This window comes from Streptomyces sp. CB02400, from assembly GCF_001905725.1.
Classification (GTDB): domain Bacteria; phylum Actinomycetota; class Actinomycetes; order Streptomycetales; family Streptomycetaceae; genus Streptomyces; species Streptomyces atrovirens.
On sequence record NZ_LIWB01000021.1, the window covers coordinates 1 to 57,671 of the forward strand.

Genomic DNA, 57,671 nt, shown 5'->3' on the forward strand with positions numbered 1-57,671 from the left:
TTCGCGTTTCCCTTTCCGGCGGCTCCGACTTTATCAGAGATTCTGAGTCGGATTTCCCCTCCCCTGCCGGGCAGCGGTTCCGACGCACGAGGTGGTCGGGTGCCCGATCCGGAGGAGTCGTAAACGTACTGGAGCGGGGCGCCCCGATGCAAATCGAGGCGCCCCGCTCCCGGTTCGCTCGTCCGTGCGGTCCGGCGGACCGTCAGACTTCCACCACCACGGGCAGGATCATCGGCCGGCGCCGGTAGGTGTCGGAGACCCACTTGCCCAGCGTGCGGCGGATGAGCTGCTGCATCTGGTGGGGTTCGACGACGCCGTCCTGGGCCGAGCGCTCCAGGGTCTCCGTGATCTTCGGGATCACCTCGCCGAAGGCGGAGTCCTCGATGCCGGAGCCGCGGGCCTGGACATGGGGACCGCCCGTGATCTTGCCGGTGGACGAGTCCATGACGACGAAGACCGAGATGATGCCCTCGTCACCGAGGATCTTGCGGTCCTTGAGCGCAGGCTCGCCGACGTCACCGACGGAGAGGCCGTCGACGTAGACGTATCCCGCTTGGACCTTGCCGGAGATCTTGGCCTTGCCCTCGACGAGGTCGACGGCGACGCCGTCCTCGGCGATGACGATGCGGTCGTGCGGGACGCCGGTCAGGGCGCCCAGTTCGGCGTTGGCGCGCAGGTGGCGCCATTCGCCGTGGACCGGCATCAGGTTCTTCGGACGGCAGATGTTGTAGAAGTACAGCAGCTCGCCGGCCGAGGCGTGGCCCGAGACGTGGACCTTGGCGTTGCCCTTGTGGACGACGTTGGCGCCCCAGCGGGTCAGGCCGTTGATCACGCGGTAGACCGCGTTCTCGTTGCCGGGGATGAGCGACGACGCCAGGATCACCGTGTCGCCGTCGACGATGCGGATCTGGTGGTCGCGGTTGGCCATGCGGGACAGGGCGGCCATCGGTTCGCCCTGGGAGCCCGTGCAGACCAGGACGACTTCGCTGTCCGGCAGGTCGTCCAGTGTCTTGACGTCCACGACCAGGCCCGGCGGGACCTTGAGGTAGCCGAGGTCGCGGGCGATGCCCATGTTGCGGACCATGGAGCGGCCGACGAAGGCGACCCGGCGGCCGTACTCGTGTGCCGCGTCCAGGATCTGCTGGATGCGGTGGACGTGGCTGGCGAAGCTGGCCACGATGATCCGCTTGCGGGCACCGGCGAAGACCTGGCGCAGGACGTTGGAGATGTCGCGCTCGGGCGGGACGAAGCCCGGGACCTCCGCGTTCGTGGAGTCGGCGAGCAGAAGGTCGATGCCTTCCTCGCTGAGCCTGGCGAACGCGTGTAGATCCGTGAGGCGGTTGTCCAGCGGGAGCTGGTCCATCTTGAAGTCGCCGGTGTGGACCGCCATGCCGGCGGGCGTGCGGATGGCCACGGCGAGCGCGTCGGGGATGGAGTGGTTGACGGCGATGAACTCGCAGTCGAAGGGGCCGATGCGCTCGCGCTGTCCTTCCGCCACCTGGAGGGTGTACGGGCGGATGCGGTGCTCCTGGAGCTTCGCCTCGATGAGGGCGAGGGTGAGCTTGGAGCCGATCAGCGGGATGTCCGGCTTCTCGCGCAGGAGGAAGGGGACGCCGCCGATGTGGTCCTCGTGGCCGTGCGTGAGGACGATGCCCTCGATGTCGTCGAGGCGGTCCCGGATGGACGAGAAGTCCGGCAGGATCAGGTCGATTCCGGGCTGCTCCTCCTCGGGGAAGAGGACTCCGCAGTCGACGATCAGCAGGCGGCCTCCGTACTCGAAGACCGTCATGTTCCGGCCGATCTCGCCGAGACCGCCGAGCGGGGTGACGCGCAGGCCGCCTTCGGGGAGCTGCGGGGGCGGGCCGAGTTCAGGATGCGGATGACTCAAAAGACTCTCCTCAAACACGCGCGCCACGTACCGGTGGGGCACGTGGCGCGCATGACGTTCGTGCAGAAGCAGTTGTCGTGTGGGGCGCGGGCACCGGTGGCCCGCTTATTCAGTTGTGAAGTCCGTCTGCGCGAGCGGTCGCGCGAAGTCTGGTTACTGGAGTTGTACCCCGCCGGCGGCAAGATCGATCTTGAGCTGCTCGATCTCTTCCGGAGTGCACTCGGCCATGGGGGCGCGCAGGGGTCCGGCGGGGAGGCCCTTGAGGGCGAGCGCCGCCTTGGTGGTCATCACGCCCTGGGTGCGGAACATGCCCGTGTAGACGGGGAGCAGCTTCTGGTGGATCTCGGTGGCCTTCTGGACGTCTCCGGAGGTGTACGCCTCGACCAGGGCGCGCAGCTCGGGGGTGACGAGGTGGCCGACGACCGAGACGAAGCCGACCGCTCCGATGGAGAGCAGGGGCAGGTTCAGCATGTCGTCGCCGGAGTACCAGGCGAGGCCGGAGCGGGCGATGGCCCAGCCGGCGCGGCCGAGGTCGCCCTTGGCGTCCTTGTTGGCGACGATGCGCGGGTGCTCGGCGAGGCGGACGATCGTCTCCGTGCCGATCGGGACGCCGCTGCGGCCGGGGATGTCGTAGAGCATGACCGGCAGCCCGGTGGCGTCGGCGACGGCCGTGAAGTGCCGGTAGAGGCCCTCCTGCGGGGGCTTGTTGTAGTACGGGGTGACCACCAGGAGGCCGTGCGCGCCGGCGCGTTCCGCGGCGCGGGCCAGTTCGATGCTGTGGTGGGTGTCGTTGGTGCCGACTCCGGCCACGACCTGGGCGCGGTCGCCGACCGCCGCCACTACGGCCCGTACGAGATCCGATTTCTCCGCGTCGCTGGTGGTGGGGGACTCGCCGGTGGTGCCGTTGATGATCAGGCCGTCGTTGCCTGCGTCCACCAGGTGGGTGGCGAGCCGCTGTGCGCCGTCGAGGTCGAGTGCGCCGTCCGCCGTGAAGGGCGTGACCATGGCGGTGAGGACCCGCCCGAAGGGGGTCTGCGGAGTGGAGGTCGGAGCCATGGGTTACACGCTACTCGTTGCTCAGGTCGGGGTCTTCCCTCGGGGGAGGCGACAGGGTGGGACAAAAGGGGGACCCGGCACTGCCTGCTCGGGGGTTCAGGCAGTACCGGGCCCGTTTGATCAGGCTAGATGAACTTCACGAAATGCCGCAATACGGACACTTCGCGAGGTTGAACCGTACATGTGTGCTCGCGGGCTTGAGCTGCGGTTCTATGGGGCCACGCGCCCGTTGGCGTTGAAGGCGGCGTACGTGAGCGGCATGAGACGGGCCCATTCGGCCTCCATCTTCTCGCCGACCATCTCGATCTCCCGCTGCGGGAAGGACGGGACCTTCGCCAGCTCGTGCTGGGTGCGCAGGCCGAGGAAGTGCATCAGCGAGCGGGCGTTGCAGGTGGCGTACATCGAGGAGTACAGGCCGACGGGGAGCACCGCGCGGGCGACCTCGCGGGCGACGCCGGCGGCGAGCATCTCCTGGTACGCCTCGTACGCCTGCCGGTAGGAGTCCTCCATGGCGCGGCCGACGAGCTCCTGCTGGGCCGGGGTGCCCTCGACGAAGCGGTACTTGCCGGGGCGGCCCTCCTGGATCAGCTTGCGGGACTCGTCCGGGACGTAGAAGACCGGCTGGAGCTCCCGGTAGCGGCCCGATTCCTCGTTGTACGACCAGCCCACGCGGTGCCGCATGAACTCGCGGAAGACGAAGATCGGGGCGCTGATGAAGAAGGTCATCGAGTTGTGCTCGAAGGGGCTGCCGTGCCGGTCCCGCATCAGGTAGTTGATCAGGCCCTTGGAGCGCTCGGGGTCCTTGTCCAGCTCGGCCAGGGACTGCTCGCCGATGGTCGAGACGCGGGCGGCGAACAGCACGTCGGCGTCGGACGCGGTGTGCTTGACCAGCTCGACGGTCACGTCGCTGCGGAAGTCGGGCTTGAGGTCGTCGGCGGGGGTGTCGGTCACGGCGCGGGGGATCCTTCCATCACGTCTCTCGGGCGGCGCCCACTCTACGGCGCGGCACCGACAACGGGGTCTTCGGCGCCGGGAGGCGACATACGGCGGTGAACTTCTGCGAATTCGGTGAAAGTGGGCACCTCTCGGGGCCGTCGTTCGTCTGTGTCGGTGACAGTGATTCGTTCGATCCCGAAGGAGACGTACCCCTGATGTTCGGTCGGCGCGAACCCGTACCGTTCGCCTTTGTCGCCGAGGCCGACAGGTTCCGCAGCAATGTCACCCCACCGCCCCGTGAGCGGGCCTCCGTCGGCCAGCTGGCCGGGCGCTGGCTGCTGGGGCTCACCCTCGTGGCCGGGCTGGTGGGCTCCCTGGTCATCGGGATGCCGGCGATGTCCTCCGATCCCTCGGGGTCGGGGACACAGCAGTCACAGGCGACCGAGGGGCGCTGAGCCGCCCCGGTCGTGGCCACCGGCTCCATCCGGACCCCCGAGGGTGGTGACCGGCGGCACGGATCGATAGCCTCACCGGGCACTGCTGACGCATGGATCGAGTGAGGACCCGTCGTGCCCCTGCCCTTCCTGACGGCCGACCGCGCTTTCGACACGGCGGACGATGTCGCCCTGCCGTACGACGACCGGGACCGCTGGCGGCGCCCGTACCGTCCCGGGCCGTGGCGGGTGGGGGCGGCGGCGCTCCTGCTGCTGCTCGCGTCGTTCGTGCTGTTCGCGGCGGTGATCATCGCGGCGACGGCGACGCCGGCGTCCGCCGGGACGGTCTTCGCCATCGCACTGGTCGGCGTCGCCGGCGCTCTGCGGCTGCTGCGCATGGGCGTGTGGGTGAGTTCCCGGGGGGTGCGCCACGTGGCCTTCGTGAGCACGCGTACGACGTCCTGGGAGCAGGTCGTCTCCGCGCGCACGGTGCAGCAGCCGGTGCGCTGGCTGGGGCTGCCCCGGACGGTGCAGGGGCAGGCGCTGATCCTCGCCCGGCGGGGGCGTTCGGCGGAGTCGACGGCGCCGCTGCTGACCTCGCACAACGCGGACTTCCTCGGGCGGGACCAGTTGGCCTTCGACCGGGCGGCCGACACCGTGGAGGCGTGGGCCGCCGAGTACCGGCGCGACTGAGCGGCCCCGGGTCCGGGGCTCCGGGCTCCGGGCCCGCACGCTCAGTGAGAGGTCTTGTGCAGGGCGATCGCCCGCTGCATCGCCTTGCGGGCGCGGGGGGTGTCCCGGGCGTCGTGGTAGGCGACGGCGAGCCGGAACCAGCTTCGCCAGTCGTCGGGGGCGTCCTCCGTCTCGGCCTTGCGGCGGGCGAAGACCTCGTCGGCCGAGCCGCGGTCGACCCGGCCGCTGGGCAGCCGCTTCAGCTCGTCGACGGGCAGGCCGCCCTCGGCGTCGAGCAGGGCGGCGAGCCGGTTGGCGTCGCGGACGAACTCGGTGTTCTTCCACAGGAACCAGACACCGATGACCGGCAGGATCAGCACCGCCACGCCGAAGGTGACGGTGAGGGGCGTGCCGGCCTTGATGAGCAGCACGCCACGGCTGCCGACCAGGACGAAGTAGACGACCAGGACGGCGGCCGTGATGGCGTAGGAGATCTTCGCGCGCATGGGGTCGGCTCGGGCTCAGTTCAGGTCGAGGAAGTGTTCCAGGCCGAAGGTCAGGCCGGGAGTGGTCACCACGCGGCGGGCGCCGAGCAGGATGCCGGGCATGAAGCTGCTGTGGTGCAGGGAGTCGTGGCGGACGGTGAGGGTCTCGCCCTCGCCGCCGAGCAGGACCTCCTGGTGGGCGAGGAGCCCGCGCAGCCGGATCGCGTGCACCGGGACGCCGTCGACGTCCGCGCCGCGGGCGCCGTCGAGGGCGGTGGTGGTGGCGTCCGGGGCGGGCGCGCTGCCCGCCCGGCGGCGGGCCTCGGCGATGAGCTGGGCGGTGCGCGTGGCGGTGCCGCTGGGGGCGTCCACCTTGTTCGGGTGGTGCAGCTCGACGACCTCGACGGACTCGAAGTAGGGGGCGGCGATCTGCGCGAACTTCATGGTGAGGACGGCGCCGATGGAGAAGTTCGGCGCGATGAGCACGCCCGTCTCCGGGGACTGCTCCAGCCAGCCCCCGAGCTGCGTGAGGCGGTCGTCGGTCCAGCCGGTGGTGCCGACGACGGCGTGGATGCCGTGGCGCACGCAGAAGTCGAGGTTTCCCATGACCGAGGCGGGGGTGGTCAGCTCCACGGCGACCTGGGCGCCGTTCTCGGCGAGGGTCTCCAGCTTGTCGCCCCGGCCGAGGGCGGCCACCAGCTCCATGTCGTCGGCGGCCTCGATGGCCCGTACCGCCTCGGAACCGATCCGGCCCTTGGCACCGAGGACCGCCACGCGCAGCTTGCTCATGTTCCTTGTTTCCTTACCGGGATGGGTCAGGCGACGGCGTCGTGCAGGCGGGACGCCTGCTTGTCCTTGAGCGGGCCGATGACCGACAGGGAGGGCCGCCGTCCCAGGACGTCGCGGGCGACCGAGCGGACGTCGTCCGGGGTCACCGAGGCTATCCGGGCCAGCATGTCGTCGACCGACATCTGCTCGCCCCAGCACAGTTCGCTCTTGCCGATACGGTTCATCAGCGCGCCGGTGTCCTCGAGGCCGAGGACGGTGGAGCCCCGAAGCTGGCCGATGGCACGCTCGATCTCGTCGTCGGGGAGTCCGTGCTCGGCGACGTGGTCGAGTTCGTCGCGGCAGATCTTCAGCACGTCGTGCACCTGGGAGGGCCTGCAGCCCGCGTACACGCCGAACAGGCCGCAGTCGGCGAAGCCGGACGTGTACGAGTACACGCTGTAGGCCAGTCCGCGCTTCTCCCGGACCTCCTGGAAGAGGCGGGACGACATGCCGCCGCCGAGGGCGGTGTTCAGCACGCCCAGGGCCCAGCGCCGCTCGTCGGTGCGGGACAGGCCCGGCATGCCGAGGACGATGTGCGCCTGTTCCGTCTTGCGGCCGATGAGCTCGACCCGGCCGGCGGTGCGCAGCGCGCGCGAGCCGCCGCGCGGGGCGATCGGATCGGCGTCGGCGTTCTTGAGGGCGCCGGCCTTCTCGAAGGCGGCGCGGACCTGGCGTACGACCTTGTTGTGGTCGATGTTGCCGGCGCAGGCGACCACGAGGTGGGTCGGGTCGTAGTGCTTCTTGTAGAAGCGGCGGATGCGGTCGGCGGTGAGGGCGTTGACCGTGTCGACCGTGCCGAGGACGGGGCGGCCGAGGGGGTTGTCGCCGAACATGGTGTGCGCGAACAGGTCGTGCACGCAGTCGCCCGGGTCGTCCTCGGTCATCGCGATCTCTTCGAGGATGGCGCCGCGTTCGACGTCGACGTCCTCCTCCTGGATCAGCGAGCCGGTCAGCATGTCGCACACCACGTCGATGGCGAGCGGCAGGTCGGTGTCGAGCACGCGCGCGTAGTAGCACGTGTACTCCTTGGCCGTGAACGCGTTCATCTCGCCGCCGACGGCGTCGATGGCGGAGGAGATGTCCAGGGCGGACCGGCGGGAGGTGCCCTTGAAGAGCAGGTGCTCCAGGTAGTGGGTGGCGCCGTTCAGGGCCGGGGTCTCGTCGCGGGAGCCGACGTGGGCCCAGATGCCGAAGGTCGCCGAGCGGACCGAGGGCAGCGTCTCGGTGACGATGCGCAGACCGCCGGGGAGGGTGGTCCTGCGGACCGTACCGATGCCGTTCTCGCCCTTGATCAGGGTTTGGGTACGGGCGACGGCCCGCGCCTCCGAGGAGGTGCGGGCCGTCGCCTTGGCGCTACGGGACGTCACTTGTCGGCGTCGTCCTTCTTGTCGTTGTCGGAGGCGCCCTCTTCACCCTCGATCACGGGGATCAGGGAGAGCTTGCCGCGGGAGTCGATCTCGGCGATCTCGACCTGGACCTTCTGGCCCACACCGAGGACGTCCTCGACGTTCTCCACGCGCTTGCCGCCGGCCAGCTTGCGGATCTGCGAGATGTGCAGCAGACCGTCCTTGCCGGGCAGCAGGGAGACGAAGGCGCCGAACGTCGTCGTCTTCACGACCGTACCCAGGTAGCGCTCGCCGACCTCGGGCATCGTCGGGTTGGCGATGCCGTTGATGGTCGTACGGGCGGCCTCGGCGGAGGGGCCGTCGGCGGCGCCGATGTAGATGGTGCCGTCGTCCTCGATGGTGATCTCGGCGCCGGTGTCCTCCTGGATCTGGTTGATCATCTTGCCCTTGGGGCCGATGACCTCGCCGATCTTGTCGACCGGGATCTTCACGGTGATGATCCGCGGCGCGTTCGGGGACATCTCGTCCGGCGTGTCGATCGCTTCCATCATCACGTCGAGGATGTGGAGGCGGGCGTCACGGGCCTGCTTGAGGGCCGCGGCCAGGACGGAGGCCGGGATGCCGTCCAGCTTGGTGTCGAGCTGGAGGGCGGTCACGAACTCCTTGGTGCCGGCGACCTTGAAGTCCATGTCGCCGAAGGCGTCCTCCGCACCGAGGATGTCGGTGAGGGTGACGTAGTGCGTCTCGCCCTCGATCTCCTGGGAGATCAGGCCCATGGCGATACCGGCGACCGGGGCCTTCAGCGGCACACCGGCGTTCAGCAGCGACATGGTGGAGGCGCAGACCGAGCCCATGGACGTCGAGCCGTTGGAGCCGAGGGCCTCGGACACCTGGCGGATCGCGTAGGGGAACTCCTCGCGCGTCGGCAGCACCGGCACGAGCGCGCGCTCGGCGAGGGCGCCGTGGCCGATCTCGCGGCGCTTGGGGGAGCCGACGCGGCCGGTCTCACCGGTGGAGTACGGCGGGAAGTTGTAGTTGTGCATGTAGCGCTTGCGGGTCACCGGGGAGAGGGTGTCCAGCTGCTGCTCCATACGGAGCATGTTGAGGGTGGTGACACCCAGGATCTGGGTCTCGCCACGCTCGAACAGCGCCGAGCCGTGCACGCGCGGGATGGCCTCGACCTCGGCGGCCAGGGTGCGGATGTCGGTGACACCGCGGCCGTCGATGCGCTTCTTCTCCTTGATGACGCGCTCACGGACCAGGGACTTGGTCAGCGAGCGGTACGCGGCGGAGATCTCCTTCTCGCGGCCCTCGAACTCCGGCAGGAGCTTCTCGGCGGCGAGCGCCTTGACGCGGTCCAGCTCGGCCTCGCGCTCCTGCTTGCCGGCGATGGTCAGCGCGGAGGCCAGCTCCGGCTTGACGGCGCCGGTGAGCGCCTCGAGGACGTCGTCCTGGTAGTCCAGGAAGATCGGGAACTCGCCGGTCGGCTTGGCGGCCTTGGCGGCGAGGTCGGCCTGGGCCCGGCAGAGCACCTTGATGAAGGGCTTCGCGGCCTCCAGACCAGCGGCGACGACCTCCTCGGTCGGCGCCTCGGCGCCGCCCTCGACCAGCTTGATGGTCTTCTCGGTGGCCTCGGCCTCGACCATCATGATCGCGACGTCGCCGTCCTCCAGGGTGCGGCCCGCGACGACCATGTCGAAGACGGCGTCCTCGAGCTCGGAGTGCGTCGGGAACGCCACCCACTGGCCGTTGATCAGCGCGACGCGGACGCCGCCGATCGGGCCGGAGAAGGGCAGACCGGCCAGCTGCGTGGACGCGGAGGCGGCGTTGATCGCCACGACGTCGTACAGGTGGTCGGGGTTGAGCGCCATGATCGTGGCGACGACCTGGATCTCGTTGCGCAGGCCCTTCTTGAAGGACGGGCGCAGCGGGCGGTCGATGAGGCGGCAGGTGAGGATGGCGTCCTCGGAGGGCCGGCCCTCGCGGCGGAAGAAGGAACCGGGGATGCGGCCCGCGGCGTACATCCGCTCCTCGACGTCCACCGTGAGGGGGAAGAAGTCGAGCTGGTCCTTGGGGTTCTTGGAGGCGGTGGTGGCCGACAGCACCATGGTGTCGTCGTCCAGGTAGGCCACGGCGGAGCCGGCGGCCTGGCGGGCCAGGCGGCCCGTCTCGAAGCGGATGGTGCGGGTGCCGAAGGAGCCGTTGTCGATGACGGCCTCGGCGTAGTGGGTCTCGTTCTCCACTAGCGTTTTCTCCGTTACTTTGTCGTCTTTACGTCCCGCCTCGCCCGTGTGGCGGAGGGGACGGGGGCGGAGAAGCGCTCCGCTGGTGCGGGCCGGTCTTCGATCGAAGCTCCCGGGGTTCACTCTCCCGGGGGCCACTACCGAGGACCGGCGGCGGCGAGGTGCGCTTCTCCTCGTGCGTCGTTCGTACCTATTGCGTTGTGCTACCACACTACAAAGGTGCGGTGACAGTCCGCACGTACAGCAAAGGGAGCGGTCCCCTTTCCCCGGGAACCGCTCCCTTCACGACGTCTTACTTGGCGCCCGCCGCACCGCGGCGGATGCCCAGGCGGTCGACCAGCGCACGGAAGCGCTGGATGTCCTTCTTGGCGAGGTACTGCAGCAGCCGGCGGCGCTGACCGACCAGGATGAGCAGACCACGGCGGGAGTGGTGGTCGTGCTTGTGGGTCTTGAGGTGCTCCGTCAGGTCGGAGATCCGACGGGAGAGCAGAGCGACCTGGACCTCGGGGGAGCCGGTGTCACCCTCCTTGGTACCGAACTCGGAGATGATCTGCTTCTTCACTGCGGCGTCGAGCGACACGCGTACTCCTCATAGTCTGTGAGTGGCCACCGAGCGCCCCCGGTCTTCGTCTCGGGGGGTCTTCCATGACTCGGAAGGCGGGGATCCGCTGGGCGCGGCCTCCAGGGCGAGCTCGCTCCGGGGGTGCGTACACAAACGGCCGTCACTCAGCGTACCAGGCTGTAGCGGGGGCCTTTCCCCCGGTCCGCCGAACCGGCCGGACGGGACGTCGCAGGCCACTAGGGTGAGCGCTCGGACAGTTCGTACGTCGGGAAGGGGTCGCTGCGGCATGGCGGAGACGGCTGAGGAGATCAAGGCACGCAAGGAGCGGGAGAAGGACGAGCTCTACGCCCTCGACATCTCCGGCGTCGAGTGGCACGGCGCGCCGGGCACCGAGGAGCACGAGGAGCGGGTCGAGATCGCGTATCTGCCCGGCGGTGCCGTGGCCATGCGGTCCTCGCTCGACCCGGACACGGTGCTGCGGTACACGGAGGCGGAGTGGCGGGCCTTCGTGCTGGGGGCGCGGGACGGGGAGTTCGACCTGGAGCCGGCGGGTCCCGAGGCGGAGTGACCGTCGTGCGCGTCCGGGAGGGTACACGAGCGTGTGGTGCCCTCCCGGGCGCCGCGCGTCAACCGGTCATCGACCGCACCGACTCGTACACGTCGAAGACGGCGAGTGCCAGCGGTACCAGCGTCAGCAGGACGAAGCCCTCGGCGATCTCCAGGAAGCGGCCCCAGAAGGGCGTGAGTCCGCTGCGCGAGGCCATCAGCCCGATGGCGGTGATCAGCGCGGCTGCCACCGCGATGGCGGCGACCAGCCAGACCGTGCGGATGTCGAGATCGGTGCGGTCCCCCGCCAGCGCGTCACGGACCAAGGCGTTCGGCGGGTTGAGCGCCAGTCCGAGGCCGAGCGCGACCAAGGATCCGAGACCGGCGACCAGGACGGTGGCGACCTGCGCGGTGTAGCGGAACAGCTGTGCGCGCATCAGCAGGGCGATGCCGGTGGCCAGGGCCAGCAGCTGCGCCCAGAGACCGGCGGAGAAGCCGAGCACCAGGGCCGCGCCGACCGCGACCAGCGAACAACCGCCGACCAGGCCGACGAGGAGTTCGTGGCCGCGCCGGGCCTGGGCCTCGACCCGTCCGGCGTCCACCGGCTCATGCGGTTCGGGGTCGGCGGTGTACACGCTGCGCGGGGCGGTGTCCGGTGCCTCGAAGCCGACGGGCAGACGGGCGAAACGCATGGACATGCCCGGCAGGAAGGCCAGGGCGCCGATGGCGACGGGTGTGCACAGGGCGGCGATCTCGGCCGGGGTCCAGTTCCTCAGGAGCGCCACGAAAGTGATGGTCAGGGCGAGGCCCGAGGCGACCGAGAAGGCGACGAACGGGCCGTCGCCCCGCGGGGAGCACAGGGTGAGGATCACCGAGGCCACCAGCACCGCCGCACAGGCGAGCAGGAACTGGAGTTTCCCGATGCCCTGCCCTTCGGAGAGGGACAACAGGCCGGAGCCCGCCACGCCCACGTTCGGGAGCGCTCCGAGGCCCAGCGCGACGGCCGAGGCCCGGTCGTCGTAGACGCGGGCGCGGACACAGGCGAGAACGACGAGAAGCACTCCGGCGACGCCCGCGAGGATGCCGGGGAGGCTGTGCATGTCGTGCCGCGGGTCGGCGGTCCAGGCGACGAAGGCGAGCAGGGCGGGCAGCAAGCCGCCGCCGACGAGGCCCGCCGCTCGCGTGAGGTCGTCGCGCCACAGGGAGCGGTCCCGGGTCACTGCGGAGGCGACCGCTTCGGAGACGTCGTCGAAGACGGCCGGCGGCAGCGATTCGGAGAAGGGGCGGAGGGCGAGGAGCTCGCCGTCGAGAATGCGCTGCGCCGCGAAGGACCGGGAACTGTCGAGGACGGTGCCGTCGCGGCGGACGAGGTGGTAGCCGACCGGGGCGCCCTCGGCGGCGGTCTGCCGGGAGAGCCGGAGGATCTCGGGGTAGACGTCGGCGACGGGCACGTCGTCCGGGAGCGCCACGTCGATCCGGCTGTCGGGGGCGACGATCGTGACCCGGCAGAAGCCGAGCCCCGCCACCGTCCCGGAAGGAGTCCCCCGGCCCGGTCCGCCCGTGCCGGTGGCCGCCGTGGAGGCCGTCGTGCTCACCTGCTGCTCCCCCTCAATACTGCTTCCGTGTCCGCGATGTGAAGACCCTGCGGCCTCCTCCTCCGAAACGTCCGTCACAGGACCTGCGGCAGGACGGCGGAGCAAGGCCATCCGACCGGGACCGGCGCTCCGCATTGCGCCACATCGCGTGGAATGCCCCGTATCCGGCCGGGTCCGCGTGTGCTCACACGGGCCATCCGGCACCCTACCGTCCGGCGGTACACGGTGCGATCAGTAGGATCACGCGGCGGCCCTCGTCCGCCTGACACGGGGTGGCGGACGGCAAACCCGGCGGGTCGGCAAGGGAATTGGTGAGCAGTGAGCCAGATCGTCGTGAAGCGCCCGCCGCGGGCACTGCCGCCGGGGGTGCCCGGGGGCGAGGTGGTGGTGCAGCCGCCGCCCGAACTGCCGCGGAACCAGCACGAAAGCGTGCTGATGCAGTTGCTGCCCACGCTCGGCATGGGCGGCTCGGTCGTCTTCTTCTTCACCAGCGGGCAGCCGTTCATGCGGATCATGGGCATGGTGATGATCGCGTCGACGATCGCCATGACGATCGCCATGGTGGTCCGCTTCCGCCGCGGTTCCCAGGGCCAGCTCGCCGATCTGCGCCGTGACTACCTGGGTTACCTGTCGCAGACCCGTCGGATCGTCCAGGAGACGGCGAAAACGCAGCGTGACGCCCAGTACTACCTCCACCCCTCTCCCGAGCAGTTGTGGGCGCTGGTCGCCGAGGGCAGCCGGGTGTGGGAACGGAGGCCGGGCGACGAGGACTTCGCCCAGGTGCGCATCGGCCTCGGCCCGCAGCCCCTGGCCACCCCTCTGGTCGCCCCTGAGACGGGCCCGGTCGATCAGCTGGAGCCGCTCACGGCGGGCGCGATGCAGCGGTTCGTCTCGGTCCACAGCACCCTGGACGATCTGCCCATGGCGGTCTCCCTGCGCGCCTTCTACCACGTCACGCTCGGCGGTGAACCGGAGTCCGTACGGTCCTCCGTGCGGGCGCTGACGGGTTCGCTCGCCTCTCTGCACTCCCCCGAGGACCTGATCGTCGCGGTCGTGGCGGGCCGGGAGGAGCTGGCGCACTGGGAGTGGGCCAAGTGGCTGCCGCACGTACAGTTGTCCGGCGTCGCGGACGGTGCCGGCTCCCGCCGGCTGATCGGCGGTGATCCCCGTGAGGTGGAGGACCTACTGGCCCCGCGGCTGACCGGACGTCCCCGCTTCCACCCGAACGCCGCGCCCGAGCCGGACGTCCCGCACCTCGTCGTCGTCCTCGACGGCGTGTCCTTGCCGCCGGACTCCATGCTGGCGAGTCCCGAGGGCCTGCAGGGCGTGACGGTCGTCGAGGTCGTCGAGGGGGAGACGGCCGGTCTCCGCGGCGACCTCGCCGTCGTCGTGGGACCGCGTTCGCTGCGTCTGGAGTCGGCGCACGGCGCCGTCTACGAAGGGACGCCCGACGTCCTGTCGTACGAGTCCGCGGAGGCGCTGGCCCGCCAGCTGGCGCCGCTGCGGATGGCCTCGGGCGGAGACGACGACGAACCGTTGCTGGCGAACCTGGAGTTCACGGATCTGCTGAACCTGGGCGACGCCGCCTCCGTCGACACCCGGCGCACCTGGCGGCCTCGGTCGCAGGCGGAACGGCTGCGGGTGCCGATCGGGGTCGGTGAGGACGGCCGGCCGGTGATGCTCGACATCAAGGAGGCGGCCCAGGAGGGCATGGGCCCGCACGGCCTGTGCGTCGGTGCCACCGGGTCCGGCAAGTCGGAGCTGCTGCGCACCCTGGTGCTGGGCCTCGCGGTCACCCACTCCTCCGAGACCCTGAACTTCGTCCTGGCGGACTTCAAGGGCGGCGCCACCTTCGCGGGTATGGCGCAGATGCCGCACGTTGCGGCGGTCATCACCAACCTGGCGGACGACCTGACTCTCGTCGACCGCATGGGCGACTCCATCCGCGGGGAACTCAACCGCCGTCAGGAGATGCTGCGCGACGCGGGCAACTACGCCAACATCCACGACTACGAGAAGGCACGCGCGGCGGGTGCACCGCTCCAGCCCATCCCCTCCCTGCTGCTGGTCATCGACGAGTTCAGCGAACTGCTGACGGCGAAGCCCGACTTCATCGACATGTTCGTGCAGATCGGCCGGATCGGCCGGTCGCTGGGCGTGCACCTCCTGCTGGCCTCGCAGCGGCTGGAGGAGGGACGGCTGCGCGGCCTGGAGACCTACCTGTCGTACCGCATCGGCCTGCGCACTTTCTCCGCCGCCGAGTCGCGGGCGGCGCTGGGCGTGCCGGACGCGTACGAGCTGCCGAACGTGCCGGGTTCGGGGTTCCTCAAGTTCGGCACGGACGAGATGGTGCGGTTCAAGGCGGCGTACGTGTCGGGCGTCTACCGTTCCGGAGGGCGGCGGGACACGTCCGTGGGCGGCCCGCTGCCGGTGGACCGGCGGCCGGTGCTGTTCACGGCGGCGGAGGTGCCGGTGCGGTACGTGCCGGTGCCCCGCCAGGGCACGAGCCCGGCCGGCGGCCCCGACGAGGTGGACGACGCGCTGGCGGACACCGTGCTCGACGTCGTCGTACGCCGGCTGGAGGCCCAGGGTCCGGCGGCCCACCAGGTGTGGCTGCCCCCGCTGGACAGTCCGCCGTCGCTGGACGGGCTGCTGCCGGGCCTCACCGCCGTCGAGGGCCGGGGCCTCACCCAGCCCGGCTACGAGGGTGCCGGACGGCTGGTGGTTCCGGTCGGCCTCGTCGACAAACCGTACGAGCAGCGTCGTGACCCGCTGTGGGTGGACTTCTCGGGCGCGGCGGGGCACATGCAGATCCTCGGCGGTCCGCAGTCCGGCAAGTCGACGCTGCTGCGTTCGCTGATCTGCTCCTTCGCGCTCACTCACACACCGCACGAAGTGCAGTTCTACGGGCTGGACTTCGGTGGTGGCGGCATGGCGGCGGTGGCCGGGCTGCCGCATGTCGGCGGCATCGCCTCCCGGCTGGATCCGGAGAAGGTGCGGCGCACGGTGGCGGAGGTCTACGGTGTCCTGACCCGCCGCGAGGAGTACTTCCGGGCGTCGGGCATCTCCTCCATCGCCGAGTTCCGGACCCGGCGTGCCCGTGGCGACATCTCGGTCACCGACCAGCCGTGGGGCGACGTCTTCCTGGTCATCGACGGCTGGGCCAACTTCCGTGCCGACTACGAGGCCCTCGACCAGGTGGTCACCGACATCGCCGCCCGCGGCCTCGGCTACGGCATCCACCTGGTCCTCTCGGCCTCCCGTTCGATGGAGGTACGGTCCGCGCTCAAGGACAACCTGCTGAACCGGCTGGAGCTGCGGCTGGGTGACACCATGGACTCCGAGCTGGACCGGAAGGTGGCCGCGAACGTCCCCACCGGTGTGCCCGGCCGCGGTCTGTCGCCGCAGAAGCTGCACTTCATGGCGGCGGTGCCGCGCATCGACGGCCTGACCTCCGACACCGACCTGGCGGACGCCACCTCCGCGCTGGCGGCCGAGGTGTCCCGGCACTGGCAGTCACCGGGTGCCCCCGAGGTACGTCTGCTGCCGCGCGAGTTCCCGGCGGAGCAGCTGCCTGCGGGTGACCGTTTCCCGCGGCGCGGTGTCGCCTTCGCGCTCGACGAGAACAACCTCGAGCCTGTTTTCGTCGACTTCGACCAGGATCCGTTCTTCCTGGTCTTCGGTGAGAGCGAGTCCGGCAAGTCGAACCTGCTGCGTCTGCTGATCAAGCAGCTGACCGCGCGTTACCCGGGCGACGAGTGCAAGCTGTTCGTCGTGGACAACCGGCGCTCCCTGCTGGGTGTCACCCCGGACACCCACCTCGCCGAGTACATCCCGATGTCCAACGACATGGACCACCACATGGCGGCCCTGGCCGACCTGATGAAGCGGCGCACTCCCACCGCCGACGTGACCGCCCAGCAGCTGCGGGACCGGAGCTGGTGGCGGGGCCCGACGGTGTACGTGGTCATCGACGACTACGACCTCGTCGCCACGTCGAGCGGCAACCCGCTGAGCGGCCTGACCGAGTTGCTGCCGTTCGCCCGGGACGTGGGCGTGCGCTTCGTCATCGCGCGCTCCACGGCGGGCGCGAGCCGCGCCTCGTACGAGTCGTTCATGCAGCGCATCAAGGAACTGGGCGCCCAGGGCGTCGTCCTGGCGGGCGACCCGACCGAGGGGGACGTCCTGGGCGGGGTCCGGCCGCGGCCGATGCCTCCGGGGCGGGGCGTGTTCGTCTCCCGGCGACGGGGGCGGCCGTTGGTCCAGACGGGACTCTTGGCGGAGGAGGAACTGTGACGGCCGGGGACGGTACGCGTACGGGGCCGAAGGACGGTACGACGTTCGCCGTCCGGGCCCTCCGTCACGGGAGAGGCCACAGTGACGACCAGGCCCGACGACTCAAGGAAGTGTTTCCGCCGATGAGCGACACCCCTCTGTCACGCACGGACACGGGATCGACGCGCGCCCGTGCAGTGCGGCGTGCGTCTGTCCTCACGGCACTGCTCGCCACGACCGTACTGGCCTGCGGCACTGCTTCCGACAAGGACGAGGACGAGCACAGCACGTCCCCCTCCCCCACGGCGACCAGCGGTGCTGCACTCGGGGGGACTTCCGCCGACGCCCGTATCGAGCAAGTGAACGAGACCATGCGGAAGACACCCTTCAGCGGCATCGGCACGACCACCGCCTTCGACGAAGGGCTGCAGGAGATCCGGTGGAACCCTTCCCAGGGCCTGCACATCAAGCTCGTCGGGATCGGGGGAGATATGTACTGCAAGGACGGCGTCACCTATACGAGTGCGGATCTGCTGGCCAAGAGCCTGGGGTCCAAGGGCGTACAGATCACCGTTCCCGACCGGCTCGACGACACCTATGTGACCACGGAGAGCGGACAGGGGTGCGAAGCCTACTTCGCCGTACCGCCCGGCACATTCGCTCCCGACAAGGACACCGAGATCGAGGGAGTGCCGGCCCGGGCCGTCACCGCGGCATCGGGGTCCACTTCGGACGTCTACTACATCAGCGAAGAGGACCCTGCTCGTCTGCTGAAGACGGAGTCGACGCGCGACGGGCGCGAGAGCCACACGACGTACGCCGACTTCGGCAAGGAGGCCGGCATCGTCCTTCCGAAGGCCGACCAGGTCATGACCATGGAGGAGTTCCGTGAGGAGGTCGACGCGGGCTGATGCCTCCCCTGTGCGGGCCGTCGCTGAGCCGCACGTACGCCGCGACGAGCGGAAGCCGGCAGGCGGCGCCCCGGTGATCCGCTGGAAACGGCCGGGTTGTTAGCCTGGCCGGTGCACGCCAATCGAGTGGACGGGGGCGGAAGACGTGGCGAACGAGCCGCAGGGGAACGGTGGTGAGGTCGGGCAGTCGGTCGGTATGCGGCTGAACCAGTACCCGGCCGATCCGGGGGGTTCGCCGGGGCCCGTGGGCGGCGGCCCGAAGGACCTGGCGTCCAGCCCCGCGCAGAAGAAGGCCGCGGCGCGGGCCATCGAGGAGCACCTCGAGCCCGACACCCGCAAGGCCGGCGACTGGGCCGACGAGGAGACCGGCGCCGCGGTCAAGGCGTTCGCCGCGAAGGACGGCCACGGGTGGGTCACCTCGACGGCGCTGAAGAAGGCGCACAAGACCTGGGGCGAGCAGGTGCAGAACCTGATGAACCGCCTGGGATCCGAGAAGGAAGCCCTGCGCAGCACCAACATCCTGTTCCAGAACACCGACTTCGGCATCGGGCTGGGCATCCGCAAGTCGTCCAGTCTGGACGGTTTCTGATCCGTCCGCTGCCGTCTTCGACCGTTCACGTCAACGCGCATCACGGGGACCCATGCCGACGTACCACGAGATCATGACGACCGACCTGGCCACGCTCACCACGGCAGCCGACGCCTGGGACCACATGGCCAAGGAGTTCGGCAAGCAGGAGAAGGCCTACAAGCGGGACGTGCACGGCATCTCCATGGGCCCCTCCTGGCAGGGACTGAGCGCGGACGCCGCCAACCGCCGCTTCGACACCACCCTCACCGAATACCAGAACGCCCAGACCGAGGCGAAAGCCATCGCCTCCCTCCTGCGCGACGCACACACCCAGTTCACCGACCTGCGGAGCAAACTCAAAACCGCCCGCCAGGAAGCCGTCGACGCCGGCATGAAGGTGTCCGACCAAGGCCGGGTCTCCTACGACACACAACTCCTGGACCAAGGCACCCGCAACGCCTACCACCACGACCCCGACTACCAGGAAAGCGTCCGCAAGAGCGTCCGCTCCTGGCAGGACCGCATCGACCAGCTCGTCAAGGACACCACCGACGCCGACAAGGGCGTCGAGATCGCCTTCAACGCCGTCGTCGTCGACTCGAACCTCCAGGACGGCACGTTCAACGGCTTCAACGGCCAGGCCAAGGGCGACATCGAGAAGTACGAGGCCGAGAACGCCGAGGACATCGCCACCCGGCTCGCGGGAGGCGAGAAGGTCTCCGCGACCGAACTCGCCGAACTCGACCGCGCCTTCCGCGACAACGCCAAGAGTAAAGAGTTCTCTCAAACCCTTCTCAACGGTCTGGGCGCTTCGGGGACCATGGAGCTCACCAACCGACTCAGCACGCTCAGCCACGACGGAAAGAACAAGGGAACATTCGCCGGTCTCCAGGAGGGCTTGGCCAACTCCCTGGCGACGGCAACGAAGAACCCCGACTCCGCTTTCTACAAGAAGTTCCGCACCGACATGCAGCGGGTCGGTGTCCAGGAATTCGATCTCGACGTCGCCTCTCAGAAGATTTCGGTCGGTGTCGGGCACGGCCAACAAGTACGTGGCTACCAGAGCCTGGTCACTCTGATGCAGGAAGGGAACGGATACTCCGGGCAGTTCCTCAAAGACCTGGCCACCGACATCCGAGCTGCCGAAGACAAGAAGCAAGGAGGGAACCCGGACATATGGGATCTCACTGGCCGCTTCAGCGGAAAGGAAGACGGCTGGTTCGCGAACGATCCGCTCGACGGCGTGCTGGGCATCATGGCCAAGGACCCTGAAACGGCCACCAGTTACCTCGATCCCGGCCCCGGCGGAAAGAACGACAATCTCTCCTACCTGCTCACGGAGCGGGACTGGGACCATGTCGACACCACTCGCTGGCAGGGCAAGGTCCAGGTGACGGGTGACGACACTTTCGACCAGGACGTACGAGCAGGACTGGGGCTCGCCCTGGCGGCAGGCGCCACGGGCAACGTGGCGGGTGCCGAAGGAACCGAGTTCGGTCGTCACACGGCCGCGCAGGCCCGTGTCATGCACGAGACGGTCAACCTTCTGGATTACGGACACGTTGACGGCACGTTTGGCGAGGACAAGAAGGAGCCGCGCACCGGGAAGGCCGACGAGTTGCTGGCCGGTGACGAGTACGCCTCCTTGCGCGCCCCCCTCTCCCAGGCACTTGCCGACTACTCACCGGATGTCGTGGAGACCATCAACGGCGACGCCCCGGGCGGTCGCGCCGGCAAGGCGGACGCCTACGAGAATGGCGACGAGTCTCAGATTCAGAACAGCCGCAGCAGCTTGATACGCATGATGCGTGGCGTATCGGAGGCAGACGACATCCAAAACTTCGAGCGCATTTATCATGCACAACAGGGTTACATGTCCGAGCAACTGATGGACAAGGATTTCCCGAACGCCACCGCCGCCTTGAACGAGGCCCGCAAGTACGGCGAAGTCACTGGTGCCCTTAACGCCGTCGGCGGTGACGTAAAGATGGACGTGCACGACGACAAGATTTCCGAGGCAACCGATACACGGTTCTACGGCTACCACATCGGTGGCGGCATGATCACCAACATCCCGATAGTAGGAGACATGTCTCAACGCCTGGTGGACATCTCTCTCAATAACTGGCTGGCGGGAGTACAGGCAGAAGAGGGTTCCTTGGCCAAGGAGGAGCTGAACCGGAGCAACGACGTAGCGCAAGACAACATCGACCGCTACTTCGACAGGTGGAGCGAGGAACGGAACCTGGCCCCAGAGATTGCTGAGGACGCCGCCGGCGAGGCCCAGCAGAGCTATGTTTCCGGACGGCAGACCGCGTACGAAGCTCTGCGATCCCGCTGAGACCAGGCCCGAGACAAGGAACCGATACACACATGTCCCCCAGCCCACGCAGGAAGAAGTCACTGCTCATCACTGCGGGAACGCTACTTTCCGTCACTGCTCTTGTTTCTACGTACATATGGCAGAACACGAATGTGCTGGGGTCGGCATCATTCTGCGACCAGCGGGTGGAATCCAGGGAGGCACAGAGTGCCCTGAATTCCTCGGGCCGGGTCTCGGAAGGGCGCGTACAAAGCGCCCCCGGCGAGCCGGAATTCACGTGCGTAATCGAGCGCACCAGTCGCTTCCTCGGGAACACGGACCAGCAAGTCACCTTGACGACCGCGAACGAGGACGGGACCTTTCCGTACACCACTCATGTGTGGAAGAACCCCGGCGCACGTTCCTACTTCAAGGGCGAAACGACCGGAGCCGTGGCCCCTACCGGAGGGTACGTCGTCCTGCCGAAGTCGTGCTGGGGCAAGGTGGGCAACATCCGGGGAACTCGCGTCATCCCACCCGACGGCAACGGCGTGTCCGCCGTCGAAGCCACCATGACGAAGGGCCAGGCCGAGCCAGAAGGACTGGCACTCCTCCTGGCTCGCGCCGCCCGGAGAGTTGCCGCGGACGCCGGGTGCGCCACCCCGGCTCTGGAAAAGTCACCAGAGCTCGCCGCACCCGACGGTGTGCGTACAACGGATGCCGGAAAGGTGTGCGGACTGCCGGGCTTCTCCTTGCCCGACGACGCCGTGCTCACCGGTGTCGCCGAACCCGATCAGGAGCAGATCAGCAAAGGCGCGAAGGACGTGTGGGCATGTGATCTGACCCTGTCCGGCAGTGCCGGGGCCACCGTCTCCTTCACGGCGACCTCTGACCAGAACATGGTCGACGCAGCCCTTCAGGACACTCACGGTTTCCGCGAGCTGCCGAACGGTCATGGTATCGCCGCCATCGACCAAGCCGTTCTGCACTGCGCTGAGGGTGACGTGTTCCTCGCCGCTCACTGGAACCGGGAGTACGCCAGTGCCCTTTCGGACGAACACGATCGGGTCTCGAAGGTCCGCGGAGAGACGTTCGACAACTTCGTCGCCTCTGCGGCCGGTCTGTATTCTTGCCCTGACGTCACGCTTACGGAACGCTGAGATGACGGACAAGAACAGCCGGGCGACGGAGAGTTCATCATTCCTCCTGGGCCGAGCACCGAGCACCGAGCACCGAGCACATCAGGATCACAGGAAGCCTCGAGCGCGGCGAACTCTCCTCCAGTGAGTACGGCCGTTGGTCCAAGCCCGGCCAGGACGTCGTTCTTCTCCGGTGGTGCCACCGGTGGCGTGGGCCGGATCACGGTTGAATACTGCTGCCGGAGGCCCGCATTTCGATCGACGAGCCCACGATCGTCGAGGGATATGACCCGGAGGGCAGGGACTGCTTCCCTGAACCGGAAACAGATCGACGGCCTCATCAAGGAACTCACGGACCAAGTGCAGTAGGTCAAGGGATCCGCAAGTCGTCCAGTCTGGACGGTTTCTGATCCGTCCGCTGCCGTCTTCGACCGTTCACGTCAACGCGCACCACGGGAACCCATGCCGACGTACCACGAGATCATGACGACCGACCTGGCCACGCTCACCACGGCAGCCGACGCCTGGGACGATATGGCCAAGGAGTTCGGCAAGCAGGAGAAGGCCTACAAGCGGGACGTGCACGGCATCTCCATGGGCCCCTCCTGGCAGGGACTGAGCGCGGACGCCGCCAACCGCCGCTTCGACACCACCCTCACCGAATACCAGAACGCCCAGACCGAGGCGAAAGCCATCGCCTCCCTCCTGCGCGACGCACACACCCAGTTCACCGACCTGCGGAGCAAACTCAAAACCGCCCGCCAGGAAGCCGTCGACGCCGGCATGAAGGTGTCCGACCAAGGCCGGGTCTCCTACGACACACAACTCCTGGACCAAGGCACCCGCAACGCCTACCACCACGACCCCGACTACCAGGAAAGCGTCCGCAAGAGCGTCCGCTCCTGGCAGGACCGCATCGACCAGCTCGTCAAGGACACCACCGACGCCGACAAGGGCGTCGAGATCGCCTTCAACGCCGTCGTCGTCGACTCGAACCTCCAGGACGGCACGTTCAACGGCTTCAACGGCCAGGCCAAGGGCGACATCGAGAAGTACGAGGCCGAGAACGCCGAGGACATCGCCACCCGGCTCGCGGGAGGCGAGAAGGTCTCCGCGACCGAACTCGCCGAACTCGACCGCGCCTTCCGCGACAACGCCGACGACAAGGTCTTCAGCCAGACCCTGCTGAAGGGGCTCGGCCCCGACGGCACCATCAAGCTGACCAACGAGCTGAACCAGCTCGCCTACGACGACGACAAGAAGCACAAAGCCCAGTACATGGAACTGCAGGGCGGTCTGGCCGACACCGTCGCCAAGGCCACCCAGGTACCCGGCTCGGTCGCCGACATGCCCCCGGGTTCGCAGAAGTTCAAGGACTGGCTCGCCAGTGACGACGGCCGCTTCTACCGGCAGTGGACGGAGAGCCTCGACAAGCACGGCACCAAGAACTACGGATCGAACCAACAGCCGCTTTACGGCTACCAGTCCTTCGTCAGTCTGATGCAGCACGGCGACGCCAAGTACGACGACCAGTTCCTCTACGAACTGGGCTCCGACTTGATAGCGGCCGAGAAGAAGGACTCCAGCATCTTCGTTCACTGGGGAGCCGGCCACGACGGCATCCGCGCGGATGCCCTCGACGGACTCCTGGGCGTCATGAGCAAGAACCCCGACGCGGCCACTGCCTTCTTCGATCCCGCAGGCAACGGCACCGGCTCCGATCGGGTGGCCAACGACCACCTGAAGTACCTGCTGAGCGAGCGTGAGTGGCCGCAGCACCACACCGTCACCCCTGTGAAGCTCTTCACGTCAGAAGACCCTTTGAGCCACACAGGGCTCGGCGCGGCACTGCAAGCAGCAACGACGGGCCACCCGCCCCTTCGGAACGGAGAAGACCCGTGGCCCGAGATGAAACACACCGAAGCCCAGACTCGTGTCATGACGTCCACCATCGAAGGGCTCGTACCAGCCGTCGACACGGACGAGGGCATCCACAAGAATCTGCGTCAGCCATTGGCCAACGCGCTGGGTGAGTACGGATCAGACATACACGAGATCCTTGCCGGTGTGGACATCGACTACATTCGCGCGTCCGGCGGCGACGGCTACTTCACCGAGGACGGTTCGACGCACCTGGCCGCCGATGCGAAGAGCCTTGTACAGGTGTTGCGTGGACTCTCTGAAGATCCTGCGGCGTACTCGACCCTGGAGAAGGCCGAGCTCCGCCATGTCAGCGCCGTCATGGGCACGATGCCGGAGGGAGCGGCCCGTGGAGACATCGACGAGAAGCTGGAGAACTTGGGAACCGGCATGGGCACGTACTCGGCCATCAAGGAAGACGTGCTCAATGATGAACGCATGGACAAGTACTCCGAAGCCGATTGGAAGATGAAGGCCGCATACCACATCATCGGCGGAGCGGTCACCCCCTTGTATGTCACAACAGGCCCTGTCTCCATCGCTTACGGTGACGCACTCCAGCGCGGCGTGGACACTCTGACCTGGGATCTCGGCAACTCCATGAAGGCGGAGGCGGACGCTACAGCGAATGCTCAGGTCGCGGACACATACCTCAATGCCAACCAGCAGGCTTCTTACATCGTCGAAGGCTGGGCGCAGGAGCGATCGGACATCGAGGCCAACAGTCCTGAAAGTCAAGCACTCACCACCAATATGCTTCAAGGTCGTGATCGGGGCGCCGAGACTGCCGGGAAGTATCTGACCGACACGACAAACTGACACCAGGCAGTGCGGAAAACACCTACACCGGCATGACCAGCCAATACATGGAAGACATTGTGAAACAGGCAAGGATCTCGGGCGCCAAGGCGACCATCGTCACTCTGTGTATCAGTGGCCTCCTGGCCGGACTGGGTGCGTGGCTGTACATCGATTCCCGCGAGGAACCGGACTTCTGCCGGCAACTGCTGCGGCACGAGCGCGTCTCCACGGCTCTCGGGGCAGAACATGAGTCCGGCTTGAGTTGCGCCGAACTCGGTGTCGCCATCGAGCGTGCGACGACCGGAGCACGGCCTGGACAGCAGTCCCTGGCCCAGGCTCAGGCGATGAAGGACGTGCTGGTGGCCATGGACGACGTCATCGGGGAAGATCCCGCGCCCCTGGACCAGCAGTTGACCGGCCCCGTTTCCGTGGCGTTGACCAGTTACGCCGAGGACATATCCGCCATCCTGGTGCCCGGTGACGTGGAGTACGTCCGCCATGCTCTGCCCTCCTATGAGGCTTGGAAGGACTCCGAGGGCGCGCACATGTCGGTTTCGCGTGATGCACTGGTACGCATCATGACGTCCCTTTCCGTCGATCCTGAGGCTTACGCGAATCTGCGTGATGCGGTGACCCGACAAGTGACTCAGAAATTCGCCACCGCACCCCGTAGCAAGTCCGAGGACGCCTTGTCTCCCTATCCCTCGATCACTGCATGGGCACTCGGCAGCATGGACGCCGTGGCACATGCCGCACGGGAGGAAACAGGCGAGGACAAGCGGGACTCGTGGGAGGAGAAGGTTCTTACCCGTCTGTCGTCGGGGACAACGGCGCCCGTGCCTTCTTTCGAGGACGATCCTGCCGGCCACCTCGTCGCCTCCTGGAAGGGGACCCTCCCCTCGGACTCGCCCGACGATCTCCTCGAAGTCCTCGAAGCGCAGAGCACCGAATTGGTCCGGGTGTGGACCACGGCTCTGGGTACGAGCAGCACGGTTCAGGCCTCTCTCGTCGACGATGCCCGTGACAGGGCCTGGTCCGCACAGCGTTCGACGCTGCGGGACCTGCGCGGCTGACGTCCGGGGGCGAAGACCGGCCCTTCTGTTCCGAGACGTACGACAGGGTGGACACCTCCCGCGCGTGTCCACCCCGTTCGTTCTCCTGGTGCGGGCCTGCTACATGAAGTAGCTGGAGCCCTTCAGGTCGCCGCCGCGGTAGTCACCGCCGGCGGTGCCGACCCGCTTGCCGATGGCGACCAGGGCCTCGTGGATGCCGGTGGCGTGGCGGTCCCACTCCTTGGTCTTCTTCGTGAACTCCTCGTACGCCTCGCCGCCCCAGCCCGCGGCCGCGTCGAGCACGGCCTTCTTGAGGGCCTGGAGGTCCTCCTCGAGCTTCTTGGCCTGGTCGCCGAGTTCGGTGGCGAGGGCGTCCATCGTGCCGTACTTGACGGCGAGTTCGTCGTAGTGGGCTCCGGACATGTTTTCCTCGTTTCGTTGAGAGCCGGAAAGTGGTCGGTGGCTCGCGTCAGTACTTGCTGAGGGCCGAGGTCTTACCGCCGAGGTCGTCCACCGAGATGCTGGCGATGTCGGCCTCGATCTGGCTCTCGAGGTTCTGCTTGTCCTTCTTGTTCAGCTGGATGCCCTCGAGGAAGTCGTCGAGCATCCGGCCGATCGCGGCCATGTGGTTGTTGATGTCCGTCTGCTTCTTGTCGAAGGCGATGGCGCCCTGGCCGGTCCAGTGCTTCTCGATCATGTCGATCGTGCCCTGGAGACGGGCGAGCGACTGCCTGATCGAGTCGTACCGGTCGATGACGTTCGTCTGGAGCTTCTGTACCTGGGCTTCATAGAGCTTGCGGCCGTCAGCCATGTCGGCGGTCCCTTTCGTGAGAGCGGTGGTGTGCTGGTTGGTTCCGGTGTGGTCGGTGGCCCTATGCGCTTCGGCGTGAGCGGTACACCGCGAAGGCCCCGCCGCCGATGACCAGGACGGCTGCCGCGGCTCCGAGGGTCACCCAGAGGGTGGTGTCGTCGGTGGTGTCCGCGTCCGAGGCGGCTGCCGGCGTCTGGCCGTCCGACGTTTCCTTGGAGTTCTTGGAATCCTTCGAGGGATCGCTGGACGGCGCGGTGGAGGAGGCGGCGACCGGGTCGCCCGCTTCGTCCAGGACTCCTGTGGCGTTCTCCTTCGCCAGGGGGTCGGTGGCGGCCGGGCCCGGGTCGTAGTCCTTGTTCTCCAGCACCTTGCGGGGGCGGATCAGGCCGTAGCCGAGGTACGTGCTCGGGTCGTCCCTGGCCCAGTCGCGGCCGGCCGTGTCGATGAGACTGTTCAGGACCTGGTTGGCGGTCCAGTCGGGGTGGGCGGACCAGATGAGGGCGGCGGAGGCGGAGGCGATCGCGGTGGCCACACTCGTTCCCTCGCTGGTGCAGTACGCGCGGAGCGTCTTGTCACACCAGGTAGGGACATCGAGTCCCGGAGCTGCCAAGTCGACGTAGTTACCATGCTCCGAGAACTTTCCGACGGTTCCGGACTCGTCCGAAGCGGCAACTCCGATCACATAGGGGTAGGCAGCCGGAAAGGCGATCGTCTCACCCTCCTCGGCATCATTGCCCGTACCGGCGAACATCAGCTTCCCTTTTTGGTGAGCATATTTGATCGCCTCACGAATATCCGGCCGAGTGATTCTTCCACCGAAGGACATGTTAATAATCTTGACGTCACTATCGGCAATTGCCCTGATCACGTCTGCCAAGGCGGGGGCTTTCTCCAACTCCGTTTTGTTGTCGAGGCCCGTAAGAGCAACTCGGTAGGGAACGATCTTGGCGTCGGGTGCAAGACCCTTGAGCGTGCCACCGGCACCGGTGCCTGCGATCAACTCCGCCATGCTGGTGCCGTGGCCGACGTAGTCGTCGGTCGCCTTGTAATCGAGACCGTTCGGGACGTTATCAGTGAGTATCTGCCCCCTCAACGAACGGGTGTCCGGATTCACCCCCGTATCGACAACGGCAACCTTGACCCCCTTGCCCGTGCTCACCCTCCACATTTCATCGGTTTTCATCGCCGACAGGTACCACTGCTGTGACTGGGTATCTGCGGCTGTTGCACCTGGCACCAGCCCCGTCGACAGGATGGTCACGGCGCCAAGCACTGAGCAGACGCCGGCACCCCATCTCCCGTACCGCCCCCGAGAAGACGCACTCCGCCTAACACGTCGGCTGAACCTTGACACCATCTTCTGTCTGTCCTTTTCAGTCCGGTCAGTCGGTCGCAGACGTGCCATCACGTCGCTCGCCGCGGCGCGAACGACCGGCGCCAGTGCTGCGGTTACTGAGAGGGCCACGTCGCACCTCGGAGCCTTCTGCGGAACGTCCGCCGCTCGTGGTGCCGGGAACCCTTCCATTGGACATGCCGACGACACCACCAGGGCTCCCGCCCGAGCGGCGGGGGGTCTGCCCTGTGTTCGGCGTCGCAGGAGGCGCTCCGATCACCCCGTGCTGACCGGGCCTCTGCCCGGTTGTACGTGGTCCAGGCGTGCTCTCGCCACCGATGACCGTGCCGCGCGGCGACTTGGAACTGTTGCCGACAGGCGCAACGCCAGTAACGGGTCGCCCGCCCACAACACCGTCGCCAGTACGCCCAGAGCCGACGCGGCCGGACGGTGCGGCACCCACGGCACCCACGGGGCCACGGGGTACACCTCCTACGGGCCCGGGCACCACTCCTGGCTTCGGCACTCCACCGACGATGCCACGCCCCACGGGCCCGGACCCCTGCCCCCCTACCTGACCGGGCAGGGCAGTACGTCCCATTGGGCCCAGAGGACCTGTTCCGCGGCTTCCCATCGGTCCCGGCGTCACCGCGTGCCGACTCTGGCCCACGGGGCCGGGCCCCATACGAGCTGCCGACCCATTGCCTGGCGTGCCCCCGACTCGTCCCTGGGCCGACGGAGGGATCTTGGCCGTGGGGACGCCGCCCTGTCCAGTAGCGCGCCCAACGGTCCCACGCACGGCCGGAGAGATCGCATTGGGGGCGATGGGAGGAACCGCCCCTTGCTGGCCGCCAGAGCTGGCCGTTACTGGTGGCGTGCCCGCGCTCGGTCTCACGGCCTCCTGGGGCGGCAAGGTACCGACATTATTGATCTCCGTACCAACTGACTGCGGAGCAAGAACGTCAGCACGTTGATGTGCTGGCAATTGCTCCTCCGGGCCCAGGTCCTTCGCACCTGTCACCGCTGAGGTGCGGGCAGAGGTCATTGGCTCATCCATCGGCGCCAGGGAGTCATGAGGAGTGGCCCCCTTGATCGGGTCGCCGCCATAAGGCAGCGGCTCCGGCACCCCCACATCCGGCATCTTCGGGAACACTGGCTCCTCGGCGCTGGCCATCGTGCCCGCCGACACCGTGTAGAACGATGCCAGCCGGTACATCTGGTTGATGGCCTCCTGACGGTGGCCCTCCGCCTTGACGGCGGCCGTGTACTCGTCGTTGCTGTCGACCCGCTCGGCCTCGGGGATGTCTTCCACGGCCTTGGGATCCGTGCGGCTGTCGCGCGGGGGCATGGACTTGCGGACGGAGGCGAGGCCGGAGCCGGCGGCCAGGACCTGGGTGCCGATGACGTCGGCGTAGTCGGCGATGCCCTCGGCCGTCTTGACGAGGCTGCCGGCCCAGTCGGAGAAGGCGGTGTGGGCCTCACCCTGCCAGTCGATCTTCCCGAGGTTGCGACTGAGTTCCCCGGCGGCGTCCTTGATGGCGTCGCGCGCGGCGACCAGGGCCTCGCCCGCGGAATCCACCAGCGCGGGATCGGCGGACTCGACGATGTCGATCATGTCGTTGAGGTCGTAGCCCTCGAAGCTCGTGGAGCCGAAGTGGAAGCCTCTGACCGAGGGGCCGCCGAAGGGGTTGACGATCCTCGTCATGTTCGTGAACGCGTCGAGTGCGCCGTTCTGTGCCAGGGCCTCCTGGCGCTCCTCCTGGTGAAGGTCCGGATTCTTCTTGTCGCCGCTCATCAGTACCCCGCGTCGGTGCTATCGGCCTTGTTGTCCCGCTCGAGGTGCTCGTTCAGCATCTCCTCGCGGGTCTGGTTGACCTCGGCCCGGATCTCGTGGAACCGGTAACGCTGCTCTTCCTCGACGTTGTCGAAGGTGACGTCGACACCGTGTACGGCGATCCGCATGGCCTCCAGTTGGAGCCCCAGCGACTTGGAGAGCGCGGTGATCCTCTCGTGGACCCGCTCGTACTCCAGGTGAAGCCGTTTGCCCTCCGGGAAGGCGCCGCTGCCGAAGGCGCTCTCCGGCAGGCTGTGGGCACTGACCTTGGGCACGCCGCCCGCCGACCCCTCGAAGGTGGCGAGCAGTTCGTCCACGCGCTTCTTGAACGTCGACAGCGCCATCACGCCGCGGCGCACATCCGCGCCGCCTCCGCCCATGTCTGCAGGAAGCACTACGCTTTCCCTCCCCGTTTTCCCCGTGTCGCGACCGGTCCCGCGCAAGTCGCCAGGCGCATCACACCGTTGAAGTGGTCATGGCCGTCATGACACCACTCTAGTTACTGACTCCGACAGTCCCAACTGCCATACGCGGCAACAGCGCCGTCCACTGGCATGTCTCCCCTCTTCCTCGCCCGGCGGACACGCTTGTCACAAGAGTCCCGGGCTTCCCGACATCGATCGAGCGATGTCCGTCACGTTGCACCATGGCCATCGCGAACTTCCGTACCACGGGCCCGCCTTCGCGCGTCCCGGATCGCCACCGCCGCTCCGCCGAGTCCCACCACCACGATCGCCGCTCCGACGGCCACGTAGGTCGCGAGGCGGGCGTTCCGTTCGTCGGCGGTTTCACCGAGCGGGAACTCGGCCGCCACGGGGGCCTCGGCCCTGGCCAGGCCCTCCTGCGGACGGGGGGTCTCGATCGGCCGGTCGTCCTCCGTCAGGGCGCGGACCGGGTCCACCACACCCCAGCCGACCAGGCGGTCGTGCCCCGCGATCGTACGTTCCGCGGTCTGCTCGATCTGGGCGACGATCTGGCGTCCGGTCCAGGTGGGGTGCTTGGCCTTGATCAGCGCCGCGACGCCGGCGACGTACGGCGCGGAGAAGCTCGTACCGTTGTCGGAGCAATGGCCTCCCCGGGGAACGGTGGAGATCATGTCGACGCCCGGGGCCGCCACGTCGACGAAGTCGCCGGACTGGGAGAAGGACGCGCGTTCGTTGTTGCGGTCGGAGGCGGCGACGGCGAGGACGCCTTCGTAGGAGGCGGGGTAGGTCTTCTTGACGTTGCCGCCGAGTCCGTCGTTGCCCGCCGACGCGACGACGACGACCTTCTGGGCGAGCGCCTCGTCGACGGCCGCTTTCAGGTCCGGGTCCGGTTCGACGGCGTTCGAGGTGTCCTGGGAGATGTTGATGACGTCCGCCTTCGCCTGGACGGCGTAACGGATCGACTCGGCGAGGGATTCGGTGTCACCATGGCCCTCCGCGTCGTTCTGCTGGATCGGGATGATGGTCGCCTCGGGGGCCAGGCCCACGAAACCGGTCTCGTCGGTGGGCCGGGCGGCGATGATGCCGGCGACCTTGGTGCCGTGGCCGACGGTGTCGGTGGTGCCGTTCTCGTCGCCCCGCTCGATGGGGTCGCCGTCCTCGTCCTTGAGGCCCTTGGGCAGGAAGTTGCGGCCGCTCTTCACGTCCACCGCGTCCTTCAGCTGCGGGTTCCTCACATCGACGCCGGTGTCGATGACGGCGACCCGGACACCCTTGCCCTTGGACTGGCTCCACAGCTCGTCGAGCTGGACGCGCTGGAGGGACCAAGGGCGCCCCGGGTAGGAGTCGTTGGGGTATTCGCACTGGTCGGAGAAGGAGTCCGCCGCGGCGGACGGCGGTGCGAGGGCCACGGGGGCCGTCAGCAGGACCGTGGCGACCGCAGTCCGGAGGAGGGGGAGGTGTGTGTGGCGCATGGCGGCGTCCCCTGTCACGAACCCTGCGGCTGACGTGCCGCCGCCGTGGACAAGCGGGGGCCTGTCGGAAGGAACGCGGACCAGGCGGCGGGGATCGGTGCGGGGTCCACGTCGGCGTAGCCGAGGCGCGTCTGGGCCTGCTGGGCCTCCTGCTCCAACCGCTTCCTCTCCTCGGCCGACATGCCGATGCCGGCATCGTCGGTCGCGCTGTCCGCGTTGGACTGCAGCACGTAACGCAGGCCGGTGTCGGTGACCAGGAAGACGGGGCCCGCCTTCGTCTCCGTGCCCTGGAACTGGCGGTAGAGCTGGCCGGACCCGGGGGTGACGTAGGCGCTGGAGGAAGCGGCGGGGAGGTCGGCGGGGAAGTCGGTGCCCGCCCAGGTGCTGAGAGTGGTGGCGCCGTTGCCGTCGACGTCGCGCAGGACGTTGCAGACCGTGTTGCGGCCGCCCTTGGTGTCCGGCGCCTCGTTGACCGCACGGGGGGCTCCGTCGGGCCAGTCGTGCTCCTTGCCGAAGGGCTCGCCCGGGACGATCGCCCCGGGGCTCGTCTCCAGTGCCTGCCCGGCCTGCCCGACCTGCGCCAGGTCCTTGCTGAACAGCAGGAGTTGGGCGACGAATGCGGAGACCGGCGCGACCCGTCCGGGCAGCACGACGTAGTACTGCTCCTTGTTGTTGTCGAACGCCTTGAGCACGGTGCCGACCCTGTCGGCCGACTCGGCGAGCTGGCCGGGGGCGTTCGCGGGGGCGCCGGGAGTGCCCTCGATCTCCGGGAAGGTGACCGGGTCACCCTCGTGCAGGGTCGCCAGCCACTCCCGGGACACCCTTTGGGGCTCGCGGCCGGAGCCGACGACCGTACGGAGCAGCAGTTCCAGTTCGTCGCCGGTGTCCACCTTGTCGACCTGGTAGGCCGTGCCGCCCGGATCCACGACGAAGCGTTTGCCGTCGGGGCCCACCACGTAGAGCAGTTCGCCGCCGGCCAGCTTCTCCTTGCCTTCGGTCAGCTTCCTCTCCCGGTCGGCGAGGACCAGCGCGGCCTTCTGGATGGACCGGCCGCCCGCGCTCGGGCGCTCGCAGACGACCCACCGCTTGGCGGCACCCGCCTCCTTCCCGGAGGGCAGGCGGTCGGGGGCGTACGGGATGCCGATGGTGACGCCGTGCGGGATCTTGCCGCTGTCCAGGAGCGACTCGCCGACGGTGACGACGTCGCCCTTGCCGGGGGCCAGGAGGAGCTTGGCGGACGCCATGTTGAGCACGGGATGCAGTTGGACCTCGCCCCCGGTCCTCAGCACGACGTACCGGGTGGTCGACTCGCTGGCGATGATCACCTTTTCGTTCGGGGTGTCCCAGCCTTTGGGCGCCGTCGGCTTGAGCATGCCCCAGGCGCCGAAGACGGCCATGACGATCACGCCGATGACGATCCCGGGCACGACACCGCGCAGAGGGCGCGGCGCGCCTTCCTCCGATCCTTGCGGGTACGACTGGACGAAGGCCGCGAGCAAGCGGCGCTTCGCGAAGGTGTAGGCGTTGAGCTGGTCCCGCCGAGATGCCATGGATGCGTGTCTCTCCCCGTGTTCCACCCGCTGTTCCGCACGCGTTCCGCCCGGGCGGCACCGAGGAGCGCCGTCCCCCGCCCGCCGCTGTCGGACCGGCCCCCTACTATGCCTGGTGCAGAAAGCTGTTCGGAGAGCGGGTAGGGTGCCCGGGCCCTCAAGGGCCTGGTGCGATGCTGGAATTCCAGCGAGTTGTCAGCAAATCGGGGGGACAAAGTGATGGCTTCCGGAACACGGGTGCCGGGCCGTGGCCGGACACGGGTGGCGCGCGGTTCCGCCGGATCCGGGGCGCCTGCCGCACGGCAGGTGTCCGCGCGAGGCGGTCTCCACCTCAAGGTGCGTACGGGTGGAACGGGTTCGTTCCGGCTGCAACGGCTCGTCCTGCTGGAGCTCGGGGCTGCCGTCCTTCTCGTCGGATGGGCGATCGGTCCCCTGGCCCTGGCGCCCGCGGCCGCCGTCGCCGTCGTCCTGGTCCTGCTGGCCTTCGTGCGCCGTCGAGGACGTTCCCTGCCCGATTGGATCGCCACGGCGAGGGCCCTGCGCGCCCGGCAGAAGAGCGCCGCGACGCTGGTGATACCACCTGGCATCGAGCCGGGGCTCACCCCGGCCGTGGAGTGCGATCCCAGTCTGCGCACCGATACCTACGTCGGTCCGGAACGACGGCCTGTCGGCATCGTCGGGGACGGGACCTTCGTCACCGCCGTGATCCAGGTGGAGGCCGACGCCACCGCCCTGCGGGCCGAGCGGAGCCGGCGGCCCCTGCCGCTGGCCCTGGTGCGGGACGCACTCGAGGTGGACGACATCCGCCTGGAGTCGGCACAGATAGTGCTGCACACGCAACCCGCGCCCGCGCTGCATCTGCCGCGTCAGTCCGTGGCCGTCAGCAACTACGCGCCGCTGCAGGAGCAGACGGGCGCTCCCGCGGTGCGTATCACCTGGATCGCGCTGAAGGTCGATCCGGAGCTGTGTCCGGAGGCGGTGGCGGCCCGGGGCGGTGGTCCGGTCGGCGCGCAGAAGTGCGTCGTGCGCGCCGCCGACCACCTGGCCAGCCGGCTGACCGGTGCCGGTTTCCGTGCCACGGTGCTCGACGAGGAGGAGCTGACCTCGGCGATCGCCACGTCGGCCTGCGCCAACCCGCTGGTGACGGCCGAAGCCGGACGGGCGGACCGGCAGGAGCGGCGCACCGAGGAGTCCAGCCGCAACTGGCGCTGCGACAACCGCAGGCACACCACGTACTGGATCCGCAGATGGCCCCCACTGGGCGGGGAGCGGGGGCCTTCCCTGCCCCAGTTCGTGGCGCGGGTCACGGCGGTGCCCGCGCTCGCCACCACCATCAGCCTCACCCTCACGCCCGCGGACCGGCAAGAGATGTCGCTGAGCGGCCACCTGCGGGTCACCGGGCGCAGTGCCGATGAACTGACGGCGGCGCGGCACGCGTTGGAGGACGCCGCCCGAGAGGCGGGCGCGGCGCTGGCGCGGCTCGACCGGGAGCAACTTCCGGGCGTGCTCGCCACTCTGCCCCTCGGAGGTGTTCGGTGACAGCCATGACGACACGGACCGCTGACGGATCCGGTGCGCCGGGAACGACGGGAGGCGCGCAGCCCTCGGCCGGAACACCGCGGTCGTCCGTCCGGCGGGCGCACGGCCTGCTGCGCACCGGCTTCGGCCTGCTCGGTCCGCGCCACGGACGGCACACCCTGTCCGTGGACGACCTCGACACCCTGACCCTTCCCATCGGGGACGACGGGGTCGTCATCGGCGTGGACGCCGAGGGGCAGCCCGCCGTACTGGGACTGAACCGGCCCACGCCCTACGATGTCGTGCTCATCGGCGGCCTGTGGACGGCCCAGGTTTTCGCACTGCGTGCCGCGGCGACCGGCGCGCGGGTCGCCGTGGAAACGGGGCGGGCACAGGCCTGGACCCAGTTGGTGCACGCGATGGGCGGCGGACAGAACGGGCTCACGGTGTACGACGTGGGGCGGGTGCCGCCGCAGGGCGCTTCAGCCGGTACTCCGGTGCTGGTGGTGCGGGATTGCGGGATGCGGCCGCCGCGGGGACGCGTGGTGTCCGGGCCCTGGCAGTCGGTACTGACACTGCTGCCTTACCTCAGCCCCGTTGCGCCCCGATTGCTGCGGCAGGCCCGGCTCGTGGGAGTGCAGCGGATATCGCCGGGCGAGGCCGAGGAGTTGAGCCGCGCGATCGCGCTGCCCCGGAGTGACGTCGAGGCCCTGCCGACCCTCGCCGACGGCATCACACTCTGGTGCGCCGACCGCGACCGGCAGTACGTGATGACGCAGCCGACCGATGCGGAGGTCGGGCTGCTGGGCACACCCCGACGGATGGACTGAAACCGTGGCCGATCGGCACATGGGCAAGGTGGGCCGTCGAGTTTCCTTTATGTCGACGGATTGACGCGGTATGCCGTTTCACCCGCGGTGTCGAGGTATTGAGAGCGGCGCCGTTGGACAGATTGTGACAGGGCGGGCGTGCATCGAACGGTGGACGGGCCTGCCGGGGTGCCGGTGGTGGTGATTAGGCTGGGATCGGGCGCGGTGCCTGACCCACGAGCCAGGTACCGGCACCCGAGGGGTAGCCGGTGGGTCGGCCGGCCGTGGACCGGACGGCCTCGCAGCAACCTCGAACGACTTCGGATGACGAGACACGGTCGCCCCGACGCGGCATGAGGGTGCGCGACCAACCAGGAGGAACTGTGAGCAGCGATCGGGACGGGACGCGCGGGGGCTGGGCGACACCCGGCGATGACCAGCCCGACGCGGAGTCCGCCATCGAGACGACGGGCGAGTTCACCATCGACTACGCGCCGCCGGCCTGGTACACGCAGAACGCTTCGGGAAGTTCGGAGTCGGGGGCGTCGTCCGCTTCGTCGCCCTCCGGTTCCTCGCCCTCCTCACCTGCTTCGGCTCCTTCCTCCCATGGGCCCGTTCCGCCGCTGCCGGGGCTGACTCCGCCGCCGCACGCGGTGGGGGCCGCGGGGCCGTCGTCCTTTCCGGCGCAGCCGCCCGCGCCCGCGCCGGGGGCGCCCTCCACTCCGCCCGCGCCCGCTTCTGCGCCGGGCGCCCCGTTCACGCCTCCGGCGTCCGCGCCCGCCGCGCCGTTCACGCCGCCCGCACCACCCGCGCCGCCGTCCGGGGGGCCGGTGGCCGTGCCGAGGCTTCCGGTGGGGAGCGGGTTCGAGCCGCAGCGGTCGGAAGCGGAGAAGGAACCCGAGGAGTCGGGTGCGGCTTCCCCTTCGGCCGTGCCGGACATCCCGGCCGATGGGTTCCAGGCCGACAACGGTGATCTGGAGAGCGGTGCGACGATCCGCTTCTCCGCCGCCGCGCTGAAGCGGGAGATCGCGGAGCGCGAGGCGGAGGCGGAGACAGAGCCAGAGACGGAGACCGAGGCGGGATCGGAGAACGAGGCCGGAGCCGAGGCCGAGGCCGGGGTGCGGCTGGGGCCGTCGGACGCCGACGACGCCGACGACGCCGAGGAGGCGTCCGGTACGTCCGGCGCGCACGAAGTCGGCGAGGTCTCCGGCTCGGAGGACGTCACACCTGAGGACGCCGAGTCCTCGGTGACCGACGTGGAGGACGACGCCGCGTCGGCGGAGCCGGAGGCCGGGCCCGAGGACGCGGTGCCCTCCGAGGACGTACCGGTGACGGACGAGCCGACGACTGTCGAGCCGGTGAACGACGCGGTGCCCGCCGCCGCGGCTCCCGCGGAGACCCTCGAGGACAGCACGCCCCAGGACGCCGTCCCGGCCGCGCCCGACGCCCCGCCCGCCTGGACTTCCCCGGCGCCGCATGACGTGCCCCCGGTGCCGTCGGCGTACCCCGCCGCCCCGGCGCCGGCCGGCCAGTGGCCCGCGCAGCCTCAGCAGGCGCCGCAGGTGCCCGCCCAGCCGGCGGACACGGGCGCGCGGCCTCAGCCCGCGGCAGCGCAGGACCAGCCGGCCGTCCCCGCCCAGCAGCCGCCGTTCCAGCCCCAGGCGCCGCAGCCCGCGCCCGCCGCCTGGAACCCGCCGACCGCCCCACAGGCCGGCTACGGCTTCCCGCCCGCCGGCCCGGCATCCCAGCAACAGCCCGAGACCCCGTCGGCGCCGAACGCCCCGGCCGGATACGGCTTCCCGCAGCCGGGCGCCGCGCCGACGCCCCCGGCCCAGCCCGCCAGTGCCCCCGGCACGGCGAACCCGCAGGCCGGTTACGGCTTCCCGCAGCCCGGCGCGGCAGTCCCCCAGCCCCCGGCGCAGCAGCCCGAGACCCCGGCACCCAACGCCCCCGCCGGATACGGCTTCCCCCAGCAGCAGCCGGGTGCCACCCCGACTCCCCCGGCCCAGCCCGCCGGTCACGGCTTCCCGCCCGCCGGTACCCCCGGCGCGGCGAATCCGCAGCCCGGCGCGGCGGCCCCCCAGCCCCCGGCGCAGCAGCCCGAGACCCCGTCACCCAACGCCCCCGCCGGATACGGCTTCCCCCAGCAGCAGCCGGGTGCCACCCCGACCCCTCCGGCCCAGCCCGCCGGTTACGGCTTCCCGCCCGCCGGTACCCCCGGCGCGGCAGTTCCCCAGCCCCCGGCGCAGCAGCCCGAGAGTGCTCCCGCTCCCGACGCGCACGCCGGGTACGGACTCCCCCAGCCCGGCACGGCAGTTCCGCAGCAGCAGCCCTTCGGGCAGCCCCAGCCCGGCACCCCGCCCGTACCCGGCCCGCAGGCCGGTTACGGCTTCCCGCAGCAGCAGCCGGGTGTGCCGCCGCAGCAGCCCGTCGATCCGCGTACCGGGGCCGCCTGGCCGCAGCCCGTTCAGCACGACCAGCGGCAGCCGACCAACCCCGGTGCGGCGCCCCTCGGCTACACCGCTGCCGTGGAGCTGTCCTCGGACCGGCTGCTCAACAGCAAGAAGCAGAAGGCGAAGAGCAGCCGCCCCGCGGCCGGCGGTTCGCGTTTCAAGCTGGGCGGGAAGAAGGAGGAGGCCGAGCGGCAGCGGAAGCTGGAGCTGATCCGTACGCCGGTGCTGTCCTGCTACCGCATCGCCGTCATCAGCCTCAAGGGCGGCGTCGGCAAGACGACCACGACCACCGCCCTCGGCGCCACCCTCGCCACCGAGCGGCAGGACAAGATCCTCGCGATCGACGCCAACCCGGACGCCGGTACGCTCGGCCGCCGGGTGCGGCGCGAGACCGGGGCCACCATCCGCGACCTCGTCCAGGCGATCCCGTACCTCAACTCGTACATGGACATCCGGCGGTTCACCTCCCAGGCGCCGTCCGGTCTGGAGATCATCGCCAACGACGTCGACCCGGCCGTGTCCACGACGTTCAACGACGAGGACTACCGGCGCGCGATCGACGTGCTCGGCAAGCAGTACCCGGTCATCCTCACCGACTCCGGTACGGGTCTGCTCTACAGCGCCATGCGCGGCGTGCTGGACCTCGCCGACCAGCTCATCATCATCTCCACGCCGTCCGTGGACGGTGCGAGCAGTGCCAGTACGACGCTGGACTGGCTGTCCGCGCACGGGTACGCGGACCTCGTCTCGCGGTCCCTCACCGTGATCTCCGGGGTGCGCGAGACCGGCAAGATGATCAAGGTCGACGACATCGTGGCGCACTTCCGGACCCGGTGCCGGGGCGTGCTCGTCGTGCCGTTCGACGAGCATCTGGCCGCCGGTGCGGAGGTCGACCTCGACATGATGCGGCCGAAGGTGCGGGAGGCGTACTTCAACCTCGCGGCGCTGGTCGCCGAGGACTTCGTACGGCATCAGCAGTCGCACGGTCTGTGGACCTCCGACGGCAACCCGCCGCCGGTCGCCGCCCCGCCGCTGCCGGGCCAGCCCTTCCCCGGCCAGCCCGTTCCGGGTCAGCCCATGCCCGGTCAGCCCATGCCCGGTCAGGCCGTCCCCGGTCAGCCGGGCCCGTACCCCCAGCAGCCGCAGCCCGGACAGCCTCCGGCCCAGCCCGGCCACCCGTACCCGCAGGTCCCGGGCCAGCCCTATCCTCCTCACCCCGGCCAGCAGTAAGGCCCCGCGACCGAGCGGCCCCTTTCGAGGGGCCGCTTTCGCGTGCGGGGCCGGAATCCGCCGTCAGGCCCTGGCCAGCAGCGCGTCAGTGATCTGGACCAATGGACGCGCCATGTGCGTCAACTCGTTGTTTCCGCAGGCCACATGGGGTGCCCGCGCCGTTGACGCTCGCGGTGGTCGCTGATAGACACACTCATCACTCATCTGATCAACCCGCCCTTCCCGTGCGAGCGATGACGCGAGGTCAGCGACCATGGAAACGAACGATCAGTACGGCGGTCACCACCGCACCCCGGGCCGCACCCGGCTCGTCATGGCGGCCGGCGCCGCCGCGCTCACCCTCAGCGCCGGGCTCGCCACCCCGCTCAACCCGGCGCCGGAGCAGGCGCGGGCGGCCGACGACGGCACCAAGGTGCTGACCGTCGCGGTGGCGCAGAGTGTCGACTCGCTCAGCCCGTTCCTGGCGGTACGGCTGCTCAGTACGAGCATCCACCGGCTCACCTACGAGTACCTGACGAACTACGACCCCGAGGACAACCACGTCATCCCCGGCCTGGCCACCAAGTGGGAATCGTCGCCGGACAAGCTGACCTGGACGTACACCATCCGCTCGGACTCCAAGTGGTCGGACGGCGAGCAGGCCACCGCCGAGGACGCGGCCTGGACGTTCAACACGATGATGACGGACCCCGGCGCGGCCACCGCGAACGGCAGCTACGTCGCCAACTTCGAGAAGGTGACCGCGCCGAGCCCCACCGAGCTGGTCATCGAGCTGAAGAAGCCGCAGGCCACGATGACGGCGCTGGACGTGCCGATCGTGCCCAAGCACGTGTGGGAGAAGGTCGACGACTACACGGAGTTCAACAACGACAAGGACTTCCCCATCGTCGGCAACGGGCCGTTCGTCCTCACCGACTACAAGGCGGACAGCTATGTGCGGCTGAAGGCCAACAAGGACTTCTGGCGCGGGTCACCCAAGTTCGACGAGCTGGTCTTCCGCTACTACAAGGACCAGGACGCCGCGGTGTCGGCGCTGCGCAAGGGCGAGGTGTCGTTCGTCGCCGGGTCACCGTCCCTGACGCCCGCCCAGACGGAGGCGCTGAAGAAAGAGAAGAACATCCGGGTCAACGACGCGCCGGGGCGCCGCTTCTACGCGCTGGCCACCAACCCGGGCGCGAAGGCGAAGAACGGCGAGAAGATGGGTGACGGACACCCCTCTCTGCTCGACCAGCGGGTGCGCAACGCGCTGTTCATGGCGGTGGACCGGAAGACCATCATCGACAAGGTGTTCCAGGGGCACGCCGTGGAGGGCGCCGGCTACATCCCACCGCGCTTCTCGCAGTACTTCTGGGAGCCGTCGGCCGACCAGGAGCTGGCGTACGACCCGGCGGAGGCGGCCCGGCTGCTCGACCAGGCCGGCTACGAGAAGAACGGCGACGGCAAGCGGGTCGGCAAGGACGGCAAGCCGATCGACTACCGCGTGCTGTGCCATGCCACCGACCCGAACGACAAGGCGGTCGGCCAGTACCTCGAGGAGTGGTGGGGCGACCTCGGTATCGGGGTGACGCTCAACTGCCTGGACAACGTGACCGATCCCTGGCTCGCCGGTGAGTACGACCTCGCCTTCGACGGCTGGTCGGTCAACCCGGACCCCGACTTCGTGCTGTCCATCCACACCTGCGCGGCGCTCCCGGCGACCCCGGAGGAGACCGGCGCGACCGACAACTTCATCTGCGACAAGACGTACGACGAGCTGTACGCGCGGCAGCTCGCCGAGTACGACGCCGGCAAGCGGGCGGACATCGTCAAGCAGATGGAGTCGCGGCTGTACGACCTCGGGTACATGAACGTCATGGCGTACCCGAACGCGGTCGAGGCGTACCGCACGGACCAGATCGAGTCGATCACCACCATGCCGTCGAAGGCGGGCAACATCTACGGCCAGGACGGCTACTGGAGCTGGTGGTCGGCGGTGCCGGCGGACTCCGGCGACGGGGGCGGTGATTCGTCGTCGACGGGCGTGGTCATCGGGATCGTCGCGGGTGTCGTCGTCCTCGCGGGGCTGGGGGTCTTCGTGGCGATGCGGCGACGGGCCACGGCCGAGGATCGCGAGTAGGCGGCGAACGGACACTCATGACCGCTGACGCGACATCCGCATCGGCAGGGGGCACGGGGGCCTCCGGTCCGACGAAGAAGGACGGACCGGAGGCCGCCCACGGACCACGCGGGCCACGCGGGCCACGCGACGGCCGTATCACCACCGCGTATCCGCGCTATGTGGCGGGCAAGCTCGCCGGTGCGGCCGTGTCCCTCCTCGCCGTCCTCGTCACCAGCTTCTTCCTCTTCCGGCTGATCCCCGGCGACCCGGTGAAGTTCATGACCGGCGGCCGTCAGGTGTCGGCCGAGCAACTGGCCGCGTACCGGGAGCAGTTCGGGCTGGACCTGCCACTGTGGCAGCAGTTCACCGACTACTGCGGCAAGGCGCTCACCGGCGATCTGGGGACGTCGTACCAGTTCAACGCGCCGGTGGTCGACAAGATCACGGAGGCGCTGCCGAACACGCTGCTGCTCACCGGCACCGCCTTCGTCCTCTACACGGCGCTCGGGATCGTCCTGGGCACCCGGTCGGCGTGGCGGCACGGGCGGCTCGGTGACAAGCTCAACACCGGGCTGGCGCTGACGCTGTACTCCCTGCCGTCCTTCTGGCTGGGGTTGCTGCTGATCACCACGCTGTCGGTGGGGATCGGGCCGCTGCCGGGGCTGTTCCCGACCGGTGGCATGGAGTCGGGCGGGGAGGAGGGCTTCGCGTACGTCGTGGACGTGGCGCACCACCTGGTGCTGCCGGTGGTGACGCTGGTGGCCGTGGATTACGGGCAGACGCTGCTGGTGACGCGGTCGGCGCTGCTGGACGAGATGGGCAGCGACTATCTGACCACCGCGCGGGCCAAGGGGCTGCGCGACGACCTCGTACGGCGCCGGCACGCGGTGCCCAACGCGCTGCTGCCGACCGTGACGCTGATCTTCATCAACCTCGGGCGGACGGTGGCCGGTGTGATCCTGGTGGAGACGGTCTTCTCCTGGCCGGGTCTGGGAGGGCTGTTCTACCAGGCGCTGAGCGTGCCCGATCTGCCGCTGGTGCAGGGGCTGTTCTTCGTGTTCGCCGCGGCGGTGGTCGTGATGAACACGCTCGCCGATCTGATCTATCCGCTGTTCGATCCCCGGGTGGGCCGATGACGACCGAGAAGATGCCGGCCGCGCGCCCCCGCGCCCTGGCGTGGCAGCGGCGCCGGGCCTCGGCCGCGCGGTTCTGGCGGCAGTACCGCACCCACCAGGCCGGCCTCTTCGGCCTCGCCACGCTGGCGCTGTTCGCGCTGCTCGCCCTGGCGGCTCCGCTGATCGTCGGCTCCGACGTGGCCGACGTGACCGGCGCGCCGGGCAGCCCGCTGGAGCGCCCGAGCGCGGAACTCCCCTTCGGGGCCGACCGGTTCGGGCGGAATCTGCTCGGCCTGGTGATCTGGGGTGCGCGGGTGTCGCTGCTGGTGGGGCTGCTGGCGGCCGTGCTGTCGGTGGCGATCGGCACGGTGATCGGGGTGACGGCGGGGCACTTCCGGGGCTGGTACGCGACGGTGGTGATGCGGATCACCGACTGGTTCCTGGTGATGCCGACGCTGGTGCTGGCGATCGCGCTGGCCACGGTGATGTCCCGCTCGCTGCTGACGATCGTCGTGGCGATCGGGGTGACGACCTGGCCGACGACGGCCCGGCTGGTGCGGGCGCAGACGCTGGCGGTGGAGACCCGGCCGTACATCGAGCGGGCGCGGGCGCTCGGCGGCGGGCACTGGCACATCATGTCCCGGCATGTGCTGCCCAATGTGATGCCGCTGGTGCTGGCGCAGACGACGCTGATCATCTCCTCGGCGATCCTGGCGGAGGCGACGCTGGCCTTCCTGGGGCTCGGCGATCCGACGGTGGTGTCGTGGGGCGGGCTGCTGCAGGACGCCCGGGAGGCGGGTGCGGTCAGCGCCGGGCACTGGTGGTACCTGGTGCCGCCGGGCATCGCCATCGCCGTGGTGGCGCTGGCGTTCACACTGTGCGGACGGGCCGTGGAGTCCGTCCTCAACCCCAGGCTGGGGGTGTCCCGTTGAGTCTGCTCGACGTCAGAGGGCTGACGGTCACGTACGCGGGCGGGGCGGCCGCCGTGCGCGGGGTGGATCTGCGGCTGGACGCGGGCCGCAAGCTGGGGATCGCCGGGGAGTCGGGCTGCGGCAAGTCCACCCTGGCGCTGGCGCTGCTGCGGCTGCTCCCGGCCGGGACGCGGGTCGGCGGGGAGATCCTGCTGGACGGCGAGGACGTACTGGCCATGAAGTGGGGCCGGGTACGGGCGGTCCGCTGGGCCGGGGCGTCCATCGTGTTCCAGGGGGCGATGCACTCCCTCAACCCCGTGCGGCGCATCGGCGACCAGATCGCCGAGCCGATCCTGCTGCACCGGAAGGCCACCCCGGCCGGGGCGCGGAAGAAGACCGGGGAGCTGCTGGAGCACGTCGGCCTTCCGGCCGCCCGTGCGTCGGCGTACCCGCACGAGCTGTCCGGCGGTCAGCGGCAGCGCGTCATGATCGCCATGGCGCTGGCCTGCGATCCGCGGCTGATCATCGCCGACGAGCCGACGACCGCGCTGGATGTGATGATCCAGGCGCAGATCCTGCGGCTGATCGAACAGCTGGTCGCGGACCAGGACGTGGGACTGATCATGATCAGCCATGACCTCGCGGTGCTCGCCGGCACCTGTGACCGGCTCGCGGTGATGTACGCGGGCCGGGTGGTCGAGGAGGGCCCGGCGGGAGAGGTGTACGAGGCCGCCCGCCACCCCTACGCCCAGGCGCTGTCGGCCGCGTTCCCGCGCATCGGTGACCCGGCGTCGCGCTTCGCGCCGCGTGGCCTGCCGGGCGACCCGCCGGACCCGGCGGCGCTGCCGTCGGGCTGCACGTTCCATCCACGGTGCCCGGTGGCACTGGACTCCTGTGCCACGGAGGACCAGCCGCTGCGGAACGCGGGCCCGAACCGGCGGGCGGCGTGCGTACGGATCACCACGGCGGCCGAGCCGGCCGACGAACCGGATTCCCCGCGGGACACTCCGACCGACGGCTCGGGTACGCGGCGGGACACGGCGGACGGTGATCCGGATGCCCATCGGGACACGGCGGACGACACCCCGGATCCCCGGCCGAGCAAGGCAGCCGACGACTCCGACACCCAGCACGGCACAACAACCGACGAACCCGACCCCCGACCGAACACGACAGCCGACGCACCGGACGCCCGGCGGAACACAGCAGACGACGGCTCAGACCCCCGGCCGAGCAAGGCAGCCGACGACTCCGACACCCAGCACGGCACAACAACCGACGAACCCGACCCCCGACCGAACACGACAGCCGACGCACCGGACGCCCGGCGGAACGCGGCAGCCGGTGATCCGGGGTCCCTGGAGGAAGCGAGGCCCAGTACCCCATGACCACCTCCACCACTCCCCTCCTCAGCGCTCAGGGTGTGCGCATCGCCTTCCCGGGGCGGCACGGTGCCCCGGACGCCCGGGCCGTGGACGGTGTCGACCTGGACATCCGGCCCGGTGAGATCGTCGCCCTGGTCGGCGAGTCGGGCTGTGGCAAGACGACGCTGGCCCGCGCCCTGCTGGGTCTGGTCGAGCCGACCGCGGGCCGGGTCACCTTCGACGGGCGGCCGTTGGAGTACTCCGGCCGCTCCCTGAAGGCGTACCGCAGGCGCGTGCAGCTGGTGCTGCAGGACCCGAGCGGCTCGCTCAACCCCCGGCACACGGTGTACGACGCGGTGGCCGAGGGGCTGCGCATCCACGGCCACGGAGGTGACGAGCGGGCCGCGGTCGCCGACGCCCTGTCCCGGGCCGGGCTGCGCCCGCCGGAGCGCTTCTTCCTGCGCTATCCGCACGAGCTGTCCGGCGGTCAGCGGCAGCGCGTGGTGATCGCGGGCGCTCTGGTACTGGAACCCGAACTCCTCGTCGCCGACGAGCCGGTGGCCTCCCTCGACGCGTCGGTACGCGGGGAGATCCTCGCCCTGCTGCTGCGGCTGCGCGCCGAACTGGGCCTGTCCGCGCTGGTGGTCACCCACGATCTGGGGCTGGCCTGGAACATCGCCGACCGGGTCGCGGTGATGTACCTGGGCCGGATCGTGGAGACCGGGGCGGTGGAGCGGGTCCTGACGGCCCCCCGGCATCCGTACACCCGGGCCCTGCTGTCGGTCCTCCCCGAGGCACCGGGCGAGCCGGTGGTCCTCACGGGCGAGCCCCCGGACCCGTCCCGCGTCCCGTCCGGCTGCCGGTTCCACGCCCGCTGCCAGATCCTGGCGGGCGGCGAGGCGGACCGGGCGGGGGTGGCGGAGGCGTGCCGGGGCCGGGACCCGGAGATCCTCGACGGGGGCGGCACGGCCCAGGTGGCGTGCCACTGGGCGCACGCCCGGAAGAGCTGACCGGACAGGCCCTACGGCTTCTCGGCCGCGGCCACGAGGGTCTTGCAGCGCTCGACGTCCTCGGCCATCTGCTCCAGCAGCGCCTCCAGCGTGTCGAACTTCGCCTGGCCGCGCACGAAGGCCAGGAAGTCGACGGCGACATGGAGGCCGTACAGGTCGAGGCCGACGCGGTCGATGGCGTACGCCTCGACCGTGCGCTCGGTGCCGTCGAACTGGGGGTTGGTGCCGACGGAGATCGCGGCCGGCATGGCCTCGCCCTGGGCGTGCAGCCAGCCGGCGTAGACGCCGTCGGCGGGGATCGCGGTGTGCGGGAGGGTCTCGACGTTGGCCGTGGGGAAGCCCAGGTCGCGGCCGCGCTGGGCGCCCCGGACGACGACGCCCTCCACCCGGTGCGGGCGGCCCAGGATCTCGGCGGCGCCCTCGACCTCGCCCTCGGCGACCAGGCGGCGGGTGAGCGTGGAGGAGAACGGCTCGCCGCCGCCCGCCTCACCGCTGACGTACAGGTCGACGACCTCGACGTCGAAGTCGTAGACCCGGCCCTGCTCGGCGAGGAACTCCACGTTGCCCGCGGCCTTGTGGCCGAAGCGGAAGTTGGGGCCCTCGACGACCGCCTTGGCGTGCAGCTTGTCGACCAGCACCTTGACGACGAAGTCGGCGGCGGACAGCTTCGAGAACTCGGTGGTGAAGGGGAGGATCAGGACCGCGTCGACACCGAGGCCGGCCATGAGTTCGGCGCGCCGGTGGTGCGGGGCGAGCAGCGGGGGGTGGCTGCCGGGGCGGACGACCTCGCTGGGGTGCGGGTCGAAGGTGACGACGACGGCGGGGACGCCGAGCGCCCGGGCGCGGTCCACGGCATGCCGGATGATCAGCTGGTGCCCGCGGTGGACTCCGTCGTAGGAGCCGATGGTGACGACGCTGCGCCCCCAGTCCTGGGGGATGTCCTCCAAGCCACGCCAGCGCTGCACTGTGCCTGCTCCTTGTCGAAACCTTGTCGAACGAACCCGAGTCCGTGGACTTCTCTGCGCAGCTCTAAGGGTGCCATGCCGCGTGCCGGGGGCCCGCATCGGCATGGGGGCTGTGTGACGGGGTGCACGTGCCGGCCGGGCGGGGTCAGGCGGGGACGACCGCTCCGGTCAGGTTCCCGATGGTCCGGCGGGTGGCGGGCCCGATCAGCGCGGACCACTCGCGTGGGGCGTCCGTCAGCCAGCCGGCCACGGCGGCGGCGAAGCCCGGCACATGGCTGCCCAGGTCGGCCAGGCAGTGGTCGAAGCGGGTGGCGCCCTCCGGGGTGCGCGCGAGGAGCAGCCCGGTGCGGTGGACGAGGACGCGCGGCTCGGGGCCGGTGTTCCGGGCCGCGGCGCGCAGCACCGCCTCCAGGACGGCGGGGTCGGACTCGCGGGCGAGCAGGGTGTCCAGCAGTTCGCGGCGCAGCGGGCGGGAGGCCGGTGTGCCGGGGCCGGCGAGGATGCCGGCGAGGGCCACCCGGAGTGGTTGCGGGCCGCCGTCGAGCAGGCCGGTGAGCAGGGTCCTCAGTACGGCACGGGCGGCCGGGCCCCGCTCCAGCCGCCCGTCGGCGTACGCGGCCACCTGTCCCGTCAGCTCTGGCCGCCGCTCCACCGTCTCCCGTACGAGTGCGGCGACCCGGCGGGCCAGGGCGGGCGGGGCGGCGTCGGCGAGGGCGCGGAACGTCTCGCCCGCGCCGGTCCCGCCGAGCCTGGTGCGGAAGGCGTCGAGGACGGGCTCCGGGTGGGTGGCGAGGGCGGGGGTGAGCGCGCTCGGCGGGAGGTGGGGGTCGCCGGCCGCGAAGCGCTCCAGGGCCCGCGGGAGGTGGCGGTCCCTGCTGTTCGGGTCGCGGACGAGGAGGGCGAGGGCGCCGCCGTGCAGCTCGCGGTCGGCGGTGCGGACGAGGACGGCGAGCGCCGCGTACCTCAGCAGGGTGCGGTCGGTGTCGTCGCGCGCGTACGGCGCGACGAGCAGGCCGTAGGCGATGGCCGTGGCCCGGCGTGCGGGGCGTTCGTCCTTCGCCCACCGGTCGACGGCCCTGCACATCGCGGCGGGTTCCTCCTCCGTCAGCACGGTGAGCAGTTGGTCGGCCCGCCGGTGCGCGCTGTCGGCGAGCGCCTCCGTCAGCGCGTCCGGGGCCGCGTGCCGGTGGGTGTGCAGCAGCGCCTGCGCGGCGGTCGCCACGGTCGCGTGCGGGGTGGCGGGCAGCGGCCGCTCGTCCTCGAACCAGCGGATGAGGTACGGCAGTACGGCGACGGGGTCGGCGGCGAGCAGCCGGGCGGCGGCGTCGAGGAAGCGGGGCCCGTTCTCGCACGGGGGTCCGTCGGCGTGCACGAGTCGGCGCAGCAGTGCGCACCGCGTCTCCGGCGGCAGCCGGAGAGCGGCCCAGAAGGCGGGCCCCAGCTCGGGCGGCACGCCCCGCCGCTGCTCCCGCCAGGCCACGAGACGGTCGGCCAGCAGCCGCAGCACGTCCGTGTACGGCGTCGCGTCGGCCACGCGCGCGAGGGTCCCGCCGAGCAGCCGGGCGGCCCACCAGGAACCCGGATCGGCGTCGAGGGCGTGCACCAGATCCGTGAGCCGCGTGGAGAGCCGCCGGCTGCCGTGCCGCCGCGCGAGAAACAGCAGGGCCTCGACGACGACACCGATGCGGTGATGCGGGACGGGGGTGCCGGCCGGAAGGACGGCTTCGGCGCCGGGGGCGGCCGGGTGGAGGTCGACAGCAGGCAGTACCGGGCGTCCGACAGCCACGCCGGCCCCACCGCCATCGGCCGTCACATCGCTGTGGTGGAAGAGGCAATCGTCAGCAGGCCGGTAATCGGTATCGGCGACGGCCCAGGGGTCGGGACCGGCAACGGTCCAAGGGTCGAAAGCGACAGCGGGCAGACCACGACGATCACCAGCCGCACCGGCCCAACGGCCGGACAACGGGAGAGACCCCTCAGCGGCATCCCGGTCGCCGGAAGCGGCAGCGGGCCGGGACCGGTGGCCGGTCAGCGGGAAGCCGCCCTCGGCGGCGGCCGGCCACAGGGTGCGCCCGTCGGGAGCGACCGGGGTAGCAGGAGCAGTACGGCGCCCGTCCGCCACACCGGACCTACGGCCGGACAACGGAAGAGACCCCCCAGCAACATCCCGGCCACCGGGCAGCAGGAAGCCATCCTCGGCAGCAGCAGGCCGCGGAGAGCGCCCGTCGGAAGCGACCGGAGTGGCGGGGACAGTGCGGCGCCCGTCCACCGCACCGGACCTACGGCCGGACAACGGAAGAGACCCCCCAGCAACATCCCGGCCACCGGGCAGCAGGAAGCCATCCTCGGCGGCGGCCGACCGCGGGGTGCGCCCGTCGGAAGCGACCGGAGTGGCAGGGGCAGTGTGGACCAGGACGCGCAGGGCGTCGTCCACGTCGAGGTGGGTGCCGTGGAGCCAGTCGGCCAGTTCCTCGTCCGCGAACCGGTAGCCGGTCGTCCCGGCCGGGACGAAGAGTCCCTCGGCGAGCACGGCCGAGGCCCAGCCGGTGCCGCCGCCGAGCCGGTCGGGGGCGGGCCCCCGGGGGAACACCGCGTCGAACGTCTCCCGGTCCAGCCCGCCCGATCCGAGGCTGCGCCGGGCGGCCTCGTGCACCTGTCCGGCGACCTTGGCGGCGAGCCGGCGTACGGCGGTGCCGCGGATCCCGTTCCCGTCGGCGAGGCGGACGGCGATCCGCAGGCACATCAGGTCCAGGTGGGCCGAGAAGACGTCGTCGCGGTCGACGGGGGCGTCGGGGGCGGTGTCGGCGAGGGCGGACCGGATGTCCGCGAGCATCCGCAGGGTCAGGGGGTGGCGGGCGTCGGCGTCGGCCACCGCGCCCTCGGGGACGCCGTGGCGGGCGCGCGCCCGGCGGGCCTCCTCGGCGGTGAGGTCACCGAGGGCCACACAGGCGGGGAGCCCGTCGGGGCGGGGCGCACCGGCGTGCAGCAGCTCTTCCGGGAACCCCGCCTCCTCCCAGTACTCCGCGCGGCACGCCACCACCATCCGGGCCCCCGTCGCCCGCAGCCACCGGACGGTCCCGGTGATCCACTCGGCCGACCTGTCGAGCAGGATCTCCTCGGGGCCGTCGAGGAGGAGCAGCAGGGGGTGGCCGGCCGTGCGGGCGAGCCCGGCCAGGTGCTCCGGGCTCACGTCACCGAGGGCGTCCGGAGGGGCCGGGAACGGGGCGCGGGAGGCCGCGACGACGGCGGCGGCCCGGTCCAGTGCCCGGCGGGCGGCGTCCGCGACCGAGCCGTCGCCCGCGTCCAGGTCGGCACCGCGCAGCCGGAGCGTGGGCCGGCCCGCGCGGTACCGGCGGGCGGCGAGCGCCGCGAGCTGCGTCGTACGACCGCTGCCGGGCGGCCCGACCAGTCCCAGCACGGCGGCCTCGCCCCGCTCGAACGCGGCGAACTCCGCGAGCACGGCGAGCCGGTCGACGGGCCCCACGCCACCGGCCAGCCCGTCCTGCCCGACCGAGGAGCCCCCCGCACCCACAACACCAGCCGACCCGTCCCGCTCTAACGCGGCGAACTCCGCGAGCACGGCGAGCCGGTCGACGGGCCCCACGCCACCGGCAGACCCGTCCCACCCGACCGAGGAGCCCCCCGCACCCACAACACCAGCCGACCCGCCCCCTCCGGCCGGGGAAACCCCCGCACCCACAACAGAGCAGCCGACAAACCCCACGCCACCAACCGACCCACCCCACCCGCCCGAGCCGGCCGTGAGCTGCACCACCCCGGCAAGGTTGAGGTCGGCTCCGTGAGCCGGGACCGTCGCCGCGTTCTTGGCGAGCAGCTCGGCGAGCGGGCCCTCGGCGAGGGCCGGGGGAGGTAGCCGTACGGCGAAGCCCTCGGCGCGGTCGTCCGAGTGGAGCGCGGTGCCGAGGACGCCGAGGACGGTGCCGGTGGTGGCGTCGAGGACCGGGCCGCCGGCGGCGCCGCCGCCGAGTCGCAGTGCGTCCCGGCCCGCGGTGCCGACCGCCAGTTCCAGGGCGTCGCCCAGTGCGTACGCGCGGTCGGTGGCGGTGTAGGTCACGGGGCCCGTCCCCAGCACGCGCGCCTCGCGCCAGCCTCCGGCGGCGATCCGCACATAGGTGCCGGGCTGGACGGCGCGCCGCGTGGTGACCGGCAGCGGTGCGACGCCGAGCCCCTCGCTGCGGACCAGGGCCAGGCCGAGCGCGGGCAGCGGGGTCACCGCGTCCGCGGTCACCACGCACTGGCGGCCGGCCGCCGCGCGCAGCACGAGCCGGGGCAGACCGTCGACCGCCTCGTGACCGGTGATCACCGTGCCGTGGTGATCGGCCACGAAGCCGGTGCCGCGCGGCCGGCCGGCGAGGTCGTGCAGGCGGACCAGGACGTCGCACAGGTCCGGAGCGTCGTCCGGGGTCTCCCGTTCGTGACGGGGTTCGTATGCGTAGGGGGACGGCATCGTCGAGCCTCCCGTCGCTCATCCGTGCCCTTGGCTGCGACAGTAGGGCCGAGATGATCAGCGGGACAGATCGCCCGGTGAACGCGCCCCCTTCCGCTCCCCCGGTTCACTCCGAGCGCCCGCACTTACGGGTGAACAGGCGGGGGTGGATGGATACACCCTAGGGGTGGGGGAACCGAGGGGGACCGTGGAGCGGCGTCATGTCCATCCCCGTGACGCCGCTCCACGGACGGATCCCCGGAAAAGCGTCAGCCGAAGACGGCCAGGCTCTTCGCCTTGCCCCGCTGCTCCTCGACGAGGGCCAGGAACCGGCGCTCGGGGCCGAACACGGCCACGGCTCCGGAACCGGCGTACTCATCGGGCATCTCAAGGCGCACCCCGTTGGTGAGCAGCCTGGCCCGCCGGTCGTCGACGTCCCAGCGCGGGAACGCGGCCGTGGCGGCCTCGGCGATCGGCATCACCGTCAGCTCCTGCTGGAGCTGGTCCAGCGTCTTCGCGGAGTCCAGCTTGTACGGGCCGACGCGGGTGCGGCGCAGCGCGGTGAGGTGCCCGCCGACGCCCAGTCCCGCGCCCAGGTCGCGGGCGAGGGCGCGGATGTAGGTGCCGGAGGAGCAGACGACCGACACCACCAGGTCCAGCACGGGGGTGCCGTCCTCGGCGACCGCCTCCCGGACGTCGTACACGGAGAACGAGGAGACGGTGACCGGCCGGGCGGGGATGTCGAACTCCTCGCCCTCCCGGGCCCGCTTGTAGGAGCGCACCCCGTTGATCTTGATGGCGCTGACCCTGGACGGCACCTGCATGATGTCGCCGGTCAGTCCGGCGACACCGGCGTCGATGCCCTCGCGGGTGACCGCGGAGGCGTCGGTGGAGGAGGTGATCTCCCCCTCGGCGTCGTCGGTGAGCGTGTTCTGCCCGAGCCGGATCGTGCCGAGGTACTCCTTCTCGGTCAGCGCGAGGTGGCCGAGGAGCTTGGTCGCCCGCTCGACACCGAGGACGAGGACGCCCGTCGCCATCGGGTCGAGGGTGCCGGCGTGGCCGACGCGCCGGGTGCGCGCGATGCCGCGCATCTTGGCGACCACGTCGTGCGAGGTGAAGCCCGACGGCTTGTCGACGATGACAAGGCCGTCGGGCGTGGTGGGCTTCCGGTTCATTCGGCGGTGTCGTCCGTCTCGTCGTCTTCCGGCTTGCGGTACGGGTCGGCCTCGCCGGCGTACGTGGCGCCCGCGGACGCCTCGCGCACCTTCGCGTCGGACTGGCGCGCCCGGTCGAGGAGGTCCTCGATGTTGCGTGCCGTGTCCGGGAGCGCGTCCATGACGAAGGCCAGGGTCGGCGTGAACTTCACGCCCGCCGCCCGGCCCACCTCGGAGCGCAGGACGCCCTTGGCGCTCTCCAGGCCCGCCGCGGCGGCCTTGCGCTCCTCGTCGTCCCCGTACACCGTGTAGAAGACGGTCGCCTCCCTGAGGTCACCCGTGACCCGGGTGTCCGTGATGGTGACGTGCGAGCCGAGCCGCGGGTCCTTGATCCCGCGCTGCAGCTTCTGGGCCACCACCTCTCGGATGAGGTCCGCCAGCCTTTTCGCCCGCGCGTTGTCGGCCACTGGTCCGTCTCCCGTTCTTTCCTGTCTGCGTATCTCTGGGCTGTGGTCGTCAGTCGTCTTCACCGTGGAAGCGCCGCCTGACGGACAGCAGTTCCACCTCCGGGCGCCCGGCGACCAGCCGCTCGCAGCGGTCCAGTACGTCGGTCAGGTGCCCCGCGTCGCCGGACACCATGGCCAGGCCGATGACCGCCCGGCGATGGAGGTTCGTGTGATCCACCTCGGCCACGCTCACCGCGTACTTGCGCTGGAGCTCGGCGACGATCGGGCGGACGACGGAGCGCTTCTCCTTCAGCGAATGTACGTCGCCGAGGAGGAGGTCGAAGGACAGCGTCCCCACATACATGTGCAACCGGTTCACCCGCCGGTACGGGATCGATGGCCCCGCCATCCGTGGTGGGCGGGGACATCAGAACCGTACATCGAAGGGGGTGCGGCGATCGACGGATATTGTGCTCCGCCGGCCGCGCCGCCGTGCGTCCGCACACACGCGCCGGCCGGCGGGACCCGGGTGGGTCCCGCCGGCCGGTACGCACCGTGGGGTGTTACACCCGCGGCTTCTCGCGCATCTCGTACGTCGCGATGACGTCGTCGACCTTGATGTCGTTGAAGTTTCCGAGGTTGATACCGCCCTCGTAGCCTTCGCGGATCTCGGTGACGTCGTCCTTGAAGCGACGCAGACCTTCGATGTTGAGGTTCTCCGCGATGACCTTGCCATCGCGCAGCAGGCGCGCCTTGGTGTTGCGCCTGACCTCGCCGGAGCGGATGAGCACACCCGCGATGTTGCCCAGCTTGGACGAGCGGAAGACCTCGCGGATCTCCGCCGTGCCGAGCTCGACCTCTTCGTACTCCGGCTTGAGCATGCCCTTGAGGGCCGCCTCGATCTCCTCGATCGCCTGGTAGATGACCGAGTAGTACCGGACGTCCACACCCTCGCGCTCGGCCATCTGCTGCGCACGCCCGGCGGCGCGCACGTTGAAGCCGATCACGATGGCGTCGGAGCCCATCGCCAGGTCGATGTCGGACTCCGTGACCGCACCGACACCGCGGTGCAGGACGCGGATGTCGACCTCTTCGCCGACGTCCAGCTGGAGCAGCGAGGACTCGAGCGCCTCGACGGAACCGGAAGCGTCACCCTTGATGATCAGGTTCAGCTGCTGGACCTCGCCGGCCTTGAGCACCTTGTCCAGGTCCTCGAGGGACACGCGGCGCGTGCGCTTGGCGAACGCGGCGTTGCGCTCACGGGCGGCGCGCTTCTCGGCGATCTGACGGGCCGTACGGTCCTCGTCCACGACGATGAAGTTGTCGCCCGCACCCGGGACGTTGGTCAGGCCCAGGACCTGGACCGGCGTCGACGGGCCCGCCTCGGCGACGTTGTTGCCGTTGTCGTCGAGCATGGCGCGCACGCGGCCGTAGGCGTCGCCCACCACCATCGTGTCGCCGACCCGCAGCGTGCCTCGCTGGACGAGGACGGTCGCCACGGCACCGCGGCCGCGGTCGAGCCGGGACTCGATCGAGATGCCCTGCGCGTCCTGCTCGGGGTTGGCCCGCAGGTCGAGCGAGGCGTCCGCGGTGAGGATGACGGCCTCGAGGAGGCTGTCGATGTGCAGACCCTGCTTGGCGGAGATGTCGACGAACATGGTGTCGCCGCCGTACTCCTCGGCCACCAGGCCGTACTCGGTCAGCTGACCGCGCACCTTGGTCGGGTCCGCGCCCTCGACGTCGATCTTGTTGACCGCGACGACGATCGGGACGTCGGCCGCCTTGGCGTGGTTGAGCGCCTCGACCGTCTGCGGCATGACGCCGTCGTTGGCCGCGACGACCAGGATCGCGATGTCGGTCGACTTCGCACCACGGGCACGCATGGCGGTGAACGCCTCGTGACCCGGGGTGTCGATGAAGGTGATCTTGCGATCCTCTTCGTTGACCTCGGTCGTGACCTGGTAGGCACCGATGTGCTGGGTGATGCCGCCGGCCTCGCCCGCGATGACGTTCGTCTTGCGGATGGCGTCGAGGAGGCGGGTCTTACCGTGGTCGACGTGACCCATGACGGTGACGACCGGCGGGCGGACCACCAGGTCCTCCTCGCCGCCCTCGTCCTCGCCGAACTCCAGGTCGAAGGACTCGAGCAGCTCGCGGTCCTCCTCCTCCGGGCTGACGATCTGAACGGTGTAGTTCATCTCGCCGGCGAGGAGCTGGAGCGTCTCGTCGGAGACGGACTGGGTCGCAGTGACCATCTCGCCGAGGTTCATCATGACCGCGACGAGCGACGCCGGGTTGGCGTTGATCTTCTCCGCGAAGTCGGTGAGCGAGGCACCGCGCGACAGGCGAATGGTCTCGCCGTTGCCGCGAGGCAGCATCACGCCGCCGACCGACGGGGCCTGCATGGCCTCGTACTCCTGGCGCCTCTGCCGCTTCGACTTGCGGCCACGACGCGCGGGACCACCAGGACGGCCGAAGGCGCCCTGCGTGCCACCGCGGCCACCGGGACCGCCGGGACGGCCACCGAAGCCGGGACGGCCACCGCCGCCGGCGAAGCCGCCACCGCCACCGGGACGACCGGCGAAACCGCCGCCGCCACCCGGACGACCGGCACCGCCGCCGCCACCCGGACGGCCGGCGAAGCCGCCGCCACCGGGACGACCGCCGCCACCGCCGGGACGACCCGCACCGCCCGGACCGCGGCCGCCGGGGCCGGGACGCGGGCCGGCAGCGGGACGCTGCGGCATCATGCCAGGGTTCGGACGCGGACCGCCGGGGCCGCCGCCGGGACGGGGACCGCCCTGCGGACGCGGCATCGAGCCCGGGGTCGGGCGCTGCCCGCCCGGAGCCTGCGGACGCGGACCGCCGCCCTGGCCACCGGGGGCCTGCGGACGGGGACCGGCACCGCCGGCACCGCCGGGACCACCCGGGCCGGGACGCGCGCCCTGCGGGCGCGGAGCCTGCGGACGGGCCATGCCGGTGGAGCCACCGGAGGTGAAGGGGTTGTTACCGGGACGCGGACCGGCCGGGCGACCGCCCGGACGCGGTGCGCCGCCACCGGGACGCTGACCCTGACCGGCCGGACGGCCCTGGCCGCCCTGACCCTGACCCTGACCACCCTGACCGGCGGGACGACCGCCGGGCTTGGGGGCACCGGGACGCGCGCCACCGGGCTTCGGACCGGACGGAGCCGGAGCCGGAGCCGCCGCCGCAGGCGGGGCCTGGAACTCCGGGGCCGCCGGAGCCGGACGCGGCGCGGGGCGCGGGCCCGGCGTCGGACGCGGACCGGAGGCAGCCGGCGCGGGCGCCGACGGGGCCGCCGGCGGCTGGGCCGCGGCGGGCTTGGGCGCGGCCGGCGGCTTCGGGGCGGCCGGACCCGGACGGGCCGCCTGCGCCGGGGACGGCGCGGCGGGCCTGGGGGCCGCCTTGCGGGGCGCGCCGGGCTTCGCGGCGGACTTGCCGTTGCCCCCGCCCTGCTGGAAGGCGTCGGTCAGCTTGCGTACTACGGGCGCTTCGATGGTCGAAGACGCCGAACGGACGAATTCACCGAGTTCCTGGAGCTTGGCCATGACGACCTTGCTCTCCACACCGAACTCCTTGGCGAGTTCGTAGACCCGGACCTTAGCCACTTCGCTCCTTTGAGGTCCGGGTTGCGTCCGGACCGTCGCTAGTTCATGGGCGTACTCATCGCGTACTCATCGAGTGCTCATCGCAATCTCGACCTGCTTTCGACTCGCGAGGTACCAGACCGCACGGGGACTTCCGTGCGGCATGTTCTTGCGTGTTGCCTGTCCAGCCGGCGGAGAGCCGCTGCTCAGCAACCTTGTGCCTGCTCGACGTAGAGGCGCAACGCCTTTACGTCGAGCGGTCCCGGGACGCGGAGCGCCCGTGGGAACGCCCTGCGGCGCACCGCCTGGTCGAGACAGACCGGGACGGGGTGCACATACGCACCCCGGCCGGGCAGCGTACCGCGAGGATCGGGGACGCACGCGTCCTCGATCACCACGATGCGCAGCAGCTCGCTCTTGACCGCTCGCTCCCGGCACCCCACGCAGGTGCGCTCGGGGCATACGCCAGCACGTGTCCGGCCAGACACTCCTCAGTCTACCTCCCCGCGCCGACCTCACCCCTTTGGGGCAAGAATCGAACACTTGCCGCGCGCAAAGCTGTCGTGATCTCAGCGACCTGCGGCTTGGATCTATTCCCCGGACCGTTCCCCGGCCCGTTCCCCGGTCTGTTCCGTGTCCGGCCGGATGTCGATCCGCCAGCCGGTCAGCCGGGCGGCGAGACGGGCGTTCTGCCCCTCCTTGCCGATCGCCAGGGACAGCTGGTAGTCCGGCACGATGACCCGGGCGGACCGGGCGGCCATGTCGACGATCTCCACCTTCGAGACCCGGGCCGGCGACAGCGCGTTCGCCACCATATCGGCCGGGTCGTCGGACCAGTCGACGATGTCGATCTTCTCGCCGTTCAGCTCGCCCATGACGTTGCGCACCCGGCCGCCCATGGGGCCGATGCAGGCGCCCTTGGCGTTCAGGCCCGAGCGGGTGGAACGTACGGCGATCTTGGTGCGGTGGCCGGCCTCACGGGCGATCGCGGAGATCTCGACGGACCCGTCGGCGATCTCCGGCACCTCCAGGGCGAAGAGCTTCTTCACCAGGTTGGGGTGGGTGCGCGACAGGGTGACGGACGGGCCGCGCACACCCTTGGCCACCCGGACGACGTAGCTGCGCAGCCGCATGCCGTGCGGATAGGTCTCGCCGGGCACCTGCTCCTGCACCGGCAGGATGGCCTCCAGCTTGCCGATGTCGACCAGCACGTTCTTCGGGTCGCGGCCCTGCTGGACCACTCCGGTGACGATGTCGCCCTCGCGGCCGGCGTACTCGCCGAGCGTCGCGTCGTCCTCGGCGTCGCGCAGGCGCTGCAGGATGACCTGCTTGGCCGTGGTGGCGGCGATACGGCCGAAGCCGGACGGGGTGTCGTCGAACTCGCGGGCCTCCTGGCCCTCCTCGAGGTCCTCGGGGTCCTCCTTCGCCCACACGGTCACATGTCCGGTCTCCCGGTTGAGCTCCACGCGCGCGTGCCGGCGGCTTCCCTCGGTGCGGTGGTAGGCGATGAGGAGGGCCGATTCGATCGCTTCGACCAGCAGGCCGAGGGAGATCTC

At 70.3% G+C, this 57,671-nt stretch carries 42 protein-coding genes (1 of these 42 running past the window's edge); 18 read left to right on the forward strand and 24 right to left on the reverse strand.

Annotated elements, in window-relative coordinates; genetic code table 11:
* Positions 1-202: 202 nt before the first annotated feature.
* The 3 genes from AMK33_RS34315 to thyX form a co-directional block, all read right to left on the reverse strand.
* Complete coding sequence (locus AMK33_RS34315; protein WP_073936927.1) at positions 203-1,888, reverse strand: ribonuclease J; 1,686 nt, start codon at positions 1,886-1,888, stop codon at positions 203-205.
* 153 nt (positions 1,889-2,041) lie between these two features.
* On the reverse strand, positions 2,042-2,944 hold the full coding sequence (dapA, locus tag AMK33_RS34320) for a 4-hydroxy-tetrahydrodipicolinate synthase (protein WP_073936928.1): 903 nt from the start codon (positions 2,942-2,944) through the stop codon (positions 2,042-2,044).
* Between the two features lie 210 nt (positions 2,945-3,154).
* Positions 3,155-3,895 (reverse strand): FAD-dependent thymidylate synthase, encoded by a 741-nt coding sequence (thyX, locus tag AMK33_RS34325; RefSeq protein ID WP_073936929.1) that lies wholly within the window; start codon positions 3,893-3,895, stop codon positions 3,155-3,157.
* Between the two features lie 200 nt (positions 3,896-4,095).
* On the opposite strand from thyX, the gene AMK33_RS34330 reads away from it, so the two are divergent.
* The gene (locus AMK33_RS34330; protein ID WP_073936930.1) at positions 4,096-4,335 is read left to right on the forward strand and encodes a hypothetical protein; all 240 of its coding nucleotides are present in this window, start codon (positions 4,096-4,098) and stop codon (positions 4,333-4,335) included.
* Between the two features lie 114 nt (positions 4,336-4,449).
* Entirely contained in the window at positions 4,450-5,007 is a 558-nt protein-coding gene (locus tag AMK33_RS34335; RefSeq protein WP_073936931.1) for a hypothetical protein, read from the forward strand.
* Between the two features lie 41 nt (positions 5,008-5,048).
* Here AMK33_RS34335 and AMK33_RS34340 read toward each other — a convergent pair whose 3' ends face one another.
* From AMK33_RS34340 to rpsO, 5 genes are all read right to left on the reverse strand, one after another.
* Positions 5,049-5,492, reverse strand: coding sequence for a hypothetical protein (locus tag AMK33_RS34340; RefSeq protein ID WP_073936932.1), 444 nt, complete (start codon positions 5,490-5,492; stop codon positions 5,049-5,051).
* A 15-nt stretch (positions 5,493-5,507) separates the two neighbouring features.
* The gene (gene dapB, locus AMK33_RS34345) at positions 5,508-6,260 is read right to left on the reverse strand and encodes a 4-hydroxy-tetrahydrodipicolinate reductase (protein ID WP_073936933.1); all 753 of its coding nucleotides are present in this window, start codon (positions 6,258-6,260) and stop codon (positions 5,508-5,510) included.
* A gap of 26 nt (positions 6,261-6,286) precedes the next feature.
* Positions 6,287-7,666 carry a M16 family metallopeptidase gene (locus AMK33_RS34350; protein WP_073936934.1) on the reverse strand — a complete coding sequence of 460 codons (1,380 nt, stop codon included), beginning with the start codon at positions 7,664-7,666 and terminating at the stop codon, positions 6,287-6,289.
* Positions 7,663-9,888: a polyribonucleotide nucleotidyltransferase gene (locus AMK33_RS34355; RefSeq protein WP_073936935.1), complete on the reverse strand. Its 2,226-nt coding sequence runs from the start codon at positions 9,886-9,888 to the stop codon at positions 7,663-7,665. The genes AMK33_RS34350 and AMK33_RS34355 overlap by 4 nt, the downstream gene beginning before the upstream one ends.
* Before the next feature lie 292 nt (positions 9,889-10,180).
* Positions 10,181-10,468, reverse strand: coding sequence for a 30S ribosomal protein S15 (rpsO, locus tag AMK33_RS34360; protein ID WP_004924725.1), 288 nt, complete (start codon positions 10,466-10,468; stop codon positions 10,181-10,183).
* A 268-nt stretch (positions 10,469-10,736) separates the two neighbouring features.
* Between rpsO and AMK33_RS34365 the strand changes: the two genes are divergently transcribed.
* Positions 10,737-11,018, forward strand: a complete 282-nt coding sequence (locus AMK33_RS34365) for a DUF397 domain-containing protein (protein ID WP_055570621.1) — start codon at positions 10,737-10,739, stop codon at positions 11,016-11,018.
* Positions 11,019-11,076: 58 nt separating this feature from the next.
* Here AMK33_RS34365 and eccD read toward each other — a convergent pair whose 3' ends face one another.
* On the reverse strand, positions 11,077-12,591 hold the full coding sequence (gene eccD / locus AMK33_RS34370; RefSeq protein ID WP_073936936.1) for a type VII secretion integral membrane protein EccD: 1,515 nt from the start codon (positions 12,589-12,591) through the stop codon (positions 11,077-11,079).
* A 318-nt stretch (positions 12,592-12,909) separates the two neighbouring features.
* On the opposite strand from eccD, the gene eccCa reads away from it, so the two are divergent.
* From eccCa to AMK33_RS34405, 7 genes are all read left to right on the forward strand, one after another.
* A complete protein-coding gene (eccCa, locus tag AMK33_RS34375; protein WP_073936937.1) occupies positions 12,910-16,887 on the forward strand; it encodes a type VII secretion protein EccCa in 3,978 nt (1,325 codons plus the stop codon).
* A gap of 122 nt (positions 16,888-17,009) precedes the next feature.
* The gene (locus AMK33_RS34380; RefSeq protein ID WP_073936938.1) at positions 17,010-17,777 is read left to right on the forward strand and encodes a hypothetical protein; all 768 of its coding nucleotides are present in this window, start codon (positions 17,010-17,012) and stop codon (positions 17,775-17,777) included.
* 145 nt (positions 17,778-17,922) lie between these two features.
* Complete coding sequence (locus AMK33_RS34385) at positions 17,923-18,366, forward strand: hypothetical protein (protein WP_383459830.1); 444 nt, start codon at positions 17,923-17,925, stop codon at positions 18,364-18,366.
* Positions 18,367-18,439: 73 nt separating this feature from the next.
* Positions 18,440-20,689: a DUF6571 family protein gene (locus AMK33_RS34390; protein ID WP_079195077.1), complete on the forward strand. Its 2,250-nt coding sequence runs from the start codon at positions 18,440-18,442 to the stop codon at positions 20,687-20,689.
* A 314-nt stretch (positions 20,690-21,003) separates the two neighbouring features.
* Positions 21,004-21,810, forward strand: a complete 807-nt coding sequence (locus AMK33_RS34395; protein ID WP_143203889.1) for a hypothetical protein — start codon at positions 21,004-21,006, stop codon at positions 21,808-21,810.
* A gap of 462 nt (positions 21,811-22,272) precedes the next feature.
* Positions 22,273-24,528 (forward strand): hypothetical protein, encoded by a 2,256-nt coding sequence (locus tag AMK33_RS34400; protein ID WP_235618282.1) that lies wholly within the window; start codon positions 22,273-22,275, stop codon positions 24,526-24,528.
* Positions 24,529-24,560: 32 nt separating this feature from the next.
* Complete coding sequence (locus AMK33_RS34405; RefSeq protein ID WP_235618283.1) at positions 24,561-25,583, forward strand: hypothetical protein; 1,023 nt, start codon at positions 24,561-24,563, stop codon at positions 25,581-25,583.
* Positions 25,584-25,682: 99 nt separating this feature from the next.
* On the opposite strand, the gene AMK33_RS34410 is transcribed toward AMK33_RS34405, so the two are convergent.
* From AMK33_RS34410 to eccB, 7 genes are all read right to left on the reverse strand, one after another.
* Positions 25,683-25,985, reverse strand: a complete 303-nt coding sequence (locus AMK33_RS34410) for a WXG100 family type VII secretion target (RefSeq protein WP_073936943.1) — start codon at positions 25,983-25,985, stop codon at positions 25,683-25,685.
* 46 nt (positions 25,986-26,031) lie between these two features.
* Positions 26,032-26,373, reverse strand: a complete 342-nt coding sequence (locus AMK33_RS34415) for a WXG100 family type VII secretion target (RefSeq protein WP_073936944.1) — start codon at positions 26,371-26,373, stop codon at positions 26,032-26,034.
* A gap of 61 nt (positions 26,374-26,434) precedes the next feature.
* Positions 26,435-27,634, reverse strand: a complete 1,200-nt coding sequence (locus AMK33_RS34420) for a S8 family serine peptidase (protein ID WP_235618284.1) — start codon at positions 27,632-27,634, stop codon at positions 26,435-26,437.
* A 121-nt stretch (positions 27,635-27,755) separates the two neighbouring features.
* Positions 27,756-29,501, reverse strand: a complete 1,746-nt coding sequence (locus AMK33_RS42570) for a hypothetical protein (RefSeq protein ID WP_158075154.1) — start codon at positions 29,499-29,501, stop codon at positions 27,756-27,758.
* On the reverse strand, positions 29,501-29,935 hold the full coding sequence (locus AMK33_RS34435) for a hypothetical protein (protein WP_235618285.1): 435 nt from the start codon (positions 29,933-29,935) through the stop codon (positions 29,501-29,503). The genes AMK33_RS42570 and AMK33_RS34435 overlap by 1 nt, the downstream gene beginning before the upstream one ends.
* A gap of 239 nt (positions 29,936-30,174) precedes the next feature.
* Positions 30,175-31,437, reverse strand: coding sequence for a type VII secretion-associated serine protease mycosin (gene mycP, locus AMK33_RS34440; protein WP_073936947.1), 1,263 nt, complete (start codon positions 31,435-31,437; stop codon positions 30,175-30,177).
* 14 nt (positions 31,438-31,451) lie between these two features.
* Entirely contained in the window at positions 31,452-32,987 is a 1,536-nt protein-coding gene (eccB, locus tag AMK33_RS34445) for a type VII secretion protein EccB (RefSeq protein WP_073936948.1), read from the reverse strand.
* Positions 32,988-33,206: 219 nt separating this feature from the next.
* Between eccB and eccE the strand changes: the two genes are divergently transcribed.
* The 8 genes from eccE (at position 33,207) to AMK33_RS34490 (ending at position 45,495) form a co-directional block, all read left to right on the forward strand.
* On the forward strand, positions 33,207-34,526 hold the full coding sequence (eccE, locus tag AMK33_RS34450) for a type VII secretion protein EccE (protein ID WP_235618286.1): 1,320 nt from the start codon (positions 33,207-33,209) through the stop codon (positions 34,524-34,526).
* A gap of 5 nt (positions 34,527-34,531) precedes the next feature.
* Complete coding sequence (locus tag AMK33_RS34455) at positions 34,532-35,335, forward strand: hypothetical protein (protein ID WP_383459805.1); 804 nt, start codon at positions 34,532-34,534, stop codon at positions 35,333-35,335.
* A 332-nt stretch (positions 35,336-35,667) separates the two neighbouring features.
* A complete protein-coding gene (locus AMK33_RS34465) occupies positions 35,668-38,997 on the forward strand; it encodes an SCO5717 family growth-regulating ATPase (protein ID WP_167748613.1) in 3,330 nt (1,109 codons plus the stop codon).
* A 253-nt stretch (positions 38,998-39,250) separates the two neighbouring features.
* Positions 39,251-41,113, forward strand: coding sequence for an ABC transporter substrate-binding protein (locus AMK33_RS34470; RefSeq protein ID WP_073936952.1), 1,863 nt, complete (start codon positions 39,251-39,253; stop codon positions 41,111-41,113).
* Between the two features lie 17 nt (positions 41,114-41,130).
* On the forward strand, positions 41,131-42,231 hold the full coding sequence (locus AMK33_RS34475) for an ABC transporter permease (protein ID WP_073936953.1): 1,101 nt from the start codon (positions 41,131-41,133) through the stop codon (positions 42,229-42,231).
* On the forward strand, positions 42,228-43,142 hold the full coding sequence (locus AMK33_RS34480; RefSeq protein ID WP_073936954.1) for an ABC transporter permease: 915 nt from the start codon (positions 42,228-42,230) through the stop codon (positions 43,140-43,142). Before AMK33_RS34475 ends, AMK33_RS34480 begins: the two co-directional genes overlap by 4 nt.
* Entirely contained in the window at positions 43,139-44,509 is a 1,371-nt protein-coding gene (locus AMK33_RS34485) for an ABC transporter ATP-binding protein (RefSeq protein WP_079195076.1), read from the forward strand. The genes AMK33_RS34480 and AMK33_RS34485 overlap by 4 nt, the downstream gene beginning before the upstream one ends.
* The gene (locus tag AMK33_RS34490; RefSeq protein ID WP_073936955.1) at positions 44,506-45,495 is read left to right on the forward strand and encodes an oligopeptide/dipeptide ABC transporter ATP-binding protein; all 990 of its coding nucleotides are present in this window, start codon (positions 44,506-44,508) and stop codon (positions 45,493-45,495) included. Before AMK33_RS34485 ends, AMK33_RS34490 begins: the two co-directional genes overlap by 4 nt.
* Positions 45,496-45,506: 11 nt before the next feature.
* Here the strand turns inward: AMK33_RS34490 and AMK33_RS34495 are convergent, their stop codons facing one another.
* The 8 genes from AMK33_RS34495 to nusA form a co-directional block, all read right to left on the reverse strand.
* Positions 45,507-46,460 (reverse strand): bifunctional riboflavin kinase/FAD synthetase, encoded by a 954-nt coding sequence (locus AMK33_RS34495; protein ID WP_073936956.1) that lies wholly within the window; start codon positions 46,458-46,460, stop codon positions 45,507-45,509.
* Positions 46,461-46,605: 145 nt separating this feature from the next.
* Positions 46,606-50,928: a serine protease gene (locus tag AMK33_RS44265; RefSeq protein ID WP_235618287.1), complete on the reverse strand. Its 4,323-nt coding sequence runs from the start codon at positions 50,926-50,928 to the stop codon at positions 46,606-46,608.
* A gap of 248 nt (positions 50,929-51,176) precedes the next feature.
* On the reverse strand, positions 51,177-52,082 hold the full coding sequence (gene truB / locus AMK33_RS34505) for a tRNA pseudouridine(55) synthase TruB (protein ID WP_073936957.1): 906 nt from the start codon (positions 52,080-52,082) through the stop codon (positions 51,177-51,179).
* Positions 52,079-52,528, reverse strand: coding sequence for a 30S ribosome-binding factor RbfA (gene rbfA, locus AMK33_RS34510; RefSeq protein WP_073936958.1), 450 nt, complete (start codon positions 52,526-52,528; stop codon positions 52,079-52,081). The genes truB and rbfA overlap by 4 nt, the downstream gene beginning before the upstream one ends.
* Before the next feature lie 49 nt (positions 52,529-52,577).
* A complete protein-coding gene (locus AMK33_RS34515; protein WP_073936959.1) occupies positions 52,578-52,871 on the reverse strand; it encodes a DUF503 domain-containing protein in 294 nt (97 codons plus the stop codon).
* Positions 52,872-53,070: 199 nt separating this feature from the next.
* On the reverse strand, positions 53,071-56,136 hold the full coding sequence (gene infB / locus AMK33_RS34520; protein ID WP_073936960.1) for a translation initiation factor IF-2: 3,066 nt from the start codon (positions 56,134-56,136) through the stop codon (positions 53,071-53,073).
* 185 nt (positions 56,137-56,321) lie between these two features.
* On the reverse strand, positions 56,322-56,603 hold the full coding sequence (locus AMK33_RS34525; RefSeq protein WP_073936961.1) for a YlxR family protein: 282 nt from the start codon (positions 56,601-56,603) through the stop codon (positions 56,322-56,324).
* A gap of 102 nt (positions 56,604-56,705) precedes the next feature.
* Positions 56,706-57,671: the 3' portion of a transcription termination factor NusA gene (gene nusA / locus AMK33_RS34530; protein WP_073936962.1), read on the reverse strand. The gene runs 45 nt beyond the window's last position; the window shows 966 of its 1,011 coding nt (coding positions 46-1,011); its start codon lies off the right edge, out of view — the gene reads right to left on this strand; it ends in the stop codon at positions 56,706-56,708.

Excerpts from the sequence above, each read along its gene's own strand:
- AMK33_RS42570 (WP_158075154.1), bottom strand. The coding sequence starts at position 29,501 with ATGAGCGGCGACAAGAAGAATCCGGACCTTCACCAGGAGGAGCGCCAG.
- AMK33_RS34465 (WP_167748613.1), top strand. The coding sequence starts at position 35,668 with ATGAGGGTGCGCGACCAACCAGGAGGAACTGTGAGCAGCGATCGGGAC.
- AMK33_RS34515 (WP_073936959.1), bottom strand. The coding sequence starts at position 52,871 with ATGTATGTGGGGACGCTGTCCTTCGACCTCCTCCTCGGCGACGTACAT.
- AMK33_RS34470 (WP_073936952.1), top strand. The coding sequence starts at position 39,251 with ATGGAAACGAACGATCAGTACGGCGGTCACCACCGCACCCCGGGCCGC.
- AMK33_RS34490 (WP_073936955.1), top strand. The coding sequence starts at position 44,506 with ATGACCACCTCCACCACTCCCCTCCTCAGCGCTCAGGGTGTGCGCATC.
- AMK33_RS34340 (WP_073936932.1), bottom strand. The coding sequence starts at position 5,492 with ATGCGCGCGAAGATCTCCTACGCCATCACGGCCGCCGTCCTGGTCGTC.
- AMK33_RS34380 (WP_073936938.1), top strand. The coding sequence starts at position 17,010 with ATGAGCGACACCCCTCTGTCACGCACGGACACGGGATCGACGCGCGCC.
- AMK33_RS44265 (WP_235618287.1), bottom strand. The coding sequence starts at position 50,928 with ATGCCGTCCCCCTACGCATACGAACCCCGTCACGAACGGGAGACCCCG.
- AMK33_RS34405 (WP_235618283.1), top strand. The coding sequence starts at position 24,561 with ATGACCAGCCAATACATGGAAGACATTGTGAAACAGGCAAGGATCTCG.
- mycP (WP_073936947.1), bottom strand. The coding sequence starts at position 31,437 with ATGCGCCACACACACCTCCCCCTCCTCCGGACTGCGGTCGCCACGGTC.
- AMK33_RS34410 (WP_073936943.1), bottom strand. The coding sequence starts at position 25,985 with ATGTCCGGAGCCCACTACGACGAACTCGCCGTCAAGTACGGCACGATG.
- AMK33_RS34400 (WP_235618282.1), top strand. The coding sequence starts at position 22,273 with ATGACGACCGACCTGGCCACGCTCACCACGGCAGCCGACGCCTGGGAC.
- AMK33_RS34415 (WP_073936944.1), bottom strand. The coding sequence starts at position 26,373 with ATGGCTGACGGCCGCAAGCTCTATGAAGCCCAGGTACAGAAGCTCCAG.
- AMK33_RS34330 (WP_073936930.1), top strand. The coding sequence starts at position 4,096 with ATGTTCGGTCGGCGCGAACCCGTACCGTTCGCCTTTGTCGCCGAGGCC.
- AMK33_RS34455 (WP_383459805.1), top strand. The coding sequence starts at position 34,532 with ATGACGACACGGACCGCTGACGGATCCGGTGCGCCGGGAACGACGGGA.
- dapB (WP_073936933.1), bottom strand. The coding sequence starts at position 6,260 with ATGAGCAAGCTGCGCGTGGCGGTCCTCGGTGCCAAGGGCCGGATCGGT.
- eccE (WP_235618286.1), top strand. The coding sequence starts at position 33,207 with ATGGCTTCCGGAACACGGGTGCCGGGCCGTGGCCGGACACGGGTGGCG.
- dapA (WP_073936928.1), bottom strand. The coding sequence starts at position 2,944 with ATGGCTCCGACCTCCACTCCGCAGACCCCCTTCGGGCGGGTCCTCACC.
- AMK33_RS34475 (WP_073936953.1), top strand. The coding sequence starts at position 41,131 with ATGACCGCTGACGCGACATCCGCATCGGCAGGGGGCACGGGGGCCTCC.
- AMK33_RS34390 (WP_079195077.1), top strand. The coding sequence starts at position 18,440 with ATGACGACCGACCTGGCCACGCTCACCACGGCAGCCGACGCCTGGGAC.
- truB (WP_073936957.1), bottom strand. The coding sequence starts at position 52,082 with ATGAACCGGAAGCCCACCACGCCCGACGGCCTTGTCATCGTCGACAAG.
- AMK33_RS34480 (WP_073936954.1), top strand. The coding sequence starts at position 42,228 with ATGACGACCGAGAAGATGCCGGCCGCGCGCCCCCGCGCCCTGGCGTGG.
- eccB (WP_073936948.1), bottom strand. The coding sequence starts at position 32,987 with ATGGCATCTCGGCGGGACCAGCTCAACGCCTACACCTTCGCGAAGCGC.
- AMK33_RS34365 (WP_055570621.1), top strand. The coding sequence starts at position 10,737 with ATGGCGGAGACGGCTGAGGAGATCAAGGCACGCAAGGAGCGGGAGAAG.